We start from the raw sequence: 57671 nt of genomic DNA, 5'->3' as shown, positions 1-57671 counted from the left end.
TCCTGTACATCATTAGCATATTGGTTCAATGCTTCCTGAATGTATCGTCTCATCATTTTCACGGTAACTCTTTCTTTTACCGAATAGATGGGCTCTATTGTGCCATCCGAATCGTATGTACCGATTTTCAGCTCGTTCATCGTGACAGCTTGCCTGTTTTTATCCCACTTCCCTGAAACCGATACTAATGCGTTAAGCTCCAGTTTTTTCTTCAAATAAGGCCGATTAAAACAGATCACCGTTATTAGGAAGTTTTCCGTCAGCAGCCTGAAGGTAAGGCGCGACCGTTTTTTTCCGTAATAGGTAAGAGAAGGCTCGCTGTGAACCTTCCCTTCAACTGTAACGTTTTCATCATGCTTTACTTCTTCAAGATTCCGAGCCTCATAATCTTCATAACGATAAGGAAAATAGTTCAAAAGATCGGAAACGGTATAGATTCCAAGCTCATTTAATACTTTTGCGGTTTCTTCCCCAATTCCTTTAATTACGGAGATAGGATCCTGCAGATTCTTTTTCACGGTTTCCATACTTCCCTTGCGAATAACTTTTTTTCCAGCCCTCTTCCGGTAAGAGTGGACGTATAACCATTTCGGCATGCCATTCGTAAAGCAGCCGGTACCTTCCGGACGAATTTATACATCGCATTGGCGGCCCCATCCCTAGGAATCCTGCTAATAAATCCGATGAAAGTAATGGCTGGCTGGGTTATATCAAAAACGTTTCTGTATTCCATCACTTGTCTTCCCCTCTCGTCAAGTGAGTGTGATCGCATAATTATATTCATAATATCAGACTAATCGGTCTCTGAAATAATGGCAAGCCGCGTGCCGCCAAAACTTCAATATCGGAGAAAATATAAATAGAAGAGCAAACCGCTCTTCTATTGTTTCAAAATTATTCGACCGCAATAATGTAGGAGTATAGCGGCTGATTTCCATGATGAATTTCAACTTCCATCTCCTCAAACCTGCTGTTTGCAAATGAAGCCAAATCTTCTGTTTCATTCTCCGCGACATCCTGCCCTACAATGATGGTGACAATTTCGTCGTCACCGTCAATCATTTTTTCCAATAGGCTCTTGGCCGCTTCTAAATGATTTTCTGCTGTCGCCACAATCTTCCCGTCCATAATACCCATGTAGTCATCTTTTTTAATTTGATGGCCATCTATCTGAGTATCTCTTACCGAATAGGTGACTTGACCGGCTTTCACATGATTGATAGCCTCGTTCATTCTATTTTCATTGTCAGCCGGTCCGGTGTCGGGATTGAATGCAAGCAAGGCAGACATTCCTTGAGGCACATTTTTTGTCGGAATAACGAAAACTTTCTCCTCCAGCACGCTGGCAGCCTGATTAGCAGCCATTACTATATTCGAATTATTCGGCAGAATATATACTGTTTTTGCGTTTGCCTGCTTAACAGCTTCGAGAATATCCTCAGTACTCGGGTTCATCGTTTGCCCGCCTTCAATGACAGAAGAAGCTCCCAAGCTTTTAAAGAGTTCGGTTATCCCATCTCCCATGGCAACTGTTACGATGCCATATTCGTTTTTTTCCTTCCTCGAAGTCCGTTCTGTTTGTTTGTTTAAGAGGCTTGTGTGTTGTTCTCTCATGTTTTCTATTTTAATATTGACCAAACTCCCGTATGTTTGCCCATAATTGAGTGCTTCCCCCGGGTGCTCTGCATGAATGTGAACCTTTGCCAGGCTTTCATCTGCAATGACAAGCAATGAATCACCAAATTGGCTTAAGTCTTCACGAAATTTTTCTTCGTTGAATGGCTCTTTTTCATCTTCCAATTTCACCATGAACTCAGTACAATAGCCAAACTCAATATCTTCAGTGTTCATATGGCTTTGCGCGCTTTTATGGTGCTCAGCCTTAACAAGATCTCCTAAGGAAGGAAGAGATGCGTCACTCTTTAAAAGCTTTTCTCCCTTTAAAGAAGCCAAAAATCCTTGGTAGACATACACCAGGCCTTGACCGCCGCTGTCCACAACCCCGACTTCCTTTAAGACCGGAAGCAGATCGGGGGTGCGTTTTAAAGAGCTTGAAGCTTCTGCCGCTACCGTCTCCATGATTTTAATAATATCCTTCTCGTTTTCCGCTTCTGAAATCGCTTTCTTGGCTGCATCTTTCGCTACAGTTAGTATTGTTCCTTCGACAGGCTTCATCACTGCTTTATAGGCTGTGTCGACTCCTGCTTGAAACGCTCTGGCAAATTGGACCGAATCAATCGTTTGCTCTTGTTCTATTGATTTACCAAACCCTCTAAATAGCTGAGAAAGAATGACTCCAGAATTTCCGCGCGCACCCATCAGCAATCCTTTGGACAGGTTTTTGGCTACTTGGCCGATATGATCGGAATCTGTCATTTCTACTTCTTTTGCACCTGAAGTCATTGATAAATTCATATTTGTGCCCGTATCGCCATCCGGCACTGGGAATACATTCAATGCATCCACAACATCGGCGTTTTGTGAAAGATTGTGCGCGCCGGATAAAATCATGTCCGCAAATGCTTTCCCATCAAGTCTTTCAATTGCCACTGAAAATTCCTCCTAACTACGGGTTCGTCACTCGTACTCCCTGTACATATATATTAACAGAGTCTGCCGCTAACCCTACTGTATGGTCTAACGTGTATTTAACTTTATTCTGTACATTATGTGCTACCTCAGATATTTTTGTCCCATAGCTGACAATGATGTACATATCGATATGTAGCCGGTCATTTTCTTGCCTTACGAGGACTCCTTTGCTAAAGTTTTCTTTACGAAGAATCTCTGTGAGTCCATCTTTAATTTGATTTTTAGAAGCCATTCCCACGATTCCGTAACAATCAATCGCGGCTCCTCCGGCAACCATTCCAATTACCTCATTCGAAATATCAATTTGTCCGTATTTTGTCTGTAATTCAATGGACACGTTGGTCCCTCCTTTTTAAGTTGGGCTGAGATACAACTATTCTACTATACGAACCATTGATTTAAAAGAAATGAACAGGAAAAGAAACAAATCGAAAGTCGTTTATACTTATACTACAAGAAAATTTTCATTTCAAGTTGTCAAGGAAAATTTCTTTAAAGCAAGTGTTGCAAGGCTTGCAAACGGTATAGCCCTGTGGTAAATTATTAACGTATCTAAAACCATCTATTCAACACAAGTTTTCGTTTAGATGTTTTTCGCAGTTAGGAGGGAAACAAATGGCACGCAAATGTGTGATTACAGGTAAAAAAACTCACGCTGGAAATTCTAGATCTCACGCAATGAATGCATCAAAACGTACGTGGGGAGCGAACCTTCAAAAAGTTCGTATTTTGGTTAACGGAAAGCCAAAAAAAGTGTATGTATCTGCTAGAGCTTTGAAATCCGGAAAAATTGAACGGGTATAACCGTTTATGATTTTTAAATGAGCAACAAAGAACGCCTTCTCATTCGAGAGGCGTTTTTCCTTGTCTTCAATATCTCATAGCTTTATTCTTTTCTAAAAGTGCCAAGCATCGCCCGAACGATTCCACCGATAAACTTAGGCAGCTTAATGGTATAAAATTTCATTTCCATTCCCTCCTCAGATGTAACGGCATCCCCTTGTATGCAAGCCTACAAATAAAATATTAGTCAGAACTCCTTACCATTATTAATATGCCATTAGTAAAGGAAAAAGTACCTATTGAAAAATTCAGCTCGTTACTAATACATAGTGTGGAACCAGGCTCAATATGCATGTTATCCAAAGAATATTTAAAGCCTTCAAGGGTTAATCCCCGTACTTTTTCGGAAAAAGGGAGAAATGAAATATATTTTTTTGCCGAGTCTTTTTCTACAGTGTAGCTGCCCGGGGAAAACATTTGGATCCGATTTTGTTTATCGATGAGCACCATCTGAGTTTTGGTATTTATACTTTTACATAATAGCTGAATATTTACTAACGCATGATCCATCCGCCCGCCGGTAATTCCAAACAACAGCAGCTCCTTTGGCGATTGGCTTAAAGCCCAGTCGACAGCAATTTCAAGATCAGTTTGGTCTTTCTCTCTTTGGTAAATATGAATATGACTTGCTTTTCTTTCGATGATATCCTTTTCAACAAGTGTAATACTGTCAAAATCGCCAAAGGCTTCTTGCGGCATGATCCCGCTATTTACTAAATAAACTGTTCCTTTGTCTACACCCGCCCATTGAGTGCCTTTTTCATCGTATTCTCTTAAATCCGGGAGCAGATTTTCTGGACCACCGGCAACAATGCAAACTCTCTGCACAACGATTTCCGCCTTTTAGTTTACATAATTTTATTATTTATAACTAAGCATTCAACGATTTCTTAATTGTCTCAATCGCTTTTTTACGATCATTTTGATTAAAAACTGCTGAACCGGCTACTAAAAGGTTCGCTCCAGCATCTACGCATGACTTGGCAGTTTCAACGTTTACTCCACCATCTACTTCAATTAACAAATCCTTTTTTCCTATTTTCTCAGCAAGGTGAGCGACCTCGGAAATTTTTGATAATACATCCGGAATAAACGACTGTCCTCCGAAACCGGGATTTACTGTCATTAATAGCACCAAATCAACCTCGGCAATCACGTGTTGGATGCTTTGGACTGGCGTGTGCGGGTTAATTACAACGCCCGGCTTTACCCCATTGTCTTTAATAAGCTGGATTGTTCTGTGAAGGTGAGGGCAAGCCTCTACATGAACGGACAAAATATCAGCACCCGCTTTCGAAAATGCTGGGATGTACTGATCTGGATTCTCGATCATCAAATGAACATCTAACGGAAGCTGTGTGACAGGTCGGATTGCCTCAACAATTAATGGGCCGATTGTAATGTTTGGAACAAAATGCCCGTCCATTACATCGACATGAATATAATCCGCCCCTCCTTTTTCTACATCAATAATTTCATCAGCCAATTTTGCAAAATTCGCGGATAGGATGGAAGGTGCTATTTTTGTCATTTTTTAATACCTCGGCTTTCTATCTTTTATTTCTGAGAAAAACTCCACATAATGATTGTATCGATAAGAAGGAATTTCATGCGCTTCGACAGATTCTTTTACAGCACAACCCGGCTCTTTTATATGCATGCATCCTCTGAACTTGCAGCCGGCTCCAATGTCATGAATGTCTAAAAATGCAGATTCAAGTTCTTCTAGCGTCAGATCTGTAAATTCCAATGAGCTAAACCCAGGAGTGTCAGCGACAAGTCCGCCGCCAATGCTTAATAACTCCACGTGCCGCGTCGTATGCTTTCCCCTTCCAAGATGAGAAGATATGTCATCTGTTTTCAATTGCAGCTTCGGGCTAATCGCATTTAACAGCGAAGACTTGCCAACACCCGACTGTCCTGCAAAAACAGTAATTTTATTGTCGAAATCCCTTCTAACATCAAGTATACCTGTATCGTCTTTGGTCGAAGTTAAATAAACGGAATAGCCAATATTTCGATACTCCTCAGCGATGTTATTCAGTTGTTGTTTCAATGGTTCTTCGGCTAAATCCATCTTTGTTATGCAGACAATTGGGATAATGCCGTTTGACTCAACCAGCACTAAAAAACGGTCCAAGAGTGCCGTACTAAATGTTGGTTTCGCAGCTGAACATACAAGCACCGCCTGATCGACGTTGCTGATTGGCGGACGGATTAGTTCGTTATCACGTTTTTTAATTTCAAGCAAATAACCCTCTTTATCGTTATCCGCTTGATAGACAACATGATCCCCCACCAAAGGGGTTATTTTGTTTTTTCTGAAATTACCTCTTCCCCTGCATTGAACGATCTGAGGGTTGCTGCTTTCTGATTTGTCATCCAGTACATAATAAAAACCGCTTAGCGCTTTAATAATTTTGCCCTCCGGCATACCCTTCCTCCTTGTTTTTTCCAGGTTGGTTCGTCTAACAATCTACGGTTTGAAATTCATTTTTTACTCAGGATATTCGATTGTTTTCGAACTGACGAGTCGATTGTTAATTGTCACTTGATAATACCCTTTTTGGTCAGGTGCGATTTTAAATTCGATAGATCTTTTGGCCGGCTCCGTAATTGTGAACGTTTCATATGGATCGGATATGCTATGCTCGGCATCGTCAATCGATATCTGTACACTCAATTCCTCACCGGGTGTAGCCGGCTCATAAGGTATGTCTACTTCCTCAGTGACTGTTTTGATCGGTTTTTCCTCTGGTCCAAGGGAAAATGTCAATTCAATTTCGTCTCCCGGCTTCACAGATTCCCCTGCGGCCGGCTTTTGCTCAATGACCTGTCCTTCTGCAATATCCTCTGAATGGGCTTCCTTCTCAGCCATTTTTAAACCGTTATCATCTAAATATGCAGCTGCCGCCTGTTTGGAATAGGTTTGCAAATCCCGCAATTCAATCTCTTCAGGTCCCTTGCTGACTGTTAAGACAATTTCGTCATCTTCAGGAACGACATTGCTGTCAGCAGACGGAGCCTGGTCGATGATCGTACCGACTTCACTATCATCATTGACTTCTTCTGTCCGGATACGCTGAAACCCTTTGCGTGTCAAAGTTTCTTTTGCACGATCTATATTTTCCCCGATTAGGTTGTCTAATTGTACAGTTTCTTTCCCTGTGCTTTCATAAAGCTGGATCTGGCTGCCTTCCTTGACAACGGTGCCTGTTTGCGGGTTCGTCCGTACGATCTTGCCGGCTTCAATCGTTTCATCTTTAATTTTAAACGAATCTCCCGCGACTACGAGTCCTTTATCCTTAAGGATATTATTTGCTTCATCTACTTCTAGTCCGGAAACATCCGGCACCTCCACATCCGGAGGGAAAAATATAGAAGGATATACGAAGACAGCGAGTACACCTGATGCAATCAGCATGAGAAAAATTGTCAGCAAAACAATCGGCCATTTTTTCTTCTTTTTCTTAGGTTTCTTCTGATCCTCTTTCTGATTGGCTCCTTCGCCTTCCGTTGAATGCTGCGCTTGATTTTTTTGTCCATGGACTAGAGTTTCTTCTGAATGAACGTGCGAATCTTTAATAACAGGAATTGCTTTTGTCATTTCATCATCTGCCGGGATCGTAAACCGATTTTCGTTTAACCGCTCCGGGTCAAATGCCGACCGTAAGTCCTGTTCCATTTCTTCTGCAGAATTATATCGGTGAAAAGGATCCTTCGCCATCGCTTTTAATATGATGTTTTCCAGACTTTGCGGGACTAAAGGGTTCCACCTTTTTGCTGATGGCGTATCGGATTGCAAATGTTTTAACGCTATGCTGACGGCTGATTCACCTTCAAACGGCATCCTTCCTGTCACAAGCTCAAATAAAACAATTCCGAGCGCATAGATATCCGATTTTTTTGTAGCTAGTCCGCCTCTTGCCTGTTCCGGCGACAAATAATGGACAGATCCGAGAACCGCATTGGTATGGGTGATAGTACTCGAGCTGAGAGCCATTGCAATTCCAAAATCGGTTACTTTTACTTCACCGAAATGATTAATTAATATGTTATGGGGTTTGATGTCTCTGTGTACGATATGGTTTTGATGCGCATGCTCCATTGCAGAAACAATCTGTTCCATAATCTGGGCTGCTTCTTGCGGATGAAGCGGTCCATTTACTTTTATGTATTCCTTTAAGGTCATGCCTTCAACATATTCCATAACAATGTAGTAAATGTCGCCCTCTTCACCTACATCATAAATGCTTACGATATTCGGATGGTCGAGACTTGTTGCAGATTGGGCTTCCCTTCGAAACCGACGGATAAAATCATTATCATTCACAAAATCAAACCGGAGAACTTTTATCGCTACCTCACGATCAAGTATCATGTCCTCGGCCAAATAAACATTCGCCATTCCGCCCCCGCCAATAACGCGAAGAACTTGGTAACGTCCGCTGATTCGCTTTCCGATTAACACGATGCTTCACCTTCTTGGGAAGGAAGTTCCAGTATGGCCACCGTAATATTATCTTCTCCTCCATTTTGATTTGCGATATCTATTAACACCGAAGCTTTTTCTTCAAGGGAAATCTCATTTTTAAGAATTTCAGCTATCTCGTTTTCATCGACTTTATCTGTTAATCCGTCCGAGCATAATAAAAGCAGCTCATTATTTTCAAATTCAATCGTACGAACATCAATTTCAACAGATTGATCGGTGCCAAGCGCTTTCGTAATGACATTTTTTCTCGGATGGTTCTCAGCATCTTCTTTAGACAGACTGCCAGTACGCACGAGCTCATTCACGAGAGAATGGTCCTCGGTAACCTGGCGCAAGCTTCCTTCGCGCAAAAGATAGCATCTGCTGTCGCCGATATGAGCAATTGTAACGAAGCTTCCGGTAAACAGCGCACAAACTATCGTTGTACCCATCCCTTGACATTCAGGATGGATGGCTGCGTAATCGTAAATGACTTGATTGACTGTCTTGATTTTTTCAGAAAGCCAAGCCTCTGCATCAGCCGGGGTTTTTGGTCTCAGTTCTTCTTGTACCCAAAAATCTTTTAAAGTGGACACAGCCATCCTGCTTGCAACTTCACCGGCGAGATGTCCTCCCATGCCATCCGAAACCACAGCTAACAAATTGTCTTTTTGGCCATTGAAAATACCGCCATCATCTTCGTTATGGGGACGGACTCTCCCTTTATCCGTTAGAAAAACTGTATTCAATATGATTTTCACCTCATTTCTTCTTGGCGTATCTCACTCACTTGTACAAGTGCAGCCACTCGGCCGCAGCCTTGCTTTCTCGTCCACTGTCCCATTTGTTACACCTTCCTTTTCATGCTGCAAATAAAAAATCCGTCCGTACCAAAATAGTGGGGGAGAAGCTGAATACGTCCATCATTGCAATAGTTTTCAACTTTTTTGGGAAGCCTGTCCTTCAGCGCACAATCCACTTCAAATTCCGGATGTTCCTTTAAGAAAGCATGAATTACTTGTTCGTTCTCCGTTGGGTCCATTGTACACGTACTGTAAACAAGTGTACCACCTTTTTTTAATGTTCCCGAAACGCTATTTAGTATAGAAGCTTGAATCTCGGCAAGACGTTCATTGTCATCTGGCGTTTTGCTGTATTTCACGTCCGGTTTTCTCCGGATAACACCAAACCCGGAACACGGAGCATCAACCAAAATTTTATCAAAGCTCTCCTTTGCCAGTGACATTGCAGCCTCCCTTGCATCCATTTGGCGAGTTTCCACGATATCTAGAGCAAGCCTTTCGGCAGCTTGGTTGATCAATTTCATCTTATGTTTATGGAGGTCCAAAGAGAGAATGTGTCCGGTGTTATTCATCATTTCAGCCATATGGGTTGATTTCCCACCTGGAGCAGCACAGGCATCCAGCACGGTTTCTCCCGCCTCTACACCAAGAGCTCTTGCAACTAACATCGAGCTTTCATCTTGAATCGTCACATAACCTTCTTTAAAAAATCTGCTGTTAGCAATCGTTCCTTTTTCCAGCTTAATCGCATTGGGCGACAAGTCTCCTTCAGCAACCTGATACCCTTCCTCATGTAATTCTTGCATAAGAGTCTCTTTATCTGTTTTCAGCTGATTCACACGAAGCGTCTGTTTTGGCGGCACTAAATGAATATGGCAAATTTTTTCCGTCTGCTCATATCCATACGAATTCACCCACTTTTGAACGAGCCATTCAGGGTGGCTCGTTTTTATCGCAAGTCGTTTCACCTGATCCTTTATATCATCAAAAGAGGGAACTCCTTCTCGTTGAATGGAACGAAGCACACCGTTTACGAAGGATGCCGTCCCTTTATGGCCTCTGTTCTTTGCAATTTCAACCGCTTCATAGAATACGGCCCGATCAGGAATTTTTTCTAAATACACCATTTGGTATAAAGAAAGTCTCAATAAATTACGAACCCATTGATCCACTTTTTTTGGTTTCTTTACAAATGGAGCGAGCATAAAATCAAGTGCGAGTTGATTTTGCAACGTTCCGTAAACCAATTCTGTCAGCAGGGCGCGGTCCGTGTTTATCATCTCCTTCTGTTTAATTACGGATTGAAGGAGAAGGTTGCTGTACGCCTGATTCTGTTCAAGCTTTAGTAATGCATCTAACGCAACATCTCTTACATTCATTTTTTTCATTTTGCTTTCATCCCTAGTTTCATTCCAATATGTAAATCAGCGCCTCGCAAAAATTCTTCTCCCGTCATCCTTCTTTTTCCAGACGGTTGAAGTTCGGTAATTTTTAACGCGATATCGTTTCCGGTAGAGACGACAAACCCGTCAAAATCTACTCCGATTATTGTTCCGGGTTCTCTCTTATTTTCATTTTTTAGCTTTTCAGCCCTCCATACCTTCAACACATTGCCATTAAAGATTGTATATGCGACAGGCCATGGATTCAGGCCTCTGATTTGGTTATATAAGTCATCTCCATTTTTTGACCAATCAATAACCTCTTGCTCTCTTTTAATATTCGGAGCATAGGTCGCTTTCGTATCGTCTTGCTGTTCAGGCTTGATTTTTCCTTCGATTAAATCCGGGATCGTTTTAGATAAAAGTTGCGAACCTGATACGCTCAGCTTATCATGGAGTGTTCCGACCGTATCTTGTTCTTCGATGACAACCTCTGCTTTAGTGAGAATATCGCCGGCATCTAATTTTTCTGCCATGTACATAATTGTGATCCCGGTCTTTTTCTTGCCCTCCAGAATCGCATAATGAATGGGAGCACCTCCGCGAAGCTCCGGCAAAAGAGAAGCGTGAACATTAATACAGCCGAGTCGCGGGGCATCAAGAAGCTGTTTAGGAAGAATTTGTCCGAATGCTGCAGTAACGATTAAATCAGGCTGTAAATCAATAATTTTTTTCAGCTCATTTTCATCTCTAACTCTTTCAGGCTGCAAAACCGGAATATCGTGCAGGAGAGCCTCTTCTTTAACAGGAGGCGGTGTCAACTCTTTTTTCCTTCCTTTTGGTCGATCGGGCTGGGTCACTACAGCCACAACCTCATAGCCGTCATGAAGAAGCGTTTTTAAAATCGGCACCGAAAAACCCGGTGTGCCCATGAAAACGATTCGTATCATTTTATCATCCTTCCATTTCTTCTAATTCGTGTGCTTCGTAGTATCGATTCACTTTGGAAGTAAATAATACGCCTTCCAAATGGTCAATTTCATGCTGTATCGCTCTGGACAAAAATCCGCTCGCTTCAATTTCAAACGGTTTTCCATGCCGGTTCAATGCCTGTACCTTTACATAATCAGGTCTTGTCACTTCACCGTACAGCCCAGGAAAGCTGAGGCAGCCTTCAGGACCCGTTTGCTCTCCTTTTGCTTCTATGATTACTGGATTCACCAGCTCGATTTTTCCTGATTCTTCGCCAATGTCGACTACCGCAATTTTTTTGGATAATCCGATTTGCGGTGCTGCGAGACCTACCCCGTCATTTTCGACCATTGTCTCATACATATCAGATAGAAGCTTTTTTAATTTATTGTCAAACACAGTCACCTGCTCTGCTGCTTGACTAAGCACAGCCGCAGGGTGAAAAACTATCGCTTTTATTGCCAAATGAATACCTCCGAACTCATTTTCTTACATCATCATATATGGATTCATGTCTATTGTAATGAACAAATCGTCATTTTCGGTGTTCGAATGCCCCAAAACTTGCTCTAGCAATGGGATCAGCTTCGTTTCATGCTTGTATTTTATCATGCATTGATACCGATATCTATCTTTGATCCGGGCAATTGGCGAGGCAGAAGGGCCAAGAATAACAGTGTCCTTGTCAGTATTCCCTTTTAAAAATCCTGCGATTTTCTCCGCCGCTAATGCAGCTTTCATGACTTCTTTATGTGAGATATTAACCATTGCCAAATAATAATAGGGCGGATAGGATTGATGCCTCCTATTTTGCATTTCCTGCATAAAAAAAGTATGGTAGTCATGATCTTTCGTTAATTGAATGCTGTAATGCGATGGCTCATAGGATTGAATGATGACTTGACCCATCTTTTCGTGCCTGCCAGCCCTTCCGCTTACTTGCGTTAAAAGCTGAAAGGTTTTTTCTGCTGACCTAAAGTCCGGAATATGAAGCATCGTATCGGCGCTTAGCACTCCGACAAGGGTAACATTTTTGAAATCCAGCCCTTTAGCGATCATCTGCGTTCCCAATAAAATATCCGCTCCGCCGTTTCCGAAGGACGTGAGGAGCTTTTCATGGGCACCTTTTCTTGAGGTCGTATCAACATCCATACGGATTACTCGGGCTTCTGGCAACACTTTCGTCAATTCCTCTTCTACCCTTTGAGTGCCTGTCCCAAAATAGCGAATATGCTCGCTTGCACATTCCGGGCATTGATTCGGTATACCTTCTTCGTGCCCGCAATAATGACATTTTAAGCTGCTGCTATGCCGATGATAAGTTAGAGATATTTCACAATGAGGGCATTTGACGACATGGCCGCAATCTCTGCACATAATAAAGGCGGAATAGCCGCGTTTGTTCAAGAACAATACTGCTTGTTCTTTCTTTGCCAAAGTCTGCTGGAGTTTTTCCATAAGATTCACAGAAAACATCGAACGGTTTCCTTTTCTCATTTCTTCTCTCATGTCTACCACTGTTATTTCGGGCATAGTTTGGCGGTTCACTCGATTCGGAAGCGACAAAAGCTTGTAGACACCTTTTTTTGCTCTGGCAAACGATTCCAGGGACGGTGTTGCGCTCCCAAGAACGATAGGGCATTTATGATAGTCGCCCCTTTGAATTGCCACATGTCTTGCATGATACCTCGGAGTTTCCTCTTGTTTGTATGAAGCTTCATGCTCCTCATCAATGATGACCATGCCAAGATTTTCAAACGGGGCAAAAACAGCCGACCTCGCTCCCACGACTAGCCGTACTTCTTTCCTTTGAATTTTCCGCCACTCATCGTATTTCTCTCCAGCAGACAGCCCGCTGTGCATGACAGCAACAAGGCTTCCAAATCTGCTTTTGAACCGCTCAACCATTTGCGGTGTCAGCGATATTTCAGGGACGAGCACGATTGCTTCTTTTCCTTTATTCAAGACCTGTTCTATGATCTGCAAATAAACCTCCGTTTTGCCGCTGCCAGTCACACCATGAAGTAAAAAAACATCGTGCGCCTGCATTTCAACCGATTTTTTTATCGCTTGGTAGGCGGACTCCTGATCAGATGTTAAAGGAAGTGAAAACTCTTTTTTATAAGCTTTGTCTTCAAAAGGATCTCTGTAAACCTCCTGCTTTGTCTCTTTTAAAAATCCTTTATCAATTAATGTTCGTAATACAGCAGAGGAGCTTCCCGTCATTTTATTAAGCTCGGCCGCAGGTATCGCGGTTTGATCCTCTGCTTCAATAAAAAACGTCAAAACTTCTTTTTGCCTTTTTGCATTGGCAGAAAGGTTCTGCAGAGCATCTTTAAGCTTCTCTTTAGGCATCATAGGTTCAATGAAGCTTATTTTTTTCTCTGATGTCTTTTGGGCAACTTTATACACAATCTCCAAGTTACCGTGTTGGACCTGCTTTTGAATTTCCTTAAGCAGCTTACTATCTGTAATATCTTTTACGTTTACTGATTGTTGATCGGCAAATAACGTTTTGATTGATTCAGGAAGGGAATCACTTGATCGTACACGAAGTTCTTTATCGTATTTAGCTTTAAGTGCCGATGGTAGCATGGCTTGAAGGGTGCGGATTTGCAATGAGAGGGTCCGCTTGCTGAGCCATTCGGAAAGGCTCAGCAATTCGTTTGTAAGTGCTGGTGTTAAATCAAGCAACCCTTCAATATCTTTTATCAAGTTCGCCTGCAAGTCTGTCTCATTTTTAAGACCAATGACAAATCCTTGAATTTTCCTGGGCCCGAACGGAACAACGACCCTCATCCCCCTTTTGATAATCCCGATCCATCTTTCCGGTATTCGATAATCAAAAGGTTTGTCGATATTTTTTGATGTCACATCAACAATCACTTCTGCATAGCTCATTGCGTATCCCCGGATTCAGTTAATAGATGAATGATTTTATCTATAATTTCTTTTGCTACTTGCTGCTTCGTTAGCATAGGATATGTTTTTTTGCCGCCATCTTTGCCGTATAAGGTTACAATATTCGTATCTGATCCGAATCCGGCGCCTGCTTGGCTGATATCGTTGGCAACAATCAGATCAAGATTTTTCGATTCTAATTTTTTACTTGCATATTCTTCTATATCTTTTGTCTCGGCTGCAAAACCAACAAGAATTTGCCCCGTCTTTTGCTTTCCGAGTTCTTTTAAAATGTCCACGGTCCGTTCAAACTCGATTGAAAGAGTGTTATCCGTTTTTTTCATTTTATGATCATAAGGATACTTTGGCCTATAGTCAGCGACTGCCGCTGTTTTAATCACAACATCCGCATGGGGAAAATGGGCCATAACAGCTTGATGCATTTCTTCAGCCGTTTCAATGTTTATGACCTCACAGCCGGAAGGAGGAGAAATCTTGGTCGGCCCTGTTACCAGGGTTACATGTGCACCACGGCTTACTGCTTCTTCTGCAATGGCATAGCCCATCTTTCCAGTGGAATGATTGGTAAAAAACCTGACTGGATCAATCGCCTCCCTCGTTGGCCCTGCCGTAACGAGTACTTGTTTCCCTTTTAGCGGGCCATTTGCTTGCGAAAAGTAAGATGAGATTAATCCTGCTATTTTTTCTGGCTCCTCCAGACGGCCTTTACCTACATAACCGCAAGCGAGATAGCCTTCTCCAGGCTCAATAAAACGACACCCATCTTGATAGAGCGTCATTATATTCCGTTTAACCGCCGGATGGTCATACATATGGACATTCATTGCAGGAGCAATCCAAACAGGAGCCGTAGTTGCAAGCAGCGTAGTTGTCAGCATGTCATCAGCAATTCCTCCCGCAAGCTTTCCGATCACATTGGCTGTAGCGGGTGCTACGATAACTAAATCAGCCCAATCTGCCGCATCAATGTGTGAAATGACCTCCGGATTCTTCTCTTTAAATGTATCTGTATATACTTCGTTTCTCGATAACGCCTGAAATGTAAGCGGCGAAACGAATTTGGTTGCCGATTCAGTCATGATCACCCTTACCGATGCCCCTTGCTGAACAAGCTTGCTCGTCAAAGCAGCCGCTTTATATACTGCGATTCCCCCGCTTACTCCTAATAGAATATTGCGATTTTTAAGCATCATTTTTTCCCTCCCGCGCTCGTTTGAAAAAAATAACAACCTATTAAATAGGTTGTTATTTCACATTTATCTCACATTAACATGCAGTAAGATCCCCGCCTCAATGTTCTCAAGATTCGATGGAAAGGGGGATTAACTGCCCGTAACAGCTAAGGTTGGCTTTATCTAACACTCAGTGAGGGATGAAAGAAACCTCAGCTGATTGAAGATTCACTTTATTCTTGGTTGTCTGTCTCAAATGATAGCAGTCCCGCATCAATTTCCTCAAGTGCTTTGCCTACAAACTTATGAGATTTTGGCCGTTCGATTTGCTGATCACGATGAATTTGCATTTCTCGGGCACGTCTGGCTGCCACAGTGACCAAAGTATATTTTGAATCTAATTTTTTCATTAATGAATCGATTGACGGATCTAACATAAATTACTCTACCTCCAGCATCTTCTTGTATCTAGGCGCTACTCGTTCACGTTTCAAATGTTCGGCCAACACAATGGCTTTAATACGTTCACACGCTCGCTCCACGTTATCGTTTTCCACGACGTAATCGTAAGCGTCCATCATTTCAATCTCAATTTTAGCCGTTTTCATCCGGTTTTCAATTAACGCGTTCGTTTCTGTCCCTCTTGTTACAATACGGTTTTTAAGCTCCGAAAGACTAGGCGGCGCAAGAAAAATAAACAGCCCTTCAGGAAATGCATTTCTGACCTGCAATGCTCCTTGAACCTCGATTTCCAGAAATACATCCTTCCCATTTTGCAGGGTTTGCTCAACATAGTCAACAGGCGTACCGTAATAATTTCCTACGTATTCTGCCCATTCTAAAAGCTTATTTTGTGCAATCATTTCTTCAAACTCTTCCCGAGTTTTGAAAAAATAATCAAATCCGTTTCGCTCACCCTGCCTCGGTTTTCTAGTTGTGACTGAAATCGAATATTCAAAATCCGTATCTTCTTGTGAAAATAGTGCTTGTCTTACCGTCCCTTTTCCTACTCCGGAAGGTCCGGAAAGAACAATTAATAGTCCTCTTTCTACCATAGCGGCTGTTTACCCCTGCCCTTCATACATAATATCTTCTTTAACTGAAACTCGCTGTGCCACTGTTTCGGGCTGGACGGCAGACAAAATGACATGGTCACTGTCCATAATAACAACCGCTCTGGTTCTTCTGCCATATGTAGCATCAATCAGCCTTCCGCTGTCTCTTGCATCCTGAATCATGCGTTTAATAGGTGCAGACTCAGGGCTGACAATGGAGATGAGCCGGTTGGCGGATATAATATTTCCAAATCCGATATTGATCAGTTTTATCGTCATCCTCTGTTCCCCCTGTGGAAGACAGCTCTAGTGTAGCCCGATTCGACTGTCTGTAAACAATACACGCAATTTCTATTCTATATTTTGCACTTGTTCTTTAATTTTTTCAATCCTGCTTTTCATTTCAACCACAAGGTTTGTGATTTTATGATCATTTGCTTTCGACCCTATCGTATTAGCTTCGCGATTGAGTTCTTGCACGAGAAAGTCGAGCTTTCTTCCAACAGTTCCCCCTCGGTGAAAAATATCTCTCATTTGCTGAAAATGGCTTTTTAGCCGAGTGAGTTCTTCTGTAATATCTGCCCGTTCTGCAAATAAAGCCACTTCGGCAATAAGCCTGCTTTCATCCATTTCGACAGGGGTCCATTCCTTGATTCTTGACAACAGACGTTCTCTGTATAGGGTCGCGATTCGTTTTGCATGTTCTTCTATTTGGTCAGCAAGCAGGCTGAGCTCTTCAAGCTGCGTGAGACAATCCTCTTTCAGGCGCAGCCCTTCATTTGCTCTCATTTCTTTCAGCTCTGCTGCGGCTTTATCTATACAATCAAGGATCAGCTTTTCAAACGAAGGCTGAATATTGGCACTTTCATCCACATTTGCCACGTGCTCCAATTGAAGCAAATCAGTTAACTTCACTTCATCAGGAAGGGAAAATTTTTGTTTGATATGTTTTGCGGCTTGGACATATTCCTCTAAAAGAGACCAGTCAATTGTAAGTCGTTTCTCAACAATTTCATCACCTTCAACGGTGGCAAAAAGCTCGATCCGCCCCCTGTCGACTTGCTTGTAAATTCTTTCTTTCATCGCTTCCTCTAAGTAAAGAAGCGGCCTAGGAATACGCGCTTGAATTTCACAAAATCTGTGGTTGACGGATTTCAGCTCCACTGTTACTGATAAATTGCCGCTTGCCATTGTATGGTGTCCAAATCCAGTCATACTCGTTATCATTTTTTACACACCCATTATTAATCATTGAATTGATCTTATTTAACCCATATTACCGGGCAGTAAGACCCCCAGCTCGCGGGATTAAGTGAATCGAAGAAGTCTAGTGGGGAAGCAACACCCCATAAAAGAAGTTGCTCATCTAACAATCAGGCGCAGGGGATACAATGTACGAAGTCTAATAGTTCAGGCATCCTGCACATTATAAGTGTAGAACCCCCCAAAAGACTGAAGGCTCGCTTTATCATTGAAAAAAGGGTCATAGATTATTCTATCACCCTCAAAATTATACCATACCTAATTAATTTTTTCTTGTCAAAAGTGAGCCCGCCAGCAAAAAAGTTGGAATTGCAGACAATCCAATGACCAGCAGCCAGTCAACCGCTGCAATGTCCATCGTATGGAAAACAGGCTGGAGCGGCTTGTAATAGATGACGACGAGCATTAGCAGCAATGAAGAAAGGACTGCGCCGATCAAATAAAGATTTCCAAACGGATTGCGGTGAAAAATAGACCTTTCGCTTCTGCAGTCAAATACGTGAATCAGCTGTGCCAAAACGAGAGTGGCAAACGCGATAGTTTGTGCATATTGAAGATTGTCGGGATTCCGGTAATAAATGATCATAAACGCCGCAAGTGTTACCGCTCCAATAAGAAATCCTCTAGAAACCACCTTCCATCCCAGGCCTCTTGCAAAAATCCCTTCTTTCGTATGCCGTGGCTTTCTATTCATTACATCGCTTTCGGGCTGGTCCATGCCAAGCGCCATCGCCGGCAGACCGTCCGTTACTAAATTGACCCAGAGAATTTGAATCGGGACAAGCGGCAGTGGCAAAGCAAGCAGCATGGCGAAAAGCATAACAAGAATTTCTCCAACATTCGATGCGAGCAAGTACCTGACAAATTTGCGGATGTTTTCATAAATGTTTCTTCCTTCTTTAATTGCAGATTTTATCGTTGCAAAATTGTCATCTACTAAAATTAACGAAGACGATTCTTTCGCCACATCGGTTCCTGTAATCCCCATAGATATTCCGATATCAGCCTGTTTAATAGCCGGCGCATCGTTCACGCCATCTCCTGTCATCGCGACGATGTGTCCTTTTTCTTGAAAGGCCTTGACGATTTTCAGCTTATGCTCAGGTGTTACTCGTGCAAATACATACGTATCTTCCACGGTTTCCGCCAGCTCCTCTACCGACAGCTTATTAAGTGCTTGGCCCTCAATCACTTTCCCTTTGTTCGGAAGGAGATTTAATTTTTTTGCGATTGCTTTTGCGGTAATGACATGATCGCCAGTGATCATCACCGTTTTAATCCCTGCTTCACGACATTCTTTGATCGCCTGCTTGACCTCCGGACGCGGAGGATCCATCATTCCTTGAATTCCAAAGAAAGTAAGTCCCGATTCCGCCTGCTCTACAGATGGAATCTCGCTTCCAGTCAATGGTTTATAGGCAATAGCTATGGTTCGTAACGCACGGGAAGCCAGATCTGCAATGGAGGTATTTGCTTCTTCATATCTAGTCTTGCTCATCGCTTCATTTTTATTGTTTGCAAGTATACAAGTGGACTTTTTCAAAAGAACATCCGGAGCGCCTTTTGTTATTACAAATCTTTTATTCTGCAAATCTTCAACGATGACTGTCATCATTTTTCTTGCCGAATCAAATGGGTATTCCTCAATAATTTTATACTGTTCCTTGATTTTCTCTGAATAAAAGCCGGCTTTACTTGCAGCTGTAAGAAGAGCTCCTTCTGTCGGATCTCCTTCTAATCGGTATTTCCCTTTTTCTGAAACTATCGCGGATGAATTGCAAAGCGCACCAAACAACAGGATTTGCTGCAGCGCTTTATTTTGCTTCACTTGAACCGGCCGCCCATTTGCTGTAAATTCTCCTTCCGGTTCGTATCCAGTGCCGGTAACTTCCCATAAGCTCCCGCAAGTCCAGACGTGTGTAACCGTCATCTTGTTTTGCGTCATTGTTCCTGTTTTATCAGAACAAATAATCGATGCACAGCCGAGAGTTTCGACAGCCGGCAGCTTCCTGACGATCGATTTTTGCTTGATCATCCTTTGGACGCCGAGCGACAAAGCAACTGTGACAATGGCTGGCAATCCTTCTGGAATCGCAGCTACTGCGAGTGAGACCCCCGCTAAAAACATTTGAAAAAGATTTTGTCCTTGAAGGACTCCGACAGAGACGACAAGAACCGTGAGAAGCAAAGCGATGACAATCAATATTTTCCCCAGTTGTTCAAGCCTTCCCTGAAGAGGAGTTTGCTGTGTGCCTGCTTCTTCAAGCATATGGGCAATTTTCCCCATAGCTGTGTTCATGCCAGTGCCGATGACAACGCCGCTTCCGCTGCCTCTCGTAACCAAAGTTCCCATAAACCCCATGTTGACTAAGTCTCCAAGTGACTCAGCATTAGCCTGTATTGGATCGTATTGCTTCTGGACCGGCACCGATTCCCCGGTTAAAGCGGACTCTTCAATTTCAAGACTTTTTGCATCGAATAAACGGATATCAGCACCAATTCGGTCTCCGCTTGAAAATTTGATGATATCTCCCGGCACAAGCTCCCTTGCTTGGATTTTCATCCATTTTTTCTCTCTGAGAACCAGAGTCTGTGGTGTAGAAAGCTCCTTTAATGCCTGCAAGGAATTCTCCGCACGGCGCTCTTGAAAAAAACCAAGAATACCGTTCACTAAAATAATTGCTATGATGGCTGCGGCATCTACATATTCCCCTAAGAATCCGGAGATGATCGTTGCAGCAACGAGTACAAATACCATGAAATCATTAAATTGGGAGAAGAACAACGCAAGTGAAGATGTTTTTTTGCCTTCATTTAATTCATTGTATCCGTGCAGATCCAGCCGTTTTTTCGCTTCTTTGCTACTCAAGCCATGCTCGATGGACGTGTTTGCTGTTTTCACCAAATCTGTTTGTCCTAATTCATGCCAATTCATCTGATTCGTCCACTCTCCTTAAACCATTAGTAAATTGCGTCATATAAGTCAATTTATTCAGACTTGTCCTTAATCATGCTATAATTATGAGATGCTAAAAAAGTAAATGAGCAATGAAGAAAAAGGGAGCAATAAACCATGGCATTTGACGGTATTTTCACTTACGGAATGGTGCACGAATTGAATAAGGAACTGGCTGGAGGAAGGTTGACAAAAATTCATCAGCCTTTTAAGCAGGAGCTTATTTTTCAAATCAGGGCAAACAATAAAAACAATAAGCTTTTACTTTCCGCACATCCGAGTTACGCACGAATCCATCTGACCGAGCAATCATACAAAAATCCTAATGAACCACCGATGTTTTGCATGCTTTTAAGAAAGCACATCGAAGGCGGAATAATTGAAAAAGTAGAGCAATCAGGATTTGACAGAATCGTCGTTTTTCATATAAGAAGCCGCAATGAAATCGGGGACCCGATTTTGCGAAAACTCGTCTGTGAAATCATGGGGCGGCACAGCAATATCATTTTAACGGATGCTGAAAATGGAACGATAATTGACAGCCTTAAGCATTTACCACCAAGTGTCAACAGCTATCGCACTGTTTTACCCGGACAGCCGTACGTAGCTCCACCAGCGCAGAATAAGCTGTCTCTATTGGCGGCAGAGGAAGAAGATATTCTCAAACACATCCGTTTTCAGGAAGGACAGCTAGAAAAGCAGATCGTGAATGTATTTTCCGGGGTTTCTCCATTATTTGCAAAAGAAGCCGTATACCGGTCTGGGATTGCCAATCGGGCAACCTTGCCAAAAACGCTTCTGTCCTTATTTGAAGACATCAGAACGAAAGCATTTCATCCGCAGTTTATTACATCTAACAAGGAATATTTTTATCTGTTGGATCTCACTCATATTGACGGTAGCAAAAAAGAGTTTTCCAGCTTAAGCATGCTTCTGGATCGCTTTTATTTCGGAAAAGCCGAGCGGGACAGAGTAAAGCAGCAGGCTCAGGATCTCGAAAAATTTGTCGTAAACGAAAGAAAAAAGAATGCCAAAAAAATAAAAAAGCTTGAGAGCGAATTGAAAAAATCTGAAAAAGCTGAGGAATACAAAATAAAAGGCGAGCTCTTAACGGCTAACCTTTACGCTGTCAAAAAGGGCGATAAAGAAGCGGTCGTTACAAATTATTACGATGAAGAAGGCGGGCAGCTCGCGATTTCTTTAAATCCGAATAAAACACCGTCAGAAAATGCACAAAACTACTTTGTTAAATATCAAAAAGCGAAAAGCTCCGTTACTTTTATTAACGAGCAAATTAAACTGGCTGAACAGGAAATCCAATACTTTGATCTATTGCTGCAGCAGCTGTCTTCTGCATCACCACAGGATGTGAATGAAATTAGAGAAGAGCTGGAAGAAGGGAAATACGTCAAACGAAGACAGCAAAAGGGAGCAAAAAAAGCGAAAAATCAAAAGCCAACGCTCGATATTTACGAATCAACCAGCGGCATGTCGATATGGGTCGGCAAAAACAACAAACAGAACGAATACCTGACAATGAAGGCAGCAAGCAAGGAAGATGTCTGGCTTCATACGAAGGATATTCCCGGATCTCACGTCGTCATCAAAAACCGTGACCCTGATGAACAAACGATCAAAGAGGCCGCCCAGATTGCCGCCTTTTTCAGTAAAGCAAAAGAGTCAGGCTCCGTTCCCGTCGACTATACAAAAGTCAGGCATGTAAAAAAACCAAACGGATCTAAGCCAGGGTTTGTTACCTACGATAAACAGCAGACTGTTTTTGTTACTCCCGATGCGGATCTCGTCCTTTCATTAAAAAAAGGATAAAACACATAAAGAAGCCTGAAACCATTACGGTTCCAGGCTTCTTCTTGCTTTATGCTTTATCTCAATAGCTTCAATAAGCTCTTCACTAATAAGATCTTCTATGGCACCAGCGATCTTTTTTGTGTCAGCCGGACTGGCTCCGCTAGTAGAAACAGATATAAGGATTTTTCCTTTTTTAATTGTCTTTGGCAAATAAATATTTCCATAATCGGCATTGCTTGCTACGTTCACCAGCTGGTTTTCGGATGCTGATTCACCGATCCACTGATTAATATGCGGCTGATTCGTAGCGGCAATTATTAAAAATGCCGAAGCCAAATCGCTCTTTTCAATTTCTTTTTGCTTCCACTCAAGCGAATGCTCACTGATCAACTTTTCCATTTTCTCGTGAACCTTCGGACTGACAATCGTAATCTCAGCCTTTTCATGGAGCAAAGCGTTTAGCTTTCGACAGGCAATGGTTCCACCGCCGGCAATCACAATCTTTTTCCCTTTAAGACTGATATGAAGCGGAATCATAGCTGATGTGTCTCCAAAAATAAAAAGGAATTATTTTCATTGCGAATCGCTTCGTTTACACGCGTGAGAAAAGCTTGTTCCACATAGGGATGAAATCCGATATAAGAACATAGATGAAGATTGGAATGGTACGATTTTAATGCAACCGTCTCTTTTTCTATTTCCTTCATTAAAAGGCCTGTAAACAGCAAATATGGAACGATAAACGTAGCTGAACCATCATTCTTTTTCAGCTGCCTGAATACGTCTTTGTAATTTGGTTCACATGCAGTTAAAAAGCAAGGAATCACTTCATTCACAGGCCCCATTTGTTGCAACATGTCCGCGATTTGGCATACATCGCGCTTGATGTCCGGATCAGAGCTCCCTCTGCCGATCAGAATGATTCTCGAATTCTCATAATCAACATTGGTTTCTTTGATCCTCTCGAATACCGCTTGAACAACATCCGAATTGACCCCGATGGGTTTTCCGTAAGTAACTGTTACGTCCGGATATTTTTCAGCCATTTCGTGTATCTCTTCAGGGATGTCTTTTTTGGCGTGACCTGCCGTGAGCAAAAGCAATGGAACTATTGCAATATGAGTTGCTCCCTGCTCAATACATGAGCGAAAGCCCTCTTCTATCGTCGGCTCGGTAAGCTCAAGGAAAGAAATCTCCTGAATCGGTGCATCAACTTTTTCCATGCAGCCTTTTAAAAAACGAACAGCTTCTTGCCCTGCTTTTCTTAATCTGCTCCCATGACCAACATATAGTACTGCCTGCTTCACTTATAACGCCTCGCTATACTTACATGAATTTAATTCAGCTTCAAACCATTTGATTTGGTCACGAAGCTGAACTACGTCACCAACGACAATTAAACTAGGGTTTGTAATCTTTTCTCTTTCTACCGTTTCACTTAAAGTTTCAACCGTGCATGTCGTAGTTACTTGTTTGTCCGTTGTTCCCCAATGGATAAATGCTGCAGGAGTTTTTTTGTCTCGGCCATTTTCAATTAAAAGCTTTTCGATCAAGTTAATATTTTTGATCCCCATATAAATAACAAGCGTATCAATTCCCGTTGCAAGAGCTTGCCATTTTTCTGAGAAATTTTCTTCCTGCTTATAATGCCCTGTTACAAACGCCACATTCGAGCTCATTTGCCGATGCGTTAAAGGAATGCCTGCGTATGCAGCGGCAGCGATACCCGATGTGATTCCCGGCACAATTTCAAAGGGAATTCCGTGCTCTGCCAATACCTCGGCTTCTTCTCCCCCTCTGCCAAATATGAAAGGATCTCCGCCTTTTAAACGAACGACAGTTTTCCCCTTTTCTGCATGTTTGACGAGAAAATGATTAATCGTCTCCTGCTGCATCGTATGGGAATCCGGGTGCTTGCCGCAAAAGATAAGATCCGTACCTTCTTTCGCATGCTCTAAAACCTCTTTATTGACTAAACGGTCGTATAGAATGACTTCCGCTTCTCGGATGGCTTTCAAAGCTTTTATGGTTAAAAGCTCGGGGTCACCAGGACCTGCACCGACGATATACACTTTACCATTCATGCTTTTTCCCCTCCGATTTTTTCAAAGTCTTCTAAAATAGGTACATGACATTATTGTTTTTTGTTAGCCTCAGGCTTTAAAACTTTTCCCCTGTCAAATACGTAAATAATTGGCTTTTGCATTGTTCGAGGTCGTTTTTATCAGTTTGCAGTACGAGCTCAGGGTTGTCTGGTGCTTCATACGGAGAATCAATGCCGGTAAATTGGCGAATTTCCCCGCTTCTTGCTTTTTTATATAACCCTTTAGGATCACGTTGTTCACAAACGTCTAAATCGCACTTCACGTAAACTTCGTGAAACTCTCCATCACTGACAAGGTCTCTAACAAGCTGCCGGTCTTCTTGAAAAGGAGAAATAAATGCAGTGATAACGACAGTCCCCTGCTCGACAAACAGCTTGGCAACCTCACCGATTCTTCGGATATTTTCTTGTCTGTCCTCGTCAGAGAACCCCAAATCTTTATTTAGCCCGTGGCGGATATTATCGCCATCCAACACGATCACTTGATATCCATTATCGAACAGATCTCGGCTTACCGCATTGGCAATCGTGGACTTTCCTGAACCGCTTAAGCCGGTAAGCCAAACGATAAAACTTTTATGATTGTTTTTTTGCTGGTATTCCTTTTTCGTAATCGAGGCGTTATGCCAGACGATTTGATTGTTGTTTCCCATTTTCCCACTCCTTACTTGGCGACAGCCTTAAGTCCTTTGATTAGCGTTTCAATAACCTCCGGCCTGCTGAATGTGCTTGGCGGATATTCGCCGTTTTTTAACATTTGCCTTACTTTCGTCCCCGAGAGGAAAACGTGTTGCTCTTTATCGTGCGGGCACGTTTTTGCCGTAGCCATTGATCCGCAAGCCTGACAATAGAAGCTATGCTCAAATTTCAACGGCAAAATACCGATTTCTTCAGGCGTAAATTGATCAAACAGTTCTTGAGCTTCGTATGTTCCGTAATAATCACCTACGCCGGCATGGTCTCTTCCGACAATAAAGTGGGTACAGCCATAGTTCTTTCTGACAATTGCATGGAAAATAGCTTCCTTAGGTCCGGCATATCTCATAGCAGCCGGGAAGACACCAAGTAAAACCCTGTTTTTCGGATAGTAATTGTCAAGCAGGACGTGATAGCTTTCCATCCGAACGTTTGCCGGAATATCATCAGATTTCGTTTCACCTACGAGCGGATTTAAATATAGGCCATCCACTGTTTCAAGCGCCGTTTTCTGGATATACTCATGCGCTCTGTGTACAGGGTTTCTCGTCTGAAAGCCCACAATCGTTTTCCAGCCTTTTTCTTCAAATCGTTTTCTTGTATCAACCGGATCGGCGGTATTTTCAGGGTATGTTTTTTCGCTTCTCTTCGTTACTGTGATTTTCCCACCAACATAGGTGTTTCCTCGTTCGTAAAGCTTTTTAACTCCCGGATGAGCCGTTTCATCCGTTTTATAAATAAGTTTAGCCTCTGTTTGTTTATCTGGTACATAAATATCATTGATTTCTATTACTCCGTAAACCTCACCTTGGTAAACAAGCTTGGCAGTTTCACCAATTTCAAGACTTCCAGCCTCTTCGTCTGAAACAGGAAGCGTAATTGGAATCGTCCATACTGTGCCATCCGCCAGACGCATTTGCTGGACAACGGATTCATAGTCTCCCTTTCCGAAAAACCCTTCCAACGGACTATATCCGCCTGTACCTATAAGCTCCAGGTCAGCAAACGCGATAGTATCCAATTGAATCTCGGCTTTTACTTCGGTTACGTCGTAATTAAGGTTGATTCTGTTGATTAATTTTCCTCCGTGTGGGGCTAAACTCATGATTTTCCTCCTAAAAATGAAAAAATATATCTATTATATTCCGCCGCCTTGCTCATGCACCGATCTTCTTTCGTTTTTTACTGATTTCATTAAACTTAGAACACCAATTGAAGCCAGCAAGACGCTGAACATAATGAACGCTGTGTAATAATCTCCTATTAATAATATACATACAAGAAAATAGGATAAAGTCAATGAAAGTATGGGTGATACAACCCAAACCTTGAACATTGTTTTCACTATATCTTTATGGAATACATTTCTTCCATTTTTCGCCATCCCCATCCCGATAATAGATGAAGAGGTCACTTGCGTCAGCGGTACAGGCATACCAAAAATGCTGCTGATTATCACAAGTGCCGCTCCGGTTGAGGACAACAATATGCCTTCTCCCTTTGTAAGGTTAGTGATTTTTTTGCCATTTGTTTCAAGAACCCTCCGGCCGAGAATAAGTGCGCCAAGAGCAACAAACAGACCCCCGTACAAAGTTCCTTGATTAACGGTCAATACACCAGCGGCAACTAAAGGACCTACCGCATTGGCAACGTTGTTCATTCCTGCGGAAAAAGCTTCAAAAAAACCAGATGCGATTAATAGCACTGTAAGGATTTTTCCGAATTTTCCCATCCGTTGATATTTGCCAAAATTGAATAATCTGCCAGCGAAATAGGTGATACAAAAAGCAATTACTGGCACTATTACCCAAAAGATGAGAATAATAAAAATGGACTTTATATAGAGAACCTGATAGGCAATCCCGACACCGACAACGGCTCCCACTGTTACTTCACTTGTGGAAAGGGGAATGCCCAGAACATTGGCAATAAACAGAGATAAACCTGCAGATCCGATAATGATGCTGACAATTTCGATAGTAATAATATGTTCCGGAATGATTCCGGAACTGATCGTTTTAATCACTTCTCCGCCGCCGATCACTGCACCAAGCAGCACTCCGACCGCACAAATGATAAGCGCGTGCCTGTATTTAGGCACAGCGCCTGACCCATACGCAATTCCCATGGAAGCTGCAGCACCGCTCGCACCGATATTCATTGCGAAAAAAAGACTAAGAATAATTGCAGCAATTTCCATGGTACTTCTCCTTATTCATGCAGCCCGCATTCGGTTTTATTGGATCCCGTCCATCTTCCGGACCTTAAATCCTCGGCAGTAAATGCCGGATTTGTACACGGGGCACAGCCAATGCTCGGATATCCTTGATCGTGCAACACATTATACGTTAGCTCATGTTTGCTCGTATATCTCCAAATATCCTTCCATGTCCAATGAATAAGGGGGCAAACTTTTATTGATTGGAACTTATCATCTTTGTTCAAAAAGTTCGTGTTTTTTCTGGTCGGCGATTGCTCTCTCCTTAACCCTGAAATCCAAGCAGGATACTCAGCCATCACTTCCTGCAGGGGAAGAATCTTCCGGATGTGGCAGCAACTTTGGGGATCTCTTTCCCATAGATTGTCGCCGTGAATATTACCTTGCTCCTCAACGGTTAGAGAAGGTTTTTTCAACACAATATTTAAATCAGGATAGCGTTCTTTTACCCGATCTATCGTTTCATATGTTTCCTTAAAGTGAAGTCCTGTATCCAGAAAAACAATCGTTGCATCTTTTTTAACTTTGCTGATTAGATCAATGAGAACAATACCTTCAATACCAAAGCTGCAGGCATAGACAAGATTCTCGCCATAGTGGCTATATGCCCAATCCAAAACAGATAATGCTCCTTTATACGTTTCATCTATTTCAAAGGACTGCTCCGTATCTTCCCATGTTTTAAATGTTAAAATAATAATCCCTCCTACTCCCAAAAGTTGATTCTTTCCATCATATGTTTCTTCAATGGGATATCAACCTAGAAATTGATTTTTCATGTTAATTATCCGTTATCTTTATTTATATCTTCCCAGTACTCCCTTGTAAATAAAGTAATCCTTCAATCAGCGTGGACGAATAGGATATGAAGTGGAGGCATTGCAACAGTATACCTGAGAAAAGCCTTCCTGCATTAATCCCAACCTATCTTCGCAGATTTCCCGGAATACTTGAGATTGGGGTCTTACTAAAGATGAGGATCGAGATATGAACCCTATCTTTTTAAAATGAAAGATATTTTACTGGAAGCAGCACCTTGCAATAAATTGCAGGCTGCCGGGCTTCAGGAGGTCTAAAGTCCCTCTGACTCTCTTGATTAACAATCTATTAATGATGTTATTTTATCATAATTCGGCTAATAGTCAATCCGACTGTTTTAATAAGTTTTGTGCGAATTTCATAAAACAAAATTAAACGGATATATTCAGAAAAATAGGAAAACAGAGAGATTATATAGAAATTTAATCCTTTAAAATATTATTATATGAATATTCGCTAAAAAACCGCTTCAAATAAAAGAAGCGGTTTGTTCTCAGCTTTTCATCCATTCTCTTGAGTCAGGATTGTTTCTCCATGTCTTTAATTTATGTATTTCGTTTTCTGTAACGAAACCTTCTTCAACTCCTACTTTTATTAACGTATCGTAGTCTGTCAATGAAGTATAGGAGATTCCTTCGTTTTCAAATGCGATGCCTGCTTTATCGAATCCGTAAGTAAAGATGCTTAATACTCCGAGGACTTCACAGCCTGCCTGTTTTAAAGCATTTGCCACTTTAATGACACTTCCGCCTGTAGAAATGAGGTCCTCAATGATGACCACTTTCTGGCCATCTGTAGCTTTTCCTTCAATTTGATTTCCTTTTCCGTGGCCTTTAGGCTTGCTTCTGACATAGCTCATCGGCAGACCGAGGCGGTCACTTAAAAGTGTCGCATGGGGAACACCGCCTGTTGCAGCGCCTGCGATCATCTCCACATCCGGAAACTTCTCTTCAATTATTGCTTTGAAGCCTTCGGCAATATCATTTCTTACTTCAGGATAAGAAATCGTTATCCTGTTATCACAGTAGATTGGCGACAGCATTCCGCTTGTCCACGTAAATGGATCATTCGGTTTTAAAAAAACAGCTTCTATATTTAATAAGTGCTTTGCAATAAGTTCTTTCACATTGATCCCTCCCAGCCTGATTTTACCTGCCTGTAAGCTTGAATTGGGTCGGCAGCTTTTGTAATCGAGCGGCCGACCACAATATGAGATACATTTTTTTCTCTTGCATAAGCAGGCGTTGCAATTCTTACTTGGTCGTCTGCTTGATCTGATTCAAGCCGAATACCAGGAGTTACTGTTAAAAATGAGTCTGAAGTCACGCTGCGAATCGCTTCAGCTTCATGAACAGAACAAACAACCCCGTCTAAGCCGCTTTCAAAAGCCATTTGGCTGTAATGCAATACCGTTTGCTCTAAGCTTTTTCCAATAAGCAGCTCATCATTTAACATCTGTTTTGACGTGCTCGTTAGCTGGGTAACAGCGATTAAAGATGGTCTTGTTTTCCCTTCAGATGTTCCTGCTGTTAATCCTTCTAATGCCGCTTGCATCATTTTTTTTCCGCCTGCCGCGTGTACGTTCACCAAGTCGACACCAAGCTTCGCTAAGCCATGCATCGCCTTTTTCACTGTGGTTGGTATATCATGCAGCTTTAAATCCAAAAAAATTCGGCAGTTTCTATCCTTCAATAAGTGAATGACTTGAGGGCCTTCCTGGTAGAACAGCTCCATACCAACCTTGACATAGAGATCTTCTCCCTTGAAGCGATCTAAAAAGGACAGGGTTTCATTTACTGTTGAAAAATCAAGTGCGATGATTGGCAGATTCTGCTTCAAGTTTCCAGCTCCTTCCGATACAATCCCGGGCAGACGAGTATCCATACTTTTTCAATACATTTGGGAGTTCATCAATAATTTCAGGACAAACAAACGGGTTCACAAAGTTCGCTGTACCTACAGCAACCGCACTTGCACCAGCAAGTAGAAACTCTAGGACATCTTCAGCCGATTGAACCCCGCCCATTCCGATAACAGGAATTTTCACTGCCTGGCTGACTTCATAAACCATTCGAACGGCGACCGGCTTGACAGCAGGTCCGGACAATCCACCCGTACCATTGGCAAGAATCGGTTTTCCGTTCTTTAAATTCAGCCTCATACCCACCAATGTATTGATCAATGTAAGTCCATCAGCACCTGCGTCTTCAATTGCTTTTGCCATTTCGGTAATGCTGCTGACATTCGGCGACAGCTTCACATAGACGGGCACACTGGAAACATTTTTGACCGCTTTGGTTAATTCAGCAGCTGTTTCAGGAATTGTTCCGAAAGCAATCCCGCCAGTTTTTACGTTCGGGCAAGAAATATTCAATTCAAGTGCCTTTACATTTTTCGCTGTGCTGATTTCTTCAGCGACTTCTACATAATCCTCAAGCTGCGATCCGGCGACATTCGCAATGATTGGTAGATCATACTGCTCAAGCCAAGGAAGCTCATTTTCCATGACATGCTTCAGCCCGGGGTTTTGCAGCCCGATGGCATTGAGCATACCAGCTCCTGTTTCTGCGACACGCGGAGTCGGATTCCCATAGCGTGCATCTTTTGTCGTTGCTTTAATCATGATCGAGCCTAGAAGATTCAAATCATAGAATTTGGCAAATTCTTGCCCAAATCCAAAGCAGCCGGATGCCGGAATAATTGGATTTTTCAAATCTAAACCAGGCAATTGTACGTTCAGCATTACAGCAAGACCTCCTCTGCTTTGAAGACGGGGCCGTCAAGACAAACCTTGACATATGTCTTTTCACTTTGGTCTGTGTGGCATACACAGGCAAAGCATGCGCCTATCCCGCATCCCATTCGTTCCTCCATCGAAAGGTACACTTCACGATCCGGATATTTCATCTTGAGCGCCCGCAGCATCGGTGTTGGTCCGCATGCAAGCAGGTAATCAAAGTCCAGCTGTTCCTTGTCGATTACATCCGTTACGAATCCTTGAATACCGTGTGTCCCGTCTACCGTTGCTACGAAAGTTTCCCCAAGTTCTTTAAACTGGCGTTCAAAGAATACATCCTTTGCCGACTGAAAGCCGAGGACATGAGTCGCAAGGATCCCCTTACTTGTCAGCTGTTTGCTTAGTTCATAGAGAGGAGGCACCCCAACGCCTCCTCCGATGATCAAAGCTTTTTTGCCTTCTGTAAAGTTTTCAACATCGAATCCATTGCCAAGAGGACCAAGGACGTCCACTTGATCACCTCGTTTTTTTTCCGCCAGAAGACTTGTACCTTCTCCTTCCTTCCGGAATATCAGCGTAACTTCAGATTGATCATGATTTATTTCAGCTACACTGATCGGTCTTCTGAGCAGAGGTGTCATAGACTCACTGACTTTCAAGTGAACAAATTGCCCCGGTTTTTTAAAGTCTTGGACCATGTCTCCCTCTAAAATGAGCTTATATATATTGTCGGCAATACACTCATTTGAACCGACCGTTAATAATTCTTTTCTCATTTTGTAAGAGCCACCTCTTGATTGGATAAAGCGGCAGGCATGGCATCTGCACGGAATGTCATGCTCTCAAGCACTCGGAGAATTGCTTCTGCCGTGTCAAAAGAGGTCAGACAGGCAACGCCGTTTTCAACCGATTCCCTTCTGATTCGGAAACCGTCTGTTGCAGGCTGCTTACCTCTTGTCAATGTGTTAATAACGAATTGTGCATCGCCGTTGCGAATAACATCGAGAAGATTCGTACCTTCCTCGCCAATTTTGCCGACAATTTTTGCCGGAATATCATTTTGAGCTAAATAATCAGCAGTCCCTTTTGTTGCCAATATTTTATAGCCGATTGAATGGAAACGTTTAGCCAGCGCAAGGCCTTCTTCTTTATCTTTATCAGCTACTGTCAATAGCACAGAGCCGTCATTCGGTATTTGGATTCCGGAAGCGATCAGTCCTTTGTAAAGTGCTTTTTCTACAGTCATATCCTTGCCCATCACTTCGCCGGTTGATTTCATTTCAGGTCCGAGCGTAATATCTACACGTCTTAGCTTAGCGAAGGAGAAAACCGGAACCTTTACATACACCCCGTTTTGTTCCTTTTGCAAGCCTTCTGTGAATTGAAAGTCAGAAAGCTTATTTCCGAGGATGACTTTAGTTGCCAGGTTAGCCATCGGAATTCCGGTAATTTTGCTTAAGAATGGAACAGTTCGGCTGGACCTTGGATTTACCTCGAGTACATAAACTTCATCTTTCGTAAGAACAAACTGGATATTGAGAAGCCCTTTAATCTTTAAGCCTTTTGCCAACGAAATCGTATGTGCTTCAATTTTTTTCTTAATCTCTTCAGACAGCGTCTGTGGAGGATAAACAGCGATGCTATCTCCTGAATGGACGCCCGCACGTTCGATATGCTCCATAATTCCCGGGATCACAACAGTTTCCCCGTCTGATATCGCGTCAACTTCGATTTCTTTTCCGGTTAAATATTTATCGATCAGGACGGGATGCTGCGGATTGACCCTAACTGCATTCTCCATGTAATGAAGCAGGTCGCTTTCTTGATACACGATTTGCATCGCCCTGCCGCCAAGTACATAAGAAGGCCGGACGAGGACTGGATAACCGATTTCTTTTCCGATTGCGACAGCTTCAGGGACAGAAGTTGCCGTTTTTCCAAGAGGCTGCGGGATATTCAAGTAATTCATCAATTGTTCAAACTTGTCGCGATTTTCCGCCTTGTCCATGTCTTCCAATGATGTTCCAAGAATTTTTACTCCTCTGTTCGCAAGCTCATCAGCGAGGTTTATTGCCGTTTGCCCGCCAAATTGCACAACAACTCCTTCTGGCTTCTCAAGATCAATAATGTGCATTACATCTTCAATCGTCAACGGTTCAAAATACAGCTTGTCAGAAATACTGAAATCTGTGGAAACCGTTTCGGGATTGTTATTTACTATGATCGCTTCGTAGCCGGATTGTTTAATTGCCCATACAGAGTGGACGGTCGCGTAATCGAATTCAACTCCCTGACCGATACGTATCGGACCGGATCCAAGTACTAGAACGCTCTTTTTATCCGTTACAACTGATTCATTTTCTTCTTCGTACGTGCTGTAAAAATAAGGCGTTTCAGATTCAAACTCAGCTGCACATGTGTCCACCATTTTATAAACAGGCGCAATCTTTAATTCTTTTCTTAGCTGATAAATTTCTCTTTCTGTCATATCCCATTCTCTGCTGATATAAATATCGGAAAAACCCAGCTTCTTCGCTTCCGTCAGAACCGCCGCATCACCTTTAGATTCTTTTAAACTCTTCTCAAATTCGACGATGCCAGCTATTTTATTTAAAAAGAAACAATCAATTTTTGAAAAGTCATGAAGCTGATGGGTCGTGTAGCCTCTGCGTAAAGCTTCAGCAAGATAGAAAAGTCTTTCGTCCCCAGCTTTTCTAATCCGCTTCTCAAGCACCTCGTCAGTAATGTCAGAAGGATTCTTCAATTCGAGATGGTACACATCTGCCTCAAGCGAACGTACAGCCTTTAACAGCGATTCCTCAAGGTTTCTCCCGATCGCCATTACTTCTCCTGTAGCTTTCATTTGCGTACCGAGCTTCCTGTTTCCGGACTCAAATTTATCAAAAGGCCAGCGCGGTATTTTTGAAACGACGTAGTCAAGGGCCGGTTCAAAGCACGCGTAAGTTTTCCCGGTAACCGGGTTCATCATTTCATCGAGCGACAAACCTACCGCAATTTTAGCCGCAAGCTTGGCAATCGGATAACCGGTCGCTTTTGAAGCAAGGGCAGATGAACGGCTCACCCTTGGATTAACTTCGATAATGTAGTATTGAAAGCTGTAAGGGTCAAGAGCTAGCTGAACGTTACAGCCGCCCTCAATTCCAAGCGCGCGAATGAGCTTCAGAGACACATTTCTCAGCAGCTGATATTCCCTATCGCTTAAGGTCTGGCTCGGTGCGACGACGATGCTGTCACCTGTGTGAATACCGACCGGATCAATATTTTCCATGTTACAAACGACAATGGCATGATCATTGCTGTCGCGCATCACTTCATACTCAATCTCTTTAAATCCAGCGATACTTTTCTCAAGCAAGCATTGATGAACCGGACTTAATTTTAATCCGTTTTCGACGATTTCCTCTAATTCTTCCTGATTGGAGCAAATTCCTCCTCCTGTCCCCCCTAGTGTATAGGCAGGTCTGACGATAACAGGAAAACCAATTTTGTCGACAAAATCGTTTGCTTCAGCCAAGTTGTGAATAATTTCGCTTTCCGGTACAGGCTCATTTAGTTCCCTCATTAAGCTACGAAAAAGATCTCTGTCCTCCGCTTTTTGAATAGCTGACAGCTTTGTACCCAAAACTTCAACTCCGCTTTCTTGCAATACGCCAAGCTCTGAAAGCTCAACCGCCAAATTCAGTCCGGTTTGGCCTCCCAGGGTTGGGAGTATAGCGTCCGGCTGTTCTTTGCGGATGATCCTGGTGACAGATTCTGACGTAAGCGGCTCAATATATACTTTGTCAGCCATTTCTGTATCAGTCATAATCGTTGCCGGGTTGGAATTGACGAGGACAACTTCATAGCCTTCTTCCTTTAAAGCGATACACGCCTGAGTTCCGGCATAGTCAAATTCAGCTGCCTGTCCAATGATGATTGGTCCTGATCCGATGACAAGAATCTTTTTAATATCTAAACGCTTCGGCATTATACGACCCCTTCTTTCTCTGTTGTTTCAATCATTTCAATAAATTGATCGAATAAATGATTGGCATCCTCCGGCCCCGGAGATGCTTCCGGATGATATTGAACCGTAAAGGCTGGCAGCTCTTTATGCTTCAATCCTTCGATAGTTCCGTCATTTAAAGCGGTATGTGTAATTTCAAGCGGTGTGTTTTCGATGGAAGACACAGTATATCCATGGTTTTGTGCTGTCAGGGCAACCTTCCCAGTTGAAAGCTCCTTGACGGGATGGTTTGATCCGCGATGTCCGAATTTCATCTTTTCAGTAGTTGCGCCGCACGCAAGAGCAAACAGCTGGTGTCCAAGGCAGATTCCAAACATCGGAACTTTCCCCAAAATACCTTGAATCATTTCGACAGCTTCCGGAACGTCCTCTGGATCGCCAGGGCCGTTTGATAGCATGATGCCATCAGGCTTCAGCTGAAGAATTTCGTCTGCGGTCGTATTATAAGGAACAACAATGACATCACAGTTTCGTTTATTAAGCTCCCGCAGAATTCCGTGCTTCATGCCGAAATCTGCCAAAACAATCCGCTTGCCTCTTCCAGGGCTTGGATATGCTTTCGAGGTTGACACTTGACTTACCTGATCAGTTGGGAGCACCGTTTCTTTTAGTTTTTTCACAACATCTTCCGGGTTCTCATCTACTCCGGTAAACATACCTTTTAAAGCACCGTGCTGCCTAATCAAACGTGTCAGCTTTCTTGTGTCAATTCCGGCTAAACCGGGGATGTTTTTTAGCTTTAAATATTCATCCAATGTGTAAGCAGAACGAAAATTGGATGGTAGTTGACATAATTCTTTTACAATTAACCCTTTTACGAAAGGAGTTATCGTTTCAAAGTCGTCACGGTTAATGCCGTAGTTTCCGATTAATGGGTACGTAAAAGTAACGATTTGCCCGCAGTAGGATGGATCGGAAAGAATCTCTTGATATCCTGTCATTCCCGTATTAAAAACAACTTCTCCAATACTGTTTTCTAAGCTTCCAAATGCGGTTCCTTCAAATATTTCCCCGTTTTCCAATACTAGATGCCTTTTCATGCCAGTACACTCTCCTCTTTATACACGAGTTTTCCGGATGCAATCGTTGCAGCCGGCCAGCCAAAGCAGCTGATGCCGTCAAAAGGTGTATTTTTCCCTTTTGAGTTAAAAGTTTGTTTATCAATTTTTGCGTCCTTGTTTATATCAATAAGCGTCAGATCCGCAATGCCCCCGACAGAAATCGTGCCATACGGAAGATTGAACGCCTCGCAAGGCTTCACTGTTAAGTAATCAATCAGCTGTTTCAAAGACCATGTTCCATTTTTCACAAAATGGGTATAAAGCAGCGGGAAAGCTGTTTCAAGTCCTACGATGCCGAATGGGGCGAGCTCCATTTTCACCTGCTTCTCTTCCTCAGTGTGAGGTGCATGGTCGGTCGCGATAAAATCAATCGTCCCATCAAGCAGTCCTTCAATTAAAGCTTCCCGGTCTTCCGTGCTTCTAAGAGGAGGATTCATTTTATAATTTGTATCCAATCCAGGGATGTCCTGGTCTGTTAGAAGCAAGTGATGCGGTGTAACCTCCGCTGTCACACGGATTCCTGCTTTTTTAGCGTCCCTGACTACACGAACCGATTCTTTTGTGCTGATATGGCATACATGGTAATGGCAGCCTGTTGCTTCAGCGAGCAAAACATCTCTTGCAATTTGTACAGATTCACAGATGGAGGGGATTCCGTTTAACTGATGTTTTTTGGCAAATCCCCCTTCGTGCACACTCCCGCCGTAGATCAGCGAGTTATCTTCGCAATGTGCAACAATCGCCATATCAAGGCTTGCTGCCTTTTTCATCGCTTCATACATCATTCCCGCAGACTGAATGCCTACTCCGTCATCGGTAAAAGCGAATGCACCTAATTTTTTTAATGCCGCAAAATCCGTCATCTCTTTTCCGGTTTGTCTGATCGTAATCGCTGAATACGGTAAAACTCGGGTGACAGCTGAAGCTTTTATACGATCATTGACGAGCTCCAGGTTTTCTATTGTATCCGGAACAGGACGCGTGTTCGGCATAGCAGCGATTGTTGTAAAACCGCCTTTTGCCGCCGCTTTTGTCCCTGTTTCGATTGTTTCTTTTTTCTCGCCGCCAGGTTCCCGCAAATGCACATGCAAATCTACAAACCCGGGGGCAACAAGTAAGCCTTCAGCTTCGATTACTTGCTCTTCTTTGGTCGGTGAAAGAGAGCCAATTTCTGTTATTGTGTTGCCTTCAACTCGAATATCCTGTTTGATTTTATTCCCTTCTTCATTTAATACCCATCCGTTTTTAATGAGATATGACATAATGATCCGCTCCTTTTGTTTCGATTATTTTTTCTTGTAATGCTTTTTTCAATACGGCCATTCGAATGTAAACGCCGTTTTCCATTTGTTTGAAAATCCTTGAGTTAGGAGCTTCGACAAGATCGCTGTCGATTTCGACACCCCGATTGACAGGTGCCGGATGCATAATGATTGCTTCATTTTTCATTTGAGCGGCTCTAGTCTTTGTGAGGCCATAGTCAGAAAGATAATCTGTCATGTCATTGTGGGACTGGTGCCTCTCATGCTGAATTCTAAGCAGCATCACCACATCGGATTGCTTTACCGCTTCGTCCGTTGGTGCAAACCGGCCATAGGTATTCTTACTGTCCTGCCAATATTCCGGGCCAGAGAACAAAACCTTTGCTCCGAGCCTTGAGAGAACCTCTGCGTTTGACCTCGCCACCCGGCTGTGCTTGACATCTCCGTGTATCGAAACGGTTAATCCATGAAAGCTTCCAAACTCTTCATGAATGGTCATTAAATCAAGCAGGGATTGCGTCGGATGCTGGCCGCAGCCGTCACCCGCATTAATCACAGGGATCGCAATATTTTTCAGATCATCATAATAGTTATCTTGGCTGTGCCTGATGACACAGGCCTCAACACCGATGGATTCCAGTGTTTTTACCGTGTCGTATAAACTCTCTCCCTTTTGGACGCTCGTGCTCGTGCTATCCAAATTTAGTACATTCATTCCGAGACGTTTTTCAGCGACCTCAAAGCTAAACCTCGTTCTTGTGCTTGGTTCAAAAAAGAGATTTGCCACAAATCGATTTTTCAAAGATTCATCAGGTTTGCCGTTCTTCAACTTTTTCGCTTCAATGATTAGTTCATTAATTTCCTTTGTTGAAAGCTCATTCATCGCTGTGATATTTGCCATTTTAATTTCCCCCTTTGGATTTTCCGCACAAGGTACAAAAAGCACCCCGGGCTAAAATTGCTCTAGGGTGCTTTTTAGGAGAGCATACACGTGCCTCCTTCACCCTTTAAAGCCTCACTGGACTTTTTTTAAAAGGTTAAACAATATCTTGACTTTCATTTTCAGTTACAGTGCCTTTCCCAGGCAAAGCGAGATTAAGAACGACTCCAATAATTGCAGAAAGCGCCATGCCGGTTAGTTGAAACTTAGAGATTTGGATGAATGCTCCACCGACTCCTATAACCAGAATAACGGATGAAATAATGAGATTTCGTTTGACTTCAAGGTTAATTCTGTTGTCGATCAGCATTCTTAGGCCGCTTGAAGCGATAATTCCGAAGAGAAGGAATGATACCCCTCCCATTACCGGTGTCGGAATCGAGCTGATCAATGCTGATATTTTGCCGACAAAGCCGAAGCAAAAGGCAAGAACAGCCGCACCCCCGATAATAAATACGCTAAATACTCTCGTGATCGCTAGAACCCCAATATTTTCCCCATAGGTTGTTGTTGGCGGTCCGCCGATGCAGGCAGCCATCATTGTCGCCACGCTGTCGCCAAAAATTGAGCGGTGCAGGCCAGGCTTTTCAATGAAGTTTGTGCCGACAACCTTGCTTAACACCATTTGATGACCTATGTGCTCAGACATGGTTACGAATGCAACAGGCACCATGGCAGCTCCGATAAGTAATGTTGTAAGCGATGGTGTGTAATCAACAAACGGAAAGACAAACTCGGGAACACTGATCCAATTTGCGTCTATCACCTGTTGAAAATTGACAATTCCCTGAGTCAGGGCAAACAGATACCCGCCGATAATGCCGATAAGAACCGGTATCAGACTAAAGAAGCCTTTTAAAAAAATTGCGCAAACGACAGTTAACAGAAGGGTGAAGCCGGCGACGGCAAAATATTTTAGGCTATAGACCGGGTCGCCTGAGCTGGTGTCGTACATCGCCATATCTACCGCAGTTGGTGCAAGACCGAGCCCGATCACGATAATGACCGGACCGACAACGATTGGCGGCAGCAGATTCATTAGCCAGCCTGTTCCCAGCTTCTGGATCAAAAGAGCGATCAATCCGTAAACAATCCCGGCCATAAAGGCGCCTATCATAGCAGCTCCCGGCCCACCGGCTGCCTTCGCGCCTAAGATCGGTGCAATAAATGCGAAGGAAGAGCCCAAGTATGCCGGAATCTGCCCTTTTGTAATGATTATATAAGCAAGTGTTCCAAGACCGCTTGATACAAGAGCAACCGCAGGACTTAATTCAACAAGCTTCGGAACTAAAATCGTGGCGCCAAACATCGCGAATAAATGTTGAAGGCTGAAGGTTAACCAGTTAAACGGTGTTGGTATGTCGCGAACCCCTAAAACCACATGTTTTTGTTTCATCATTTTTCCTCCTGCATCTGCTCCGATGTAATGTCTGCAAAAAAAAACTCTCTGCCTGAAGGCAAAGAGGTACATTAAGAATTCACTCAAGTTCTTTAGTGAATTCTTTGTTCCCCCTTTGCAAACTCACAGGATTGCCATTAAAAAGGGTTTTTATTCATTTTCATAAATTGCAACTTTATCAAATTGATCTGATTCTACCAGGTGGACCATAACCTTCTCTGTTTTAGCTGTCGGAATGTTTTTGCCGATATAGTCAGCTCGGATCGGAAGCTCCCGATGGCCGCGGTCAACCAAAACCGCAAGCTGGATCGCTGAAGGCCTTCCTTTATCAACTAAAGCATCCATCGCAGCTCGAATCGTTCTGCCTGTGTACAACACATCATCAACGACGATAATTTTTTTATCCGTTATATCAAACGGAATGTTGCTGCCTTTGACGAGGGGTTCTTCGTTAGCTGTTTTTTTCGTTAGATCGTCTCGGTAAAGGGTAATATCAAGCTCGCCTACTTTGACGGATGTACCTTCAATTTGTTCGATTCGGGCTGCAAGCCGTTTGGCTAAATAAATACCGCGGGTTTTAATTCCGACGAGAATGCAATTATTCATACCCTTATTCCGCTCAATCATTTCATGAGCAATTCTGGTCAAAGCCCTTCTTATTGCTTGTTCATCTAAGATGACTGCTTTTTCCGACATAATCAACACCTCACTCCAAAAAAACCTCTTGCTTTAGAGGCAAGAGGAAGGGACAGACTGCACACGTCTGCAAAACCGTTATCCTTCTCAGCCTCTCTGGACTGTGTTAAAGAAACTATTCAACTATAATTAGTATTCCAGAAGTTAATTCGCTTGTCAATTATTTTTTCCTGATCGACTCAAGAAAAAGCTCCATATCTTGAGGCAGCTGCGCCTCAAACTCAAGATATTCTTCCGTTTTGGGATGGTGAAAACCAAGAACTCCTGCATGCAGGACCTGTCCGGGAAAATGAACCGTTTTACGCGGGCCGTATTTTGGATCTCCAGCGAGCGGATAACCGATATATTTCATGTGAACACGAATTTGATGGGTCCTTCCCGTTTCAAGACGGCATTCAACAAAAGTAAATTCATCGAATCTCTCTAGTACATGGAAATGAGTTACCGCATGCTTGCTGTTTTCTCTTGTGACCGTCATACTTTGACGGTCTTTTTTATCTCTTCCGATCGGTGCATCGATCGTTCCATCATCGTGTGGAATCGTACCGTGAACGACTGCTTTGTATCTCCGCGTGACCGTCCGGTTGACGAGCTGATTCACCAATGATTCATGAGCCGTATCATTTTTAGCCACCATTAAAAGCCCTGATGTATCTTTATCGATCCGGTGGACAATCCCGGGGCGCATGACACCATTTATGCCGGATAAATCCTTGCAGTGGGCCATGAGCCCATTTACTAACGTGCCTGAAAGATGGCCCGGTGCAGGGTGGACAACCATTCCTCTAGGTTTATTTACGACGAGGACATCTGCATCTTCATAATAAATATCAAGGTCCATCTTCTCGGGCTCAATATCCGCTGGCTCCGGCTCAGGAACGAAAACAGACACAGTATCTCCTAGCTGTATTTTATAATTTGATTTGACAGGTCTTTCGTTCACCTTGACATTGCCTTCTTTCACCCACTGCTGAATGAGCGTGCGCGACCATTCTTCTCCTTCTGCCGATAAATATTTATCAATCCGTTCGCCTTCATCACTAGCTAATACGTTAAATACATGCGACTCCATCTATTATTCAGACTCCTTCGTTTTCTTTTCTGTCAACATTTGTATAAAAAGCAGTCCGACTCCGATACATAAAGATGAATCTGCAACGTTAAAGATAGGAAAATGATAATTAACAATAATGACGTGAACAAAGTCAACCACTTCTTGTCTGAACACCCGATCAATGAAGTTTCCTACTGCTCCTCCGAGCATTAACCCTAATGAAATGCCGAGCCATTTATTCTGCTTTGCATGTTTTTGCATATAATATATGATAAATACAATCACAAGACATGTAATGCCGTAAAAAAACCACATTTGTCCCGGCAGTATCCCCCAAGCAGCTCCTGTGTTTCTATGGGAGGTTATGTATAACACTTGATCAATAATTGGAATGCTTTCTCCAAAGTACATGTTTCTAACGACGAGCCACTTCGTTAATTGATCAAGGCCGATAATTAGTAAAGCTGCGAGATAATAATAAAGCACAAATGTTCCTCCATTGTCTTTTTAATCAATCATATGAATTTTATCACATATAAAGATTTTAGCCAAAGCAATTTCATTGACAACACAGTGCTTGCAAGCTATTTAGTTATATAAGGCTTCGTCTTCGTATGTTTCTGATACGGGCCACACAGGCAAAGTTTTTTTCTCAAATTGGGCATGATAACGAAAGTCTTCATAGGTTCGCGCGGTAGGAAGGACAGATAGCTTTTCAAACGGGAGCTCAGCGCCGGTTTCTTCGCACATGCCAAAGCCGCCGTGTTCCATCTTGTCGAGAGCAAGAAGGACATCCTGAAGTTCTTCTTTAATATGATGCATTAAAGTCGCTTTTTTGTATAAATTGCTTTCTGATTGATTCGAGGGACTGTCGAATAAAGAATACTCGAATAGTCTGGATTGGAGCTCTTCTTTCATTTGAAGCAGTTCATTGCGGATCGGTTCCATCTCATGATTCATCAACCTTCTTCAGCTCCTGTTCATGAAGTCGTACTTATATTGTTGCCTTAAATTTAAATCTGAAGCTGAAAAGATATTTCCTTCCGTACTAAACGCTGTCATGTTTGGCAAAGAACATTTATTAGTTCACGCTGGAGAGAGATCGCAGCATAAAAAAAGCGTACGGCGGGAAAGCCGTTACGCTTTTTTTCTTAAGCTGGGTAATATTTGTTTACAATATCGGCGCAGCGAGGGCACAGCTCAGGGTGATTAACATCCTGCCCCACTTCCTTCGAAACCATTCTGCATCGCTGGCACGTTGTTCCTTCCGCAGGAGTGACGAGAATTTTTCCTGCTTCATATTCGAGCGCTTCTTCCGGCGCTTGGTCAGGAGATCCTGCAACCTTCCAATCAGAAACGATAAAGAGCTGTTTGAGATCTTCATTGATGCTCTCAAATAGAGCCTTCGTTTCTTGAGTCGGATACATTGTAACGCTTGCCGCTGATGATTTGCCGATTATTTTTTCGTTTCTTGCCTCTTCCAACGCTTTTAATACATCGCCGCGGTATTTCATAAAACGGTCGAATTTTTCTTCAATCTGATCTGCATTATCAATCGTTTTGCTTTCAGGCATATCAACGAGCTGAACACTTTTTTCGCTTACGAATGACAAATGCTTCCATATTTCGTCTGTCGTGTGCGGCAAAATAGGCGCAGTCAGTTTCACAAGCGCGAGTAACGTTTCGTAGAAGACTGTCTGCATGGCTCTGCGGTCTTTATGATCCACGTGCTCGATATAGACCACATCTTTTGCGAAATCAAGATAGAAGGAGCTTAGCTCAATCGCGCAGAAATTATGAATGCTATGGTAAATGGACGCAAATTCATAATTGTCGTAAGCCGTTTTTACTTTGTCGATCAGCTGATTCAGCTTGATTAAAATATATTGGTCAACCTCGCGCAGATTTTCATGTGCAACGGAATCCTTTGCCGGGTCAAAGTCAGCAAGGTTTCCGTGCAAGAAACGGAAGGTATTGCGGATTTTTCGGTAGACTTCCGCAACCTGCTTCAATATATCATCAGAAACACGAACATCCGCCTGATAGTCGACTGATGATACCCAGAGCCTCAGGATGTCTGCACCAAGCTGCTTCATTACTTTCGCTGGTACCACTACATTGCCAAGTGATTTGCTCATTTTACGACCATTTCCGTCTAACGCAAACCCATGGCTTAGAATTCCTTTATATGGTGCTTTTCCTGTCACAGCTACAGCAGTTGACAAGGAGGAGTTGAACCATCCTCTGTATTGATCTGATCCTTCCAAATAAAGATCAGCCGGTCTTACAAGGTCATCGCGTTCTTCCAACACGCCTTGGTGAGATGATCCAGAATCAAACCAAACATCCATGATGTCCTGTTCTTTTGTAAACGTTCCATTTGGACTTCCAGGATGAGTAAATCCTTCAGGCAGCAGCTCGGCAGCTTCTTTTTCAAACCAAATGTTTGATCCGTGCTCTCTGAATAGTGATGAAACATGGGCAATTGTTTCGTCTGTAATAATAGGCTCTCCATCTTCCGCATAAAATACCGGAATCGGAACTCCCCATGCCCGCTGTCTTGAAATGCACCAGTCACCTCTGTCACGTACCATGTTGTAGAGGCGTGTTTCTCCCCAAGCAGGAATCCATTTAGTTTCTTTTACAGCTTCCAGCAGGTCACTTCTAAAATCCTTTATGGAAGCAAACCATTGGGCAGTCGCCCGGAAGATTGTCGGTTTTTTCGTTCTCCAATCATGAGGATACGAGTGAGTGATAAACTCAAGCTTTAATAAAGCACCTTTTTCCTGCAAATTTTCCGTGATCGATTTATTGGCTTCATCATAGAACAAGCCTTCAAATCCCGGAGCTTCAGACGTCATATTTCCTTTCTCATCGACCGGGCAGAGAACGTCTAATCCGTAGCGCTGTCCGATAATAAAGTCATCCTCACCATGTCCGGGAGCAGTATGGACACAGCCGGTTCCCGCATCGGTCGTTACGTGGTCACCGAGCATGATTAGCGAATCTCTGCCGTAAAGCGGATGTGCGGCAACTGCATGATCCAGCTCTTTTCCTTTAAAGGTTTTTACAACTTGAGCATCTTCGAATGCCAATGTCTTCGTTACTTCTTCTACCAAAGCGCTGGCTGCAACGTACCGTGCTCCATCCACTTCAACTACGCTATATTCCAATTCAGGGTGAACCGCGATTCCAAGGTTTGCTGGAATTGTCCATGGTGTTGTTGTCCAGATGACGATCTTATCGCCTGCATTAAGAACACCTTTCCCGTCTTTCACCTCAAAGGCAACGTAGATCGACGGAGATCGTTTGTCCTGATACTCAATTTCCGCTTCCGCCAAAGCAGACTCACTGGAAGGTGACCAATAAACAGGCTTTAATCCTTTGTAAATATAGCCCTTCTTCGCCATTTCACCAAAAACAAGGATCTGATTCGCCTCATATTCCGGTTTTAACGTGACATATGGATTTTCCCAATCCCCTCTGACTCCGAGCCGTTTAAACTGTTCTTTTTGCCCTTTAATTTGCTTCCAGGCATATTCCTCACACAGCTTGCGAAAATCGGCTACACTCATTTCTTTACGTTTCACCTTTTTGTTCTTCGTTAAAGCAGTTTCGATTGGAAGTCCGTGTGTATCCCAACCGGGAACATATGGAGCATTAAAGCCGTTCATTGATTTATAACGGACAATCATATCCTTTAAGATTTTGTTGAGCGCATGGCCCATGTGAATGTCGCCATTTGCATATGGCGGTCCATCGTGGAGTACGAATTTCGGCCGGTCTTTCGTACGCTCTTGAACTTGCTTATAAATCCCTTGTTCTTCCCAAACTTTTTGGATCTCTGGCTCTTTATTCGGAAGATTTCCCCTCATCGGAAAATCGGTCTGCGGCATAAGCAGCGTATCTTTGTAATCCATTTTCATTCCTCCAAGCTTTCTTTAAAATTTACAAAAAAATAAAAAAAGCCCTCTCATCCCTAAAAAGGGACGAGAAGGCTTCTCGCGGTACCACCCTTCTAGACAGAAAAAAACTTCTCCCTGTCCACTTAAGCATCGTAACGTGATGAGACGTCCTTTCCTACTAACGTCAGAAAGGAAGCTAAAGAGATGATCCTGCAATATCAAGCAATCCCGGGCTTCCACCATCCCCGAGTCTCTTTTGATTGCTTTTAAGAAATTGCACGTTCTCCGTCAGGCGCATGTTATTATCATAATTACTGTAATATCCGTATAAGTTATTTTATGAAGGTATTATATTCGCTTTCTTTTTAAAAAGTCAAGCAACACATAAAAAATTATTCTTTTTCTTCAAACACGGCATCTACTTCATATTCAAGCAGATGATCCCAGTCATCATTTTTCAACAGATCGAGTTGAGCTTCAATCAACATTTGGAACCGTGTCCTGAACACCTTGGACTGCTTTTTCAATTCTTCGATTTCCATTGCTATTTTTCTTGATTTAGACAATGATTCATTAATAATGCGGTCGGCATTTTTTTCTGCTTCACGCACAATCAGCTTTGCTTCTTTTTGTGAATTTCGTTTAACATCCTCAGCTGCCTCTTGTGCAACGAGAATGGATTTATTTAAGGTTTCTTCTATACTGGAGAAATGCCCGATTCGCTCGTCAAGCTCGTTGACTTTTTTCTCCAAATCATTCTTTTTTCGCAGGATGATTTCATAATCTTTTCTGACTTGAAGCAAAAACTCGTTGACTTCATCTTCATCATACCCGCGAAATGCTTTTGTAAACGTCTTATTATGGATATCATTCGGTGTTAACGGCATCATGCCACCTCCGCTTATGTATTAAAAGAATTTCTCTACTCCACATTATAAAACAAAAAAACGTGTAAATGGGTAAATCCGTTAAAAAGCTTACAGTTGTTTTTCGATTGACAGCTTCCATTTATCCTTTTTTGTCTTTCCTTCAATGCTTGTCAGCTGGTATCTTCCATATCCCCTTACAGACAAGTAATCATTTTCCTCTAGTGTAAATGACGGGTCCTCAAGAGTACGCCAATTGACCTTGACAGCGCCGCTTTTAATCAAAGCCTGGCTTTTCTGCCTTGATTGCCTGATCATCGCAGAGCAAACGACATCCAGCCGCAAGGAAGAAACGATCTCATCCTTTCTTTCGACATGTTTATCGGGAGATTGAATGCACCCGAGCGAAATTTCTTTCACCGTGACCTTTGTTTTTCCGACTTGGGTAAATTGCATGTGCACGTAGTTGCTTATCTCCTTGGCGCAAATAAATTGAACGGTCTCGCCCGAAATAAGCAAATCGCCGAATTTTTCTCTTTTCAATCCTAGTCCCATTAAAGAGCCGAGCAACTGGCGATGTCCGATACTCGTAAATTTCTCAGGATAGATGACCTCAAACGCCTGAAGCTGAAAGTCTTCTTGTTCAGGTCTGTAATACTCCGGGTAAAGCAACGCCCTTTTTCTCTCTGACTCTTCGAAGCCTCCAAAGAATTCAACTTGAATTTCCCCGGTCCCGCCGATCACGGCTGAAAGAATATCCCGTTCTCTTGGATCTAAAAAATCCGTTAGCTTTGGCCGGTATTGTTCAGTGATGATGCTTTTCCATTCTAAAGCTTGATCAATAAAAGGCTGCTCTTCTTTTCGAAAATGCTGATATAGATTGTCCAATATGATCCCTTTCTAACTAAAAAATCCAATTATGCGAACAGGGACTTGGCGATCACCAAGTCCCGAAACAGATCGCTACATAAACATGAAGAAAACAACTCGAAGTCCCTCGCCTGCCATACGTAAAACTAAAATGGCGACAATCGGGGAGATGTCGATCATAGCAATTGGCGGAATAATTTTTCTGAATGGCTCAAGATACGGTTCACATATAGAGCCTAGGATTCGCCCAAAAGATGATTCTCTGGCATTGGGAAACCATGACAACAAAATATAAATAATGATCGCATACATATAAAAAGTAATTACAGTATCAAGTACTTGATAAAGCATCAGCATCTACAAATTACCACCTTTGATATTCTTCGTCGGCAGACATCAATTCTGAAATAGTGCCAGACACATCAACATTGTCAGGCGTACACAGAAAGATATCGGATCCAATCCGCTGGATATCTCCGCCTATGGCATACACAGTTCCGCTTAGAAAATCAACGATCCGTTTTGCCTGGTCATGCTGGATACGCTGGAGATTCACGACGACGGCACGCCTGTTTTTTAAATGGTCGGCAATTTCCTGGGCTTCCGCGTAAACTCTCGGTTCACTTAATACTACTTTAGAAGACTTTTGCACGCTTTGCAAGCTAACGACATTTTGCTTTCCCGCAGACCCGGGCTTGCCGCTACTATTGTATGTAGGCTTTTCTTTTTGCTCGCGAGGCTGTTCCCTTTCCTCCTGGTCACTATCGATATATTCATATTCATATTCTTCATCTTCCAATGAAAAGAAGCTTTTAAATTTATTTTTAATACTCATGAATTTGCACCTCCCGTTTGATTTCCTACGAGTGAAGAGCCGATGCGGATAAATGTCGCACCTTCCTCTACTGCGATTTTATAATCATTTGACATCCCCATTGACAACTCATGGCACGGGGCGTACGGCAGCTTCAGTGCTTGAACCTCCTGCCGCAGTGTTCTAAGCAGGCGGAAACAGCTCCTGATTTGCTCTTCATCCTCCGTGTGAGGCGCCATGGTCATCAATCCAACCACTCGTATGTTGGGAAAAGACTTTAGCTCTTTTAGAAAAGGAACGACTTCTTCCCTTGTCAATCCGTGCTTAGACGGTTCCATAGACGTGTTCACCTGCACAAAACAATCGACTGCAGAGCTTGCACGCTTATCAATCTCTTTTGCCAGCGACAACCGGTCAAGCGAATGAATATAGGCAACTTTCCCAATAATATTTTTTACTTTCCTTGATTGAAGAGAGCCGATAAAGTGCCATACAGGGTCGCTCCCGAGAATCTCCTGCTTGCGTAATAATTCATCGTCGCGATTTTCCCCAAGATGAACGATCCCCGCATCAAGTGCTTCTTTTGCCCGCTCGGGCGTTACGTATTTCGTAACTGCTATGATCGAAATCTCTTCTCGGTTTCTGCCTGACTTTTTACATACTTCGATTATTTCTTCGTTTATATGTCGTAACTGAGTTTGCACATCCACTTACTGTTATGCCTCCTTAAACCCTATAAAGGACATCATTCGTCCCGTTTTCCCTTTATCTCTCCGGTGGGAGAAAAAAAGTTCATCTTCACAGCTTGTACAAAGGGGACTAACCGCAATGTTCTGTTCCTTTATACCGGCATCAAGCAAAATGAGCCGATTGAGTTCTTTCAGGTTTAGCATATATTCGGTACTGTTCACTTCAGTAATTGCACTGTCTGTGTCAATAGAAAGCTGTTTCACCTTTTCAATAACCCTTTCATCCACCTTATAGCAGCAAGAACCAATTGAGGGTCCAATGACTGCTTGTATATCCTCCAGTCTTGATCCTTCAACCGTTTGCCAGGTCTTCGCCATTTTTTTGCCAATCTGAAGGACGGTTCCCTTCCAGCCAGCGTGGGCAATACCGGCAAGAGATTTGGCAGGGTCATAAAAATATAACGGAACACAATCTGCAAAGCATAATGCCAAAACCACATTTTTCTCGTTTGTATAAAGTCCATCCGTTGATTTTATTGCTGTGTCATAGATTTTGCTGCCTTTTCCGGCATCTTTTTTTGTAACACGTTGTATTGAATTTTCATGAGTCTGATCTGCAAAAACCCATGATTGCAAGGGGAAACCAAGACTTTGCGCGACAAGCTCCCTGTTTTTAATAACATTCTCATTTATGTCAAGAACATGGAGGCCTGTATTCAATGTTTGGAATGGAGAATCACTTACCCCTCCATTTTTTGTTGTCATTCCGCAAAGAACCTTGTTATGGTTCCACTTATCGAAAAGAAGAGTTGCTTCATTTTTTTGAATGAATGATATCTGACTGTTCATTCGATGATCCTCCTTTCGACAAACAACGCGAATCTTCCCATTATGCTCTTATATTACCACAATTTACGGTCTACAGTTAGCATCGATTTGCAAAAAAACGGGCGAATGAATAACGAATTAGCTTAATCGAACCAAAATCACATCTTCACCGATTTTCACAATATTTCGCCAAGGAATTAATATTTCCTCTTCTTTTCCAAAAAAACCGAGAACTCTTCCACTCCCGCCAATAATGATGGCCTGTATTTTTCCATTCGTTACGTTAATATCAATATCACCGATACTGCCGAGTTTTTTGCCGTTTGAAACGTCTACGACATCCTTCATTTGAAACTCAGAAATATTCATCATTTGACATGCCCTCCAATGAAATAAGCAATTATCACTATTATATGAATGGATACTTGAAGTGCATGCCAAAGGAATATGAATTTTATATTAATAAAATTTCATATTCTGGAAGAACCAATTGAACGCTGGGTTTTGAACAGATGTCTGATAGTTCTATAAGCTCTTAGCTTATAGAAAACGCTTTCGGAGTAAATCAATTCAATATATTGGAAGTTATATTACTTTATTTCCGTATCAATGATATAATGAAAAATATGGGAATTCGCTTATAAGAAAGGAGAGCAAATGATCGTGGCAATTAAAAAATTTCCAGTTGTTATATTGACTTTGGTTTCTGCCTTCCTCTTCTGCTCTATGTTGATCGCATCTTCACTCTCCCCAATATCTGAATCCGGGCCTAATGCGAATCAATTTGGCAGCGCGGGCATGTGGTCAGCTATTGGAACTGTGCTTGCTTTTTATATCCTGCCTTTAATTGCATATCTAGCAGGGTTAGATGCGATGAGATCCATCATGGCTGTATTATGTAGTTTCGGAGTGATGATAAACTTTGTGATCATTCCAGTAGTATTAGGGATATTTGCGAACAAAATGAATACTTCCTTAATAGTAGTCATAGCCCTTTGCTTCATTTTATTAATTATTAATACCGTTTGGTTTATCACAGCTTTCCGTTCATCATCAAAATCACACAGTGTTGCTTGATTTTATTATCATTCTAGGAAGCAGTAACTTGTATTTGGGGCATTATACAATTATTCTGATCATAAAAAAAGAGAGGGCAGTGTATCCTCTCTTTTATTGATGAATATTTTTATTCATTTGCTTAATTGCCGCTTTTTCCAGCCGGGAAACCTGAGCCTGTGAGATACCAATCTCTTCAGCGACTTCCATTTGCGTTTTCCCTTGAAAAAACCGTTTTCTGAGAATCATTTTTTCGCGTTCGCTTAATCTTCTCATTCCCTCTTTCAGAGCAAGCTCTTCGATCCACTGGCTGTCCTTATTTCTCTCATCGCTAATTTGATCCATCACATAAATCGGGTCTCCGCCATCGTTGTATATCGGTTCAAACAAAGACACAGGATCCTGGATGGCATCCATCGCAAATACGATTTCTTCGTGAGGAATATCAAGCACCTTTGCAATTTCTTCAGCTGTCGGCTCCCTGCTTGTCTCACTAATTAATCTTTCCCTGACTTGGAGAGCTTTGTAGGCAATGTCCCGCAATGATCTTGACACACGAATCGGATTGTTATCACGCAAGTACCTTCTGATTTCTCCAATAATCATAGGGACAGCATAGGTAGAGAACTTAACATTATGGCTTAAATCAAAATTATCAATCGATTTCATTAATCCTATGCAGCCCACCTGAAATAAGTCATCCACATACTCTCCTCTGTTGTTAAAACGCTGAATCACGCTTAATACAAGCCGCAGGTTTCCGTTAACCAGTTTTTCTCTAGCTGTATAATCCCCTTCGTCTTGCATCTGTTTGAAGAGTTTTCTCATCTCTTCATTTTTTAATACAGGAAGCTTGGAGGTATCTACCCCGCATATTTCGACCTTATTTCTCGACAATATCTTTCCCTCCCTACAGGAGCTCTGGTACAAAGTTAAGTATCTCCTTGAGTGGGAAAAATATGCACAAATGTCGATGAGAAAAAATTTCCTGCCCGAAATAAGGGGTTATACCATTTTATTAAATTCCTTTCTCAGCCTCTTAATTATTCTTTTCTCCAGCCTTGATATGTAGGACTGAGAAATCCCCAGCATGTCTGCCACATCTTTTTGCGTTTTCTCTTCTTCTCCTACCAGCCCGAACCTAAGCTCCATAATTTGTTTTTCACGGTCATTAAGCTGATCCAGGGCTTTCATCAGGAGCTTTTTATCCACATTTGCTTCCAGATCCTTTGTGATAATATCATCATCAGTGCCCATGACATCTGAAAGAAGAAGTTCATTTCCATCCCAGTCAATGTTAAGCGGTTCATCAAAAGATACCTCTGACCGGATTTTATTGTTTCTTCGGAGATACATTAAAATTTCATTCTCGATACATCTTGATGCATAAGTGGCAAGCTTGATCTTTTTTTCAGGGTTAAACGTATTGACAGCTTTTATAAGCCCTATTGTTCCAATACTTATGAGATCCTCAATATTAATCCCTGTGTTTTCAAATTTGCGGGCAATGTATACGACCAGCCGCAAGTTTCGTTCGATTAATATCGCTCTGGCTGCTTGGTCTCCCTTTGGCAGTTTATGAAGGAGATCCTGCTCCTCATCTTTTGATAAAGGCGGCGGAAGGGCTTCACTTCCACCAATATAATAAATCTCGTCGCTTTTCAGTCCAAGCTTAATTAAGATACGATACCAGTAATACGTCAATCTTATTTTCATTTTTTTCATATTTCTCCTTCTCTCCCTTCTTTAATGATTTAAGACACATGCTTGATTCCTTTTTCAGATAGCATTTTCGGGTGGACAATTGCCTGAAAATCGTCATCCGAAGATAATCCGGACGGACTGATTCCAACGAAACACTTTTCTACTGAGATGATTTCTTCTTTTGTGTAAACCAATACATCATCAGGCTTAATGGAAAGCAGGAACTGATTTTGCTGCCCAACCCCTCTGTATGGCACAAGCCGGAGACGGTCGATAAACGGAAAAGTTTCATCAATTTGCTCTAATGCATGAACTGAGTCTCCTGTCTTTACCAGTTCTAAAAAAGCCTCTCCCACAATCGGCTTCAAGCATTCTGCATAAACAATCATGACCGGCGTTTTGGTTAACGGATCGTAAAGCTGGTTTCCGGAATCAACCAATCCTTTTAAAAAAACCTCTTGTCCTCCGATCATCACTTGAACGTTTACATGCTCCTCAAATTGAATTTTGCGAATCTCTATATCCTCTATTCTCTTTTTCGAGAATATCCAAAGAATTGGAAAACCTATTATGACAAAGATCCAACTGATCGGATCCCCAAAACCGGAAGAAGCTGTCATCAATGCTCCATTCTCAAGCTGGCCATCCGATTGAAGAAGAGAATGCGCACCAATGATTCCCCCACCCAATAAAAATGTCACAAAGAAAAACGTAAGCCAGTTTTGAAGAAAGTAACGAAACCTTTTAAAACCAAAAGCAGCAAAAACGATCAGCAGAGAAAAAGCAAGTTTTCCAGCGGGATGAGAAACGAACCAAGAAAAAGGAGTAAACATAATGAGAACAATACCGGAACCAATAAGGGCACCTAAAACAAGGCGAAACTTCTTGACATTTCGTTTTAAAATTTTGCCTGTTAACGAAAGCAGCAGCAAGTCGAAGCAAAAGTTTAACAGCCAGATCACATCTAGGTAGATTTCCACTTCTTATCGTTCCCCGCCTTCCGCCAATTAAGAGTTTTTAGAAACGGCACGTCTCCCCTTTGTTTTTACAAGTATAAATCAAGCTGCATGGGAAAGTCTGTCAATCTATGTTAAGAGAATTGAACGTTTTTAAGAGATTCATATTTTATTTGTCGACTAAGTGATCTCTGTTTGTGCACGTCAGGTGATGGTTGGAATTTCTCGCTGAGGCAAACAAAAAAAGATACAGACTATAGACAAAGTCTGCATCTCACTTTCATTTTCCCCGAGGAAATTTTATTTCGGCATTTTCGCGTGAATATAAAGCTTTCCTTCAGCAGTTTTCCTCGTTTCATTGCCATAGTCGTCTCTTACAATTACCTCAATTTCAGCTCCAGCTGCTTTAATGGTGTTTGTTGCTGTACAATAGCCTTCATATTTGCCTTCAGAAACCTCCCGTAAAGGAAGCTCGATAGCATTCTGCACTCCTGCTCTGGCATTGGTCAGCGGCATTCGGATGACAAAGGTGGCATCCAAATCTGGTTCACTGTTGAATTCAATTTTTACCGATTCACCAGCCTTTAATTCTTTATCTTCTGTCGGCAGAAGATTCGTGATTTCAGGCTTCGTATATTTTACGTCAATCGTTATATTTTTTGTCACCTTATTGCCTGCTAAATCTTGAGCAACGACTTTGATCGTGTTTGCTCCATTGTTAAGCAGGATTCTTTCTGAGTACCTGCCATCCTCTACAGACGTTTTCTTTCCATTTACTTTTACCCAGTCCAGATTTTCGTCTGCTGCCGTGCCGGTGACGGTTACCGTTTCTCTGTTCAGTTTATCTCCTTCAGACGGGCTTGTAATCGTAAGCTCCGGCTTTGATTGATCCAAGACGATAGTTACCGGCTCGGATGGATCGGTCGTCCCGTTTTCTGCTGAGACTTTAGCCGTTATGACATTTTCTCCATCATTCAGGGTAATTTCTTTAGAGAATGTACCATCTTCTGACGTTTCAACGGAAGCCGCTTCCTCTTCCCCGTTGAAAATCTTGACGGTTGTTCCCGGTGACGAAGTCCCTTCGATGACCGTTTGTCTATGCTTTGTAAACGTTCCGTCTTCAGGCGACGTAATAACCGGCGGAGTCACCTCGTAGTCAACCAATGCCCTAATCATATAGTTCCCTTCTTCAGCAAGAGTTTGTGACCACGAACCGCCAACAAATTGCCAGCTTCGTTCTGATAACGGCCCATTTTCATCCGTTGCTAAACCAGGCGCATCTGGATTTGCCTTAGTCTGAATATATACGAGATAAAAATCGCCTTCTACTATGATGCCTTCTTGAGAAAGGTCAACAGTTGTCCATTCCCCGTTACGCTGTGCTTCGCCAATGACCGGTCCAGCCAGCTTCTTGCCGGGTGCTCCATTCGGCCCTGTTGCATCCCAAACTTCTACGGCGAATTCCGTACCGCCCGGAACCGGCCATTCTGTATCCCAGAATCTGAACAACCCGCCTCTTACAAGGGCTTTATCTTCCCCTTCATTCAAAGACATTTTGACTGCCCATCCATTACCTGCCTCGTAAAATACCTTTGCGTTTTCAGCTGACGCATCATCGTATCCAATTTCACCAGGATAACCGATGAACGGTTCCAATTGAAAATCAAGACTAACGTCTCCTGTAAGATCAGTTGTTGATTCCGAACTGTAAAAACCCGGTGCGGTAATCTTTACTGAGTACGAGCCTTCATATGCTGTCAATGAATATTCTCCGTTTGCATTCGTATGAACCGGTGCCACTTGCGCATCCTCAACCAAATATATCGTGGCGTTTTCAATTGGCTGGCCAGTCGCTTTGTTAGTCACCGTACCAGAGATTGTTCCTTTTGGAAGCTCCTCGAGCACAAAATTTGCTGTTGATGTCCCATCCGCTTCAACCGTAACTGATTGATTACTTGACTCAAATCCGTACGTTTCTGCTTTTAGCGTGTAGTCTCCAGATGCATGAGTTAATTCATAAAGACCAGTACCAGCATTTGAATAAGTTGACTTTCCGGTTTCAAGCACACTGACTTCAGCTCGTAAAGGCAGTATGTTCGGTGCAATCTCTTTCGTCCCACCATTCTTGTCGGAAATTCGGTCAGCCGGTTTAGCTTTTTTCGGATCAACTTGCGGCTCATCTGTTTTTTCCTTTGATGCAGCATCCTGAGCTTTCTCCACAATGCCGATCTGTTTTTTACCTGCCGTACCGATTGAAGTATCCGAAAGCTTGATGTCATCCAAATACCAGCCTTCTTTTAACACACTTCCGTCCGTATGGACATTAAACATCACGCTGATCGTTTGGCCGCTGTATTCTGAAAGATTCACTTCTCCATCTATCCAGCTGGAAGTTCTTCCATTAAAACTGGCCAGCTGCACCCAATTTTCTTCCTCTTCCGGAAGGACATAAATGTATCCATAATCATAATTCGTCTCCAAATCATACCACTGCTTAAATTGGAGGAACAGATTTCCGCTTTCTGGGACTGCAACAGGCGGCATTTGCAAATTCATGTTCGCTGAATTATCGTAAGTACCATCTAAATTGGTTACGTATACTTTCTCACCAGAAACCGCAGTTCCCGGTCCGGATGCCGGTTTACCCCATTCCCAGCTATTATTCGTTCCATAGCTTGTCCAGCCAACAGGACTGTTTACAAAATTCTGTACATACCCTGTCGTTAAAGCTGATAAGATTTGTACATCAAACACTTCTGATTCGACTACATTTTGGCCAAAATCTTTGATGACCCATTTGTATTGCAGAGCCGATCCTCCAAGCGGCGGAATCACCGCATCGTACGTTCCGTTTTTAAAGTCTCCTTCAACTCTGGAAGCTTCGACTGTAGTCCAATCAGTCGTCTCCGTTTTATATGTCAGCTGTACAGAAGTAATGCTGATATTGTCCGCTGCTGTCACTTGAAGGGGGATCTCGGCACCTTCAAACACTTCAGCAGGCGGATTATGATGCAAGACCGGCGCTTCCGTGTCCTCTCCTTCCTTTGTAACCTGACCTTTTATCGTGCCCAACCCTTGCGACAGTGCTGATACAGCATCAAACGCATTCACCAGTCCGTGGCCGTATCCGTTATTAGGAGATTCCGGGAAGGTTCCATCTGTCAATGGCAAAGCCGTATCTATTAGAATTTCTTCCATTTCTTCAACCGTAATGTTTGCATTTACTTGCCTGAGCAAAGCCGCAACAGCAGAAACGTGCGGCCCTGCCATTGAAGTCCCGTTCCATCCGCCTTCATAATTGCTTCCCGGCACAGAAGAACGAATATTTACACCAGGTGCAGAGATATCTGGCTTTAGCTCACCATACGGAGACGGCCCTTGCAGTGAAAAGCTGGCCAGATTGTTGTTGATGTCAGTCGCGCCAGTTGCAAACGATTCCGGATAATTCGCCGGGGTTGCGATCGATCCTGGTCCGCCCGGATTGGTAAGAGTCGTATTTCCAGCAGAAAATTCCGGGAATATTTCAGCAGCTTTCCATGCTTGTACCATTTCTCGATACCACTCATCGAGTCCCGGTCCGCCTCCCCATGAGTTGTTTACTACATCAGGAGCCATTTCAGGATGAGGATTTCCTTCTGCATCTTTAGGTGCAAGAATCCATTCTCCTGCTTCCAGCAAATCAACATCTGTACCGCCATCGGCAGAAAAAGCTTTAACCGCCATCCATTTTGCTCCTGGAGCAACACCGATTTTATTGCTTCCGTCAGGCTCCGATCCGACCATTGTTCCGGTAACATGCGTGCCATGACCAAGATCATCAAATGGGGTCCCTTGTCCGTCCACTGCGTCAAACCAGCTATATTCATGATTCGGGCTATCAGGGGCCGCCGGGTCATATCCTTTGTATTTTTCCTTTAATGCAGGATGATCCCACTGCACACCAGTGTCAATAGAGGCTACGACTGTGCCTGCTCCATCGTAACCAAGATTCCAAGCTGCAGGCGCATAAATTTGATCAATATTCCATTCTACACCTTCAGCTGCAGGTATCGCTTTTTGATCTTCTATTTTAGGAAGCCCGGCATATGACTTTTGCCCGCTCTGATAAAGCTGTCTAGTTTCGTTCGGCAAAATTTTCTCTACCTCCGGCAACGCTGCGATTTTTTCAAGAACGTCTTTTGATGTCTCAACCGCTAACCCGTTAACAATATAGAAGGATTGTATGTGATCTGCCTTTCCGATCTCTTTTTGTTTTTCTAAGTATTTTTTCAGCTCTCTTTGTGTTTCTTCAGCATTTGCTCTTAGTGAGGTCACAACTGCTGACCTTTTTTGGTATTCTGTTTTCGCAGCAGTAAGGGCTCTGCTTTTTGCTTTATTTTCAGCTTCTTGCGCTACTTTTTTTGTATCTACCTGATCTTTCAGCTTAATTAGATAGGTGACTTTATCGTCTTTTTTGAATTGTTCTTCCAGTCTTTTAGATATTTTTCCTGATGCTGAGCTTGCTACAGTTTGCTTAATAGACGTAGAGACAGGTTTTGTTTCTGCAGAAGCTGCATTTGGTAGCACCAATGAGCCAATTATTACGGCAGAAAGGAAAGAACCTATTACTTTCTTTTTTGTCTTACTTAACAAAAAAATCCCCCCTATTAATTTTATCCCCGCAGTAACTCGCCTCCTCCTTTCTAAATAGGACTGTATGTCCAATCTAAAGCTGATAAATCTAATGT

Annotated in this window: 55 protein-coding genes (1 of these 55 cut by a window edge); 3 read left to right on the top strand and 52 right to left on the bottom strand. The window is 42.6% G+C overall.

What is annotated here, in order from left to right:
- The 4 genes from recG to JOC74_RS02265 all read right to left on the bottom strand — a co-directional run.
- Positions 1–518, bottom strand: the 5' portion of a protein-coding gene (recG, locus tag JOC74_RS02280; protein WP_211086032.1) for an ATP-dependent DNA helicase RecG. Its footprint begins 1531 nt before the window's first position; 518 of the gene's 2049 nt are visible here — the first part of the coding sequence; its start codon is at positions 516–518; its stop codon lies off the left edge, out of view.
- Positions 515–733 (bottom strand): hypothetical protein, encoded by a 219-nt coding sequence (locus JOC74_RS02275; protein ID WP_053602774.1) that lies wholly within the window; start codon positions 731–733, stop codon positions 515–517. The genes recG and JOC74_RS02275 overlap by 4 nt, the downstream gene beginning before the upstream one ends.
- A gap of 161 nt (positions 734–894) precedes the next feature.
- Complete coding sequence (locus JOC74_RS02270) at positions 895–2550, bottom strand: fatty acid kinase ATP-binding subunit FakA (protein WP_053602773.1); 1656 nt, start codon at positions 2548–2550, stop codon at positions 895–897.
- Between the two features lie 16 nt (positions 2551–2566).
- Positions 2567–2929: an Asp23/Gls24 family envelope stress response protein gene (locus JOC74_RS02265; RefSeq protein WP_053602772.1), complete on the bottom strand. Its 363-nt coding sequence runs from the start codon at positions 2927–2929 to the stop codon at positions 2567–2569.
- 278 nt (positions 2930–3207) lie between these two features.
- Here JOC74_RS02265 and rpmB point away from each other — a divergent pair, with 278 nt between their 5' ends.
- Positions 3208–3396 carry a 50S ribosomal protein L28 gene (gene rpmB, locus JOC74_RS02260; RefSeq protein ID WP_053602771.1) on the top strand — a complete coding sequence of 63 codons (189 nt, stop codon included), beginning with the start codon at positions 3208–3210 and terminating at the stop codon, positions 3394–3396.
- Positions 3397–3478: 82 nt separating this feature from the next.
- Here rpmB and spoVM read toward each other — a convergent pair whose 3' ends face one another.
- From spoVM to JOC74_RS02180, 16 genes are all read right to left on the bottom strand, one after another.
- Positions 3479–3559, bottom strand: coding sequence for a stage V sporulation protein SpoVM (gene spoVM / locus JOC74_RS02255; RefSeq protein WP_053602770.1), 81 nt, complete (start codon positions 3557–3559; stop codon positions 3479–3481).
- 59 nt (positions 3560–3618) lie between these two features.
- A complete protein-coding gene (locus JOC74_RS02250) occupies positions 3619–4263 on the bottom strand; it encodes a thiamine diphosphokinase (protein WP_053602769.1) in 645 nt (214 codons plus the stop codon).
- Positions 4264–4306: 43 nt separating this feature from the next.
- Positions 4307–4966 carry a ribulose-phosphate 3-epimerase gene (gene rpe, locus JOC74_RS02245; RefSeq protein ID WP_053602768.1) on the bottom strand — a complete coding sequence of 220 codons (660 nt, stop codon included), beginning with the start codon at positions 4964–4966 and terminating at the stop codon, positions 4307–4309.
- 3 nt (positions 4967–4969) lie between these two features.
- On the bottom strand, positions 4970–5869 hold the full coding sequence (gene rsgA, locus JOC74_RS02240) for a ribosome small subunit-dependent GTPase A (protein ID WP_053602767.1): 900 nt from the start codon (positions 5867–5869) through the stop codon (positions 4970–4972).
- Positions 5870–5932: 63 nt separating this feature from the next.
- Entirely contained in the window at positions 5933–7906 is a 1974-nt protein-coding gene (gene pknB / locus JOC74_RS02235) for a Stk1 family PASTA domain-containing Ser/Thr kinase (protein ID WP_053602766.1), read from the bottom strand.
- Positions 7900–8658: a Stp1/IreP family PP2C-type Ser/Thr phosphatase gene (locus JOC74_RS02230; RefSeq protein WP_245212780.1), complete on the bottom strand. Its 759-nt coding sequence runs from the start codon at positions 8656–8658 to the stop codon at positions 7900–7902. The genes pknB and JOC74_RS02230 overlap by 7 nt, the downstream gene beginning before the upstream one ends.
- Positions 8659–8756: 98 nt before the next feature.
- Entirely contained in the window at positions 8757–10100 is a 1344-nt protein-coding gene (rsmB, locus tag JOC74_RS02225) for a 16S rRNA (cytosine(967)-C(5))-methyltransferase RsmB (protein ID WP_053602765.1), read from the bottom strand.
- Positions 10097–11044, bottom strand: coding sequence for a methionyl-tRNA formyltransferase (gene fmt / locus JOC74_RS02220; protein ID WP_053602764.1), 948 nt, complete (start codon positions 11042–11044; stop codon positions 10097–10099). Before fmt ends, rsmB begins: the two co-directional genes overlap by 4 nt.
- A 4-nt stretch (positions 11045–11048) precedes the next feature.
- On the bottom strand, positions 11049–11531 hold the full coding sequence (gene def, locus JOC74_RS02215) for a peptide deformylase (RefSeq protein ID WP_053602763.1): 483 nt from the start codon (positions 11529–11531) through the stop codon (positions 11049–11051).
- 24 nt (positions 11532–11555) lie between these two features.
- Positions 11556–13967, bottom strand: coding sequence for a primosomal protein N' (gene priA / locus JOC74_RS02210; RefSeq protein WP_053602762.1), 2412 nt, complete (start codon positions 13965–13967; stop codon positions 11556–11558).
- A complete protein-coding gene (gene coaBC, locus JOC74_RS02205) occupies positions 13964–15178 on the bottom strand; it encodes a bifunctional phosphopantothenoylcysteine decarboxylase/phosphopantothenate--cysteine ligase CoaBC (RefSeq protein WP_053605988.1) in 1215 nt (404 codons plus the stop codon). The genes priA and coaBC overlap by 4 nt, the downstream gene beginning before the upstream one ends.
- Positions 15179–15393: 215 nt before the next feature.
- A complete protein-coding gene (rpoZ, locus tag JOC74_RS02200; RefSeq protein ID WP_053602761.1) occupies positions 15394–15597 on the bottom strand; it encodes a DNA-directed RNA polymerase subunit omega in 204 nt (67 codons plus the stop codon).
- A 3-nt stretch (positions 15598–15600) separates the two neighbouring features.
- Positions 15601–16215 carry a guanylate kinase gene (gene gmk / locus JOC74_RS02195; protein WP_053602760.1) on the bottom strand — a complete coding sequence of 205 codons (615 nt, stop codon included), beginning with the start codon at positions 16213–16215 and terminating at the stop codon, positions 15601–15603.
- A 9-nt stretch (positions 16216–16224) separates the two neighbouring features.
- Positions 16225–16494 (bottom strand): extracellular matrix/biofilm regulator RemA, encoded by a 270-nt coding sequence (gene remA, locus JOC74_RS02190; RefSeq protein WP_053602759.1) that lies wholly within the window; start codon positions 16492–16494, stop codon positions 16225–16227.
- 72 nt (positions 16495–16566) lie between these two features.
- Positions 16567–17442, bottom strand: a complete 876-nt coding sequence (locus tag JOC74_RS02185; protein WP_053602758.1) for a YicC/YloC family endoribonuclease — start codon at positions 17440–17442, stop codon at positions 16567–16569.
- A gap of 298 nt (positions 17443–17740) precedes the next feature.
- Complete coding sequence (locus tag JOC74_RS02180) at positions 17741–20413, bottom strand: calcium-translocating P-type ATPase, SERCA-type (protein ID WP_053602757.1); 2673 nt, start codon at positions 20411–20413, stop codon at positions 17741–17743.
- A 138-nt stretch (positions 20414–20551) separates the two neighbouring features.
- On the opposite strand from JOC74_RS02180, the gene JOC74_RS02175 reads away from it, so the two are divergent.
- The gene (locus JOC74_RS02175) at positions 20552–22261 is read left to right on the top strand and encodes an Rqc2 family fibronectin-binding protein (RefSeq protein WP_053602756.1); all 1710 of its coding nucleotides are present in this window, start codon (positions 20552–20554) and stop codon (positions 22259–22261) included.
- 24 nt (positions 22262–22285) lie between these two features.
- Here the strand turns inward: JOC74_RS02175 and JOC74_RS02170 are convergent, their stop codons facing one another.
- The 28 genes from JOC74_RS02170 to JOC74_RS02035 all read right to left on the bottom strand — a co-directional run bounded on the left by JOC74_RS02170 (position 22286) and on the right by JOC74_RS02035 (position 49600).
- A complete protein-coding gene (locus tag JOC74_RS02170; RefSeq protein WP_053602755.1) occupies positions 22286–22780 on the bottom strand; it encodes a siroheme synthase domain-containing protein in 495 nt (164 codons plus the stop codon).
- Positions 22777–23550, bottom strand: a complete 774-nt coding sequence (locus tag JOC74_RS02165; protein WP_053602754.1) for a sirohydrochlorin chelatase — start codon at positions 23548–23550, stop codon at positions 22777–22779. The genes JOC74_RS02170 and JOC74_RS02165 overlap by 4 nt, the downstream gene beginning before the upstream one ends.
- Positions 23551–24327 carry a uroporphyrinogen-III C-methyltransferase gene (gene cobA / locus JOC74_RS02160; protein WP_053602753.1) on the bottom strand — a complete coding sequence of 259 codons (777 nt, stop codon included), beginning with the start codon at positions 24325–24327 and terminating at the stop codon, positions 23551–23553.
- 76 nt (positions 24328–24403) lie between these two features.
- Positions 24404–25000, bottom strand: a complete 597-nt coding sequence (cysC, locus tag JOC74_RS02155) for an adenylyl-sulfate kinase (protein ID WP_053602752.1) — start codon at positions 24998–25000, stop codon at positions 24404–24406.
- Between the two features lie 11 nt (positions 25001–25011).
- Positions 25012–26148 (bottom strand): sulfate adenylyltransferase, encoded by a 1137-nt coding sequence (gene sat, locus JOC74_RS02150; protein WP_053602751.1) that lies wholly within the window; start codon positions 26146–26148, stop codon positions 25012–25014.
- Between the two features lie 33 nt (positions 26149–26181).
- On the bottom strand, positions 26182–27243 hold the full coding sequence (cysP, locus tag JOC74_RS02145) for a sulfate permease (RefSeq protein WP_053602750.1): 1062 nt from the start codon (positions 27241–27243) through the stop codon (positions 26182–26184).
- Between the two features lie 11 nt (positions 27244–27254).
- Positions 27255–27956, bottom strand: coding sequence for a phosphoadenylyl-sulfate reductase (locus tag JOC74_RS02140; RefSeq protein ID WP_053605987.1), 702 nt, complete (start codon positions 27954–27956; stop codon positions 27255–27257).
- A gap of 617 nt (positions 27957–28573) precedes the next feature.
- Positions 28574–29206, bottom strand: a complete 633-nt coding sequence (gene pyrE / locus JOC74_RS02135; protein ID WP_053602749.1) for an orotate phosphoribosyltransferase — start codon at positions 29204–29206, stop codon at positions 28574–28576.
- Positions 29203–29919: an orotidine-5'-phosphate decarboxylase gene (gene pyrF, locus JOC74_RS02130; RefSeq protein WP_211086031.1), complete on the bottom strand. Its 717-nt coding sequence runs from the start codon at positions 29917–29919 to the stop codon at positions 29203–29205. Before pyrF ends, pyrE begins: the two co-directional genes overlap by 4 nt.
- On the bottom strand, positions 29888–30823 hold the full coding sequence (locus JOC74_RS02125) for a dihydroorotate dehydrogenase (protein ID WP_053602747.1): 936 nt from the start codon (positions 30821–30823) through the stop codon (positions 29888–29890). The genes pyrF and JOC74_RS02125 overlap by 32 nt, the downstream gene beginning before the upstream one ends.
- Positions 30823–31593 carry a dihydroorotate dehydrogenase electron transfer subunit gene (locus tag JOC74_RS02120; protein WP_053602746.1) on the bottom strand — a complete coding sequence of 257 codons (771 nt, stop codon included), beginning with the start codon at positions 31591–31593 and terminating at the stop codon, positions 30823–30825. The genes JOC74_RS02125 and JOC74_RS02120 overlap by 1 nt, the downstream gene beginning before the upstream one ends.
- Positions 31590–34805, bottom strand: a complete 3216-nt coding sequence (gene carB / locus JOC74_RS02115; RefSeq protein ID WP_053602745.1) for a carbamoyl-phosphate synthase large subunit — start codon at positions 34803–34805, stop codon at positions 31590–31592. The genes JOC74_RS02120 and carB overlap by 4 nt, the downstream gene beginning before the upstream one ends.
- A complete protein-coding gene (locus JOC74_RS02110; RefSeq protein WP_053602744.1) occupies positions 34805–35884 on the bottom strand; it encodes a carbamoyl phosphate synthase small subunit in 1080 nt (359 codons plus the stop codon). Before JOC74_RS02110 ends, carB begins: the two co-directional genes overlap by 1 nt.
- Positions 35881–37167 (bottom strand): dihydroorotase, encoded by a 1287-nt coding sequence (gene pyrC, locus JOC74_RS02105; RefSeq protein WP_053602743.1) that lies wholly within the window; start codon positions 37165–37167, stop codon positions 35881–35883. The genes JOC74_RS02110 and pyrC overlap by 4 nt, the downstream gene beginning before the upstream one ends.
- Entirely contained in the window at positions 37151–38068 is a 918-nt protein-coding gene (locus JOC74_RS02100) for an aspartate carbamoyltransferase catalytic subunit (protein WP_053602742.1), read from the bottom strand. The genes pyrC and JOC74_RS02100 overlap by 17 nt, the downstream gene beginning before the upstream one ends.
- Positions 38069–38204: 136 nt before the next feature.
- The gene (locus JOC74_RS02095; RefSeq protein ID WP_053602741.1) at positions 38205–39503 is read right to left on the bottom strand and encodes a solute carrier family 23 protein; all 1299 of its coding nucleotides are present in this window, start codon (positions 39501–39503) and stop codon (positions 38205–38207) included.
- Between the two features lie 153 nt (positions 39504–39656).
- Positions 39657–40202, bottom strand: coding sequence for a bifunctional pyr operon transcriptional regulator/uracil phosphoribosyltransferase PyrR (pyrR, locus tag JOC74_RS02090; RefSeq protein ID WP_053602740.1), 546 nt, complete (start codon positions 40200–40202; stop codon positions 39657–39659).
- 160 nt (positions 40203–40362) lie between these two features.
- Positions 40363–41274 (bottom strand): RluA family pseudouridine synthase, encoded by a 912-nt coding sequence (locus JOC74_RS02085; protein WP_053602739.1) that lies wholly within the window; start codon positions 41272–41274, stop codon positions 40363–40365.
- 3 nt (positions 41275–41277) lie between these two features.
- A complete protein-coding gene (gene lspA / locus JOC74_RS02080) occupies positions 41278–41742 on the bottom strand; it encodes a signal peptidase II (protein WP_053602738.1) in 465 nt (154 codons plus the stop codon).
- A 102-nt stretch (positions 41743–41844) separates the two neighbouring features.
- Positions 41845–42216 carry a TraR/DksA family transcriptional regulator gene (locus JOC74_RS02075; RefSeq protein ID WP_053605986.1) on the bottom strand — a complete coding sequence of 124 codons (372 nt, stop codon included), beginning with the start codon at positions 42214–42216 and terminating at the stop codon, positions 41845–41847.
- 191 nt (positions 42217–42407) lie between these two features.
- The gene (gene ileS, locus JOC74_RS02070; protein WP_211086030.1) at positions 42408–45176 is read right to left on the bottom strand and encodes an isoleucine--tRNA ligase; all 2769 of its coding nucleotides are present in this window, start codon (positions 45174–45176) and stop codon (positions 42408–42410) included.
- A 377-nt stretch (positions 45177–45553) separates the two neighbouring features.
- Positions 45554–46048, bottom strand: a complete 495-nt coding sequence (gene divIVA / locus JOC74_RS02065) for a septum site-determining protein DivIVA (protein WP_053602736.1) — start codon at positions 46046–46048, stop codon at positions 45554–45556.
- 90 nt (positions 46049–46138) lie between these two features.
- Complete coding sequence (locus JOC74_RS02060) at positions 46139–46915, bottom strand: YlmH family RNA-binding protein (protein WP_053602735.1); 777 nt, start codon at positions 46913–46915, stop codon at positions 46139–46141.
- Between the two features lie 75 nt (positions 46916–46990).
- A complete protein-coding gene (locus JOC74_RS02055) occupies positions 46991–47254 on the bottom strand; it encodes a YggT family protein (RefSeq protein WP_053602734.1) in 264 nt (87 codons plus the stop codon).
- Positions 47255–47261: 7 nt separating this feature from the next.
- A complete protein-coding gene (sepF, locus tag JOC74_RS02050) occupies positions 47262–47732 on the bottom strand; it encodes a cell division protein SepF (protein WP_053602733.1) in 471 nt (156 codons plus the stop codon).
- Positions 47729–48421, bottom strand: a complete 693-nt coding sequence (locus JOC74_RS02045; protein ID WP_053602732.1) for a YggS family pyridoxal phosphate-dependent enzyme — start codon at positions 48419–48421, stop codon at positions 47729–47731. Before JOC74_RS02045 ends, sepF begins: the two co-directional genes overlap by 4 nt.
- Before the next feature lie 6 nt (positions 48422–48427).
- Positions 48428–49249, bottom strand: a complete 822-nt coding sequence (pgeF, locus tag JOC74_RS02040; RefSeq protein ID WP_053602731.1) for a peptidoglycan editing factor PgeF — start codon at positions 49247–49249, stop codon at positions 48428–48430.
- A gap of 117 nt (positions 49250–49366) precedes the next feature.
- Positions 49367–49600 carry a YlmC/YmxH family sporulation protein gene (locus JOC74_RS02035; RefSeq protein ID WP_053602730.1) on the bottom strand — a complete coding sequence of 78 codons (234 nt, stop codon included), beginning with the start codon at positions 49598–49600 and terminating at the stop codon, positions 49367–49369.
- A gap of 291 nt (positions 49601–49891) precedes the next feature.
- On the opposite strand from JOC74_RS02035, the gene JOC74_RS02030 reads away from it, so the two are divergent.
- Positions 49892–50305 (top strand): DUF5391 family protein, encoded by a 414-nt coding sequence (locus JOC74_RS02030; RefSeq protein ID WP_225970330.1) that lies wholly within the window; start codon positions 49892–49894, stop codon positions 50303–50305.
- A 93-nt stretch (positions 50306–50398) separates the two neighbouring features.
- On the opposite strand, the gene sigG is transcribed toward JOC74_RS02030, so the two are convergent.
- From sigG to JOC74_RS02010, 4 genes are all read right to left on the bottom strand, one after another.
- Complete coding sequence (gene sigG, locus JOC74_RS02025) at positions 50399–51181, bottom strand: RNA polymerase sporulation sigma factor SigG (protein ID WP_053602728.1); 783 nt, start codon at positions 51179–51181, stop codon at positions 50399–50401.
- A 108-nt stretch (positions 51182–51289) separates the two neighbouring features.
- Positions 51290–52009: an RNA polymerase sporulation sigma factor SigE gene (sigE, locus tag JOC74_RS02020; protein WP_053602727.1), complete on the bottom strand. Its 720-nt coding sequence runs from the start codon at positions 52007–52009 to the stop codon at positions 51290–51292.
- Between the two features lie 29 nt (positions 52010–52038).
- Positions 52039–52968 carry a sigma-E processing peptidase SpoIIGA gene (gene spoIIGA, locus JOC74_RS02015; protein WP_053602726.1) on the bottom strand — a complete coding sequence of 310 codons (930 nt, stop codon included), beginning with the start codon at positions 52966–52968 and terminating at the stop codon, positions 52039–52041.
- Between the two features lie 276 nt (positions 52969–53244).
- On the bottom strand, positions 53245–57576 hold the full coding sequence (locus tag JOC74_RS02010; protein ID WP_098945197.1) for a S8 family peptidase: 4332 nt from the start codon (positions 57574–57576) through the stop codon (positions 53245–53247).
- Positions 57577–57671: the final 95 nt, after the last annotated feature.

It is taken from the genome of Bacillus capparidis, from assembly GCF_017832095.1.
GTDB classification, from domain to species: domain Bacteria; phylum Bacillota; class Bacilli; order Bacillales; family Bacillaceae; genus Bacillus; species Bacillus gobiensis.
This window is presented reverse-complemented; position numbering and strand designations above follow the sequence as displayed.

Bases quoted from the DNA above. Each gene is read 5' to 3' on its own strand.
- JOC74_RS02085 (WP_053602739.1), bottom strand. From the start codon at position 41,274: ATGGAGTCGCATGTATTTAACGTATTAGCTAGTGATGAAGGCGAACGG.
- priA (WP_053602762.1), bottom strand. From the start codon at position 13,967: ATGAGCTATGCAGAAGTGATTGTTGATGTGACATCAAAAAATATCGAC.
- JOC74_RS02095 (WP_053602741.1), bottom strand. From the start codon at position 39,503: ATGAAACAAAAACATGTGGTTTTAGGGGTTCGCGACATACCAACACCG.
- pyrR (WP_053602740.1), bottom strand. From the start codon at position 40,202: ATGTCGGAAAAAGCAGTCATCTTAGATGAACAAGCAATAAGAAGGGCT.
- divIVA (WP_053602736.1), bottom strand. From the start codon at position 46,048: ATGCCGTTAACACCGAATGATATCCATAATAAGACGTTTACAAAAGCA.
- pgeF (WP_053602731.1), bottom strand. From the start codon at position 49,249: ATGAACAGTCAGATATCATTCATTCAAAAAAATGAAGCAACTCTTCTT.
- JOC74_RS02110 (WP_053602744.1), bottom strand. From the start codon at position 35,884: ATGAAAAGGCATCTAGTATTGGAAAACGGGGAAATATTTGAAGGAACC.
- spoVM (WP_053602770.1), bottom strand. From the start codon at position 3,559: ATGAAATTTTATACCATTAAGCTGCCTAAGTTTATCGGTGGAATCGTT.
- sigE (WP_053602727.1), bottom strand. From the start codon at position 52,009: ATGAAAAAAATGAAAATAAGATTGACGTATTACTGGTATCGTATCTTA.
- gmk (WP_053602760.1), bottom strand. From the start codon at position 16,215: ATGGTAGAAAGAGGACTATTAATTGTTCTTTCCGGACCTTCCGGAGTA.
- pyrC (WP_053602743.1), bottom strand. From the start codon at position 37,167: ATGTCATATCTCATTAAAAACGGATGGGTATTAAATGAAGAAGGGAAT.
- JOC74_RS02175 (WP_053602756.1), top strand. From the start codon at position 20,552: ATGGCATTTGACGGTATTTTCACTTACGGAATGGTGCACGAATTGAAT.
- JOC74_RS02170 (WP_053602755.1), bottom strand. From the start codon at position 22,780: ATGATTCCGCTTCATATCAGTCTTAAAGGGAAAAAGATTGTGATTGCC.
- ileS (WP_211086030.1), bottom strand. From the start codon at position 45,176: ATGGATTACAAAGATACGCTGCTTATGCCGCAGACCGATTTTCCGATG.
- JOC74_RS02180 (WP_053602757.1), bottom strand. From the start codon at position 20,413: ATGAATTGGCATGAATTAGGACAAACAGATTTGGTGAAAACAGCAAAC.
- coaBC (WP_053605988.1), bottom strand. From the start codon at position 15,178: ATGCTTAAAAATCGCAATATTCTATTAGGAGTAAGCGGGGGAATCGCA.
- carB (WP_053602745.1), bottom strand. From the start codon at position 34,805: ATGCCGAAGCGTTTAGATATTAAAAAGATTCTTGTCATCGGATCAGGA.
- JOC74_RS02075 (WP_053605986.1), bottom strand. From the start codon at position 42,216: ATGAATCATGAGATGGAACCGATCCGCAATGAACTGCTTCAAATGAAA.
- JOC74_RS02120 (WP_053602746.1), bottom strand. From the start codon at position 31,593: ATGAGAAAAGAATTATTAACGGTCGGTTCAAATGAGTGTATTGCCGAC.
- sat (WP_053602751.1), bottom strand. From the start codon at position 26,148: ATGAGTTTAGCCCCACACGGAGGAAAATTAATCAACAGAATCAACCTT.
- rsgA (WP_053602767.1), bottom strand. From the start codon at position 5,869: ATGCCGGAGGGCAAAATTATTAAAGCGCTAAGCGGTTTTTATTATGTA.
- JOC74_RS02125 (WP_053602747.1), bottom strand. From the start codon at position 30,823: ATGCTGAACGTACAATTGCCTGGTTTAGATTTGAAAAATCCAATTATT.
- cysP (WP_053602750.1), bottom strand. From the start codon at position 27,243: ATGGAAATTGCTGCAATTATTCTTAGTCTTTTTTTCGCAATGAATATC.
- JOC74_RS02035 (WP_053602730.1), bottom strand. From the start codon at position 49,600: ATGATGAATATTTCTGAGTTTCAAATGAAGGATGTCGTAGACGTTTCA.
- JOC74_RS02055 (WP_053602734.1), bottom strand. From the start codon at position 47,254: ATGCTGATGCTTTATCAAGTACTTGATACTGTAATTACTTTTTATATG.
- JOC74_RS02185 (WP_053602758.1), bottom strand. From the start codon at position 17,442: ATGATAACGAGTATGACTGGATTTGGACACCATACAATGGCAAGCGGC.
- rpe (WP_053602768.1), bottom strand. From the start codon at position 4,966: ATGACAAAAATAGCACCTTCCATCCTATCCGCGAATTTTGCAAAATTG.
- remA (WP_053602759.1), bottom strand. From the start codon at position 16,494: ATGACGATAAAACTGATCAATATCGGATTTGGAAATATTATATCCGCC.
- cysC (WP_053602752.1), bottom strand. From the start codon at position 25,000: ATGGGAAACAACAATCAAATCGTCTGGCATAACGCCTCGATTACGAAA.
- cobA (WP_053602753.1), bottom strand. From the start codon at position 24,327: ATGAATGGTAAAGTGTATATCGTCGGTGCAGGTCCTGGTGACCCCGAG.
- rsmB (WP_053602765.1), bottom strand. From the start codon at position 10,100: ATGAAAAAAATGAATGTAAGAGATGTTGCGTTAGATGCATTACTAAAG.
- JOC74_RS02100 (WP_053602742.1), bottom strand. From the start codon at position 38,068: ATGGCAAATATCACAGCGATGAATGAGCTTTCAACAAAGGAAATTAAT.
- rpmB (WP_053602771.1), top strand. From the start codon at position 3,208: ATGGCACGCAAATGTGTGATTACAGGTAAAAAAACTCACGCTGGAAAT.
- rpoZ (WP_053602761.1), bottom strand. From the start codon at position 15,597: ATGTTAGATCCGTCAATCGATTCATTAATGAAAAAATTAGATTCAAAA.
- sepF (WP_053602733.1), bottom strand. From the start codon at position 47,732: ATGAGTATTAAAAATAAATTTAAAAGCTTCTTTTCATTGGAAGATGAA.
- fmt (WP_053602764.1), bottom strand. From the start codon at position 11,044: ATGATACGAATCGTTTTCATGGGCACACCGGGTTTTTCGGTGCCGATT.
- JOC74_RS02275 (WP_053602774.1), bottom strand. From the start codon at position 733: ATGGAATACAGAAACGTTTTTGATATAACCCAGCCAGCCATTACTTTC.